We start from the raw sequence: 56527 nt of genomic DNA, 5'->3' as shown, positions 1-56527 counted from the left end.
TTGTTCATAGGCGCACCAACTCCATTATTGTTACCGAACCTGGGAGGTGCGAGGTGTCGGCTGTCGCAAACCTGCTTGCGCGCAAGCAGGCGCTCATGGAGCGACTGGAGAACGGTGCCGGACCGAACGAGCGCGAGGAAATCGAGCGGCTGCTCGCGCAGATCGAGACCGCGCTGAACTTGCTCGAATCGGGAAATGCCGCCACGCGCGAGGAATGATCTGGCCGCGCCGGTCGCGGCGCGCCGAAAGCGTGGGCGCCTAGGAACCGCAGCCGCCGCAGCCGGTTTTCGTGAATGCCGCGCTATTACTTCGATACCTCCGACAACGAGAACTTTGTCTTCGACGACGTCGGGGTGGAGATCGCTTCGTTCGAGGACGTGAAACGGGAGGCGTCCCGGGCCATGGCGGACTTCGCCAAGGACGTACTGCCAGGGTCCGAGGTTCGCAACTTGGCGGTCGAAGTTCGGGATGACGCAGGGCCCGTTCTCCGCGTGGGCCTTCGCTTCGAGATCGAGCACGCCGCTGTGCGCTGACGCCAGGGGCCGGGCGAATACCCCTCGCAAGGTGAAATGCTTCCGCCGCCCGTCGGCCATGTCGGAACCGGACCGCCTCGTTCGTCTTGAATCCAGGCCCGCCCCAACGGAGTTCTGCGTACATGGCCCCGCGTGCCAACTGGAAAGGCTTCCTGCGTCTGTCCCTAGTCACCTGTCCGGTCGCGCTTTATCCGGCCACCTCCGAATCCGAGAAGATCAGCTTCAACCAGCTCAACCGGCAGACCGGACATCGCATCAAGTACCTGAAGGTTGATGCCGACACTGGCGACGAGGTGCCTAACGAGGACATCGTCAAGGGCTATGAGCTCGGCAAGGGCCAGTACATCGAGGTCTCGAAAGAGGAACTCGAGGAGATCGCTCTGGAGTCCACTCGCACTATCAAGATCGACGAGTTCGTTGACAAGGCCGACATCGACCCGCGCTACCTGATCCGCCCGTACTACGTCCGCCCGGACGGCAAGGTCGGCCACGACGCTTTCGCGGTGATCCGCGAGACAATTCGCGAGATGGACAAGGTCGCCATCGGCCGCGTGGTGCTGACCAATCGCGAGCACATCGTCGCCCTCGAGGCAATGGACAAGGGGCTCGTCGGTACGCTGCTGCGCTACCCCTACGAAGTCCGTAGCGAGCATGAGTATTTCGACGAGATTCAGGACGTGAAGGTCACGAAGGACATGCTGGATCTCGCCAAGCACATCGTGAATCAGAAGGCCGGGCGGTTCGAGCCGGAGAAGTTCGAGGACCACTATGAGACCGCGCTGATCGACCTCATCAACAAGAAGCGCGCCGGCAAGCCGATCACGCCGAAGGAGCGTCCAGCATCGACCAACGTCGTCGATCTAATGGAGGCGCTGCGGCGGTCCGTCGGCAACGAGGCCGCATCGGCGAAGGCCGCAAAGCCCACCAAGAAGCCGCGAAAGGCGGCCGCCGGCCAGAAGGAAATGCTGATGCCGATCGAGGGCAAGAAGACGGCGAAGGAAGCTACGGCGAAAAGGCCGGCCAAACCGCAGCGGAAGTCTGCGTGATTTTCTACAGCAGGAGGATTGGAACGAACGGGTTCGCGAAACGTCGAATCCAAGCCCCCGGCCCCCAAAAGCCCCATCCGGGGGAAAACCTACCCCAAGGTTGGCGGTCCGAATGCGCAACATAGCGCAAGGACCGTTTGCGCCCGAAGGAGGGAGCAATGAACAATCGCATATCGGACCGACGGATGCCGACCGTTGCCCAACGGGAAGCCCGCAAGGTGTTTCGCGACGCGCGCGCGGAGGCGCCGGTCTCAGAGCATGAGCGCGACCAACAGGCGTTCCATGCAAACCGGGAGCGCCTGAAGGCGGAGCGGATCGCTCGAGAGGCTGCAGCGAAACAGAAGCCAAAGACCTGATTCCCTTAAAGCGGTTAGCGCCAGCGGGCTCCCGATCGATGGAGACGATTGCGACGTCCGCTTCCCATCACCGAGATGAAAAGCGGATGCTACCTCAATTCCGCCCCTGCGGGAGCGAATGCTCGAGGAAGAAGCGCAGCATTTCTCTCGTTGCGTCCGGTCCGTCTGGATCGGTGTAGGAGCCGGCGGGGCTGCCCCCCGACCATGCGTGTCCGGCGCCGTGGATTTCCCAGTGCTCGAGGATGCTGCGTCCGGAGACGTCAGTATGGACCGTGCGAGTGTAGGCATGCCCGCCCGGCACCCGTCCGCGATGCACCTTCGTCGTCGTGCTTGTCCCACCAACGGATTGCCGGACAATTCGCGCGCCGTTTTTCGAATGCACCGTGTTGTCGCGGTCGCCGTGGAAGACGATCGTCGGAATGGATGGGCCACCTGCCGGCCTTTCATCGGACCCGCCGCCTTGCTTCATGGCAATCAGTGCCGAGGAAAGGTCCGTGGCCGCCCCGCAGGCTAGTCCGGAATGGATCCCGATCGCCGCGTACAAATCGGCGTAGGTGGATCCCATGACTGCAGCGGCCGCCGCGCCTGCCGACAGTCCGGCGACGTAGACGCGTTTGGGGTCGACGCAATGCTCGCGCATGATCTGGCAAGTGATCCCGGCGATGAGTGAGGGTTCGCCCCTGCCGCGCTGCTGGTCGCCCGGACGAAACCAATTCCAGCATTTCGCATGGTTTGCTTCGGCGCCCTGTGCAGGATAGGCCACAAAGCAAGTCTGTTCTTCGGCGATAAAATTCATCCGCGTGCCGGCGGCGAAATCTTCCGGCGACTGCGTGCAGCCGTGGAGCATGATGACTAGCGGAATGGCCTGGCCATGATAGCCGCTCGGGATGAAGAGGCGGTACGTGCGGCTTCCCGCGGCGTTACCGTAGACGCCTTCGACGAACCTGCCGCCTTGAGGCACAATCTCCGCCATGGACGGAACGCGTCTCACCGATCCTCTCAGTCCGAGCCCAGGCAGGTTCTTGGTGAGATCCGCCGGTGGACGGGCCGTCCGTCGCGGGCTCCCCATCTCTGCGGCATTTGCCTTAGCGTCGATGGTCGGCGGCTCTCCTGGTGTAGAGTGGGAGCGGTATGTGCTGGGGGCGGTGACGTCTGGCGCGTTCTCGCCCCGAAGCATGCGTTGAAGTAGTGCGGTGGCTTCGACGAGCTGGCCCGAGCGCGTGAGGCGTGTGGCTTCGCGAACGATGTCCTGATTCAGCATGGCCTTACCTCGTTCTGTCGGCGAGAGCGGATTTGACGGCGGGACTGGCGTGCAGGGCCCCCAACACGGAGACCGAGGCAATCGTCGCGCGAGCAAGTTCGGGCGTCACGTCTGGGGCGATGGTCGCAAGGCCCAGAACATTGATGTGCAGCATCTTGCCCGCCCGCCGCGTCGCCTCGAGATCCTCGCGGCTGTAGTGCCGTAGCCCGAGGTCCAAACTCTTTCGGACCGTGGACTGCTTGACCACGTCGGCATGACGTTCGAGCTGGTTGCGGATTGCTGTTCGGATGAAATCGGTCCGGTTTGAGTAGAATCCTTCCTGGACCATCAAGTCGACCTGACCGAGATCGACGAACCCAAGATTGATCGTGATTTTTTCCGAGTCCGACGGCTTTGGTCGGATTTCGTGCACGTTGCCGGCCATCCTGTTATTACCATCCATATGCCATCTTATCAGATGGCATATGGATGGTGTTGGGTCAAGCCGCAAGATCCGCCTTGCCGCATTCTGCGCGAAAGTTCGATCTGTCCGGGGGCCGGCTAGTGCCACCGGCATCACCTCCTGCAGTAGCCGCCAGCCGGCGAGGCGCCCGATCCCGAGCCTCAGGAGCAGCTCATCGACAAATTAGGCGAGCTGAGGCGTGACGCTTCCGGAGAAGTAGCATCGCGATTGCGGTTGTGACGGCCCCCGGATTCCTACGGTCGCATCGCTGCGTGATCGTTTACGGTCCGCGATTATATTTCAGCCCATGGACGTCGAATACGATCCCGAGCGCGAGGCGTTTGCGGCCATGAAGCTGGCCGCCGAAGCTGATGGAGCTGAACGGCAGAGATGGATCAACGCCGCGCTGGCGTGGATCGAACTCACTCGCCTTCGTGCCTCGGCTCGCCGCGACCGCGGCATGACGGAAGAGGCGGCTTAGTCGGCCTCGGGCGGGCACTCCGGGCAGGTGTCGCCGACCGAATCCAGAACATCGCGGATCTCGGCGACGGCCTCGTCCGGAGCGACACCGGCCGGCGAATCCCGACGTGCGATGTCGAAGGCCCGCTCGCGAGCGTGCGGGTCGGCGCGGTCCTGCATCCACCCGTGCTCTTCGCACTCGCGGATGGCCCCGGCTTCCTGCAGCACCGAGATCGCCCAGCCGCGCAACGTCCGGAGCGCCGGTCGTCGTTCCTTCGTCATAAGCATCGAAATCGCTCCCGCCGGGACGAATCCTTCCGGCCGCCTGCTCGTTCCGGGCGGTTAGCACGGGTCTGGGATTCGCAATCGGCAGAGCTTCGGCTTGTCCACGTGTTTCGCAGCGCCTGTGAAGAACTACGCGGCCGGTGCTGGGTCCTCCTTCACGCCGCGGCCAACGATCTTCAACGTCCCGTCAGGAAGCGGCCGCTGCAGCCGCAGCGCCTCGTCCGCCTGCGCGGTCATCCAGGTCTCCACCTCTTCGGGCGTAGTCAGGATCACCGGCATCGCCTTCGGATGGACGGCGAAGACTTCGGCGTTGGCTTCCGTCGTCAGGAACGCGTACAGGTCGTTGGTGGTCTCGCCTTCTTTGACCTTTCTGACCGATGTCCAGTTGGTCCAGATGCCGGCGAAGCAGGCGAGCGGGCGGGTCTCGTCGAGCGCGAACCAGATGTCGCCACCTTCGGCCTTGTTGAACTCGCTGAACGAGTTGAACGGGATGACGCAGCGGTGCTCCGGACCCAGCCAGCGCGTCCAGTGTTTGCTCTTCAAGTTGCGGATGTTGGTGGTTCCGGAATCAGGCTCCATCCGGAGCAATTCCTTGAAATCTACGGCCTTGCCCTTCGCTTGCAATTTTTCGGCACGCTTCTTGGTCGCATCCATTTGCGCCTTTGACGACGACGGCATGCCCCAGCGCGCGAGCGCGAGTTCTCGTCCCTTGGCACCAGTTCGAACGATCGGTGCCTTATAGTCCGGAAACACACCCGACATTGGCGCTAGATTGCCGACGTATCGGTTGACGACTCTGAAGAGAGCGCTGATTGCTTCCTGATTTGTGATGATGGAATACAGATTGCACATTCTCAGTCAAACTCGGCGCCCGGGATAGCGATAGCTTTGCCCGATGCGGTCAGCATCTGTCCCTTTGCAGGCCTCTTCGCATCGTTGTCGGGGAAGCACGACGCAATTACCTGATCTAGCCAGGGCGAGAATAGCGTTGGCCGGCCTGGCTTCGCGTCAATCATTTTGAGCGTAGCTGCTTCCACCAAATGGCGAGCGTGCAGGTCATCCCGCGCTTCGACCCACACCGTCTCCTGGATGGTGGACGCAGACCATTTTTCGTCACCGGAACGAGTATCGATCGGAGATAATCGGAAGATCGTCATCGTCGCCGTTTCCCATCGCTTGCTGCGCCGGATGAAGGGGCGCCCGGGCTAGCGTAGGTGAGGCCAACGATGAACGCGCGCTGGCGATGAGTGTAATGTTTCCCCTCGCTGCACGGTTGGCAGAACAGTGCATCCTCGAGCATCAAGATCGGCGTCCGCGCCGGTCGCCTAATATCACGCAATGAAACCAGTGAAAGGCGCCGACAACGTTTGCACTTGGCCTCGAGCAGATCGTATCCGCCGTTGATGGCCTTGCCGATGGTAGGATTGGCTTGCTTGTCGTCGACGACCGGGCGCATTTCACCAGTCATCCATGCCCACATCAGTGCATTCCACGCCTCGCATTCCAGCCTATCGGCTTCACGGATCTTGGCTTCTGCTGCGCTGCGGATCAGCTTCGACTGCTCGAAGTAAGTATCATGGAGGCCGTCAGCATGACGGACGCCCTTTGCTTGAGCTTTCCTCAGATCGCCGGAGAGTGGGATAGGAACGATGCGCGGGGACATTCCGTCATATTCGCGCCGAATCCAAGTTCGGGAAAGTCGCTAGGGGTAGGTGATGGGGAAAGTACCGGTACCTGTCATTGGTCAATGTTTTGATGTGGGGCAACAGTTGGCTTGGCAGGTCAGTTGCCAGGCAGGCTTGAACTGTTGCCTCAATCCGCTGTCGCATTGAGCTTGTTGTATTTTTTGATCCGGAAGCTCGTTCTTGTGTGGCACCTTGAGAATTCGCGCACTCATGAGGCTTGGTCGCAAGCGGAGTCAGTTCTTTCGCCTGATAAGGTTTCTAACAAAACGGAGTCAGTTGATGACTGATAAGGAAAAGCGACAAGCTTATCAGTCCGAACAAGATCCTAGAGGGTGTGTCTGCTCTGCTCGAATAGCAGACCCCGCCTGCGGACGTCGGACCGTCAGCTAGACGCCACTTGCGGACTCATGCGTAAATTGCGTCCTATTCGCTCACGTCGCCGGCTTCGGCGAGCAGCGTCAGTGGCACCGTCAGTCCGACCGCATTGGCTGTCCTCAAATTGGTCAGGGAGTCGAATTTGGTCGGCTGCATGACCGGCAGGTCGGCGGGCTTTTCGCCGTTGTGGATCCGGCCGACGTGGGTTCCGGCGCTCGTGTAGGCTCTCGGAGAGTTGTGCCGGTAGCTGATCAACCCTCCGAAATTGATCCATCGCCGGCAGGCCTTCGATGCAAGGCCTCCGATGTGATCGAGACGCGTGCTGACCCTGATCATCGGCGCTGTTCTGGGCGATACAGAGGGTTGCGCGGGCGTGGGCAGGAGCGGGCGGTTTCTGAAGCAGCACAGCTAACGACCGCGCCCGGGCAGCCCACCTCCGGCCCCGAGTGGGCCTCAAGTGAAGCTCTCGTGTCCTTTTCCCCGTGCACTCCGTGCTCCTTCCACTCAACGGGCTGAGCATCTTTCGGCGGGGTCAGGTCAGAGAGGCGTACTCAATTGAATCGCGTCGTGCCGGCATTGGCGAAGGTGATCGCTAGCACTAGACTGTGGTCGAGGCGCCCTGCGACTTTGGCCTAGTGAGATCTCGTCGAGCAAATGGTGGATAGGAAAGGTACCACATTCTGGAAGTCTGATTTCGAATTAGAGGCGGCGAATTCGAAATTGCCGCCCGTGGCGGCCTTTCGACGTGAGGCGAATATGTCCATGGAAAGGTCAGCGGCCGGATTACAGGCGCACGAGCTTGTACTCTCGAATCTTTCGCCCAGCGGCGCTCAAAGGCGGTTCGCGCTTGGCGTCGTGCTAGTGCTGCTCCTTATCTTTGTCATCGTGGCAGGCCCGCTCTCGGGCCTGCCGCTGAGGCGGGTTGACGCCTTTGTACCCGCCTACGGCACTGCGATTTTTGTCATTGACTCTATCACTGCAGCCCTGCTCTTCTCGCAGTTCTCCATCCTACGCTCGCATGCGCTCCTCGCACTGGCGAATGGCTATTTCCTGACGGCGCTCATCGCAATTCCTTGGACGCTCACATTTCCGGGCGTATTGGCGCCGGAGGGCGGCCTTGGCGGTGGCCTCCAGAGTACGGTTTGGCTCTATGTCGTGTCGCACGTGGGCTTCGCCCTGTTCGCGATCCTCTATATACTGCTGAAGGATGCCAATCCGATGGAGTGGCTTTCGCCACGCTCCATTCGAGCGAAGATCCTTACGAGTGTCGGATCAGTTACCGCGCTCGTCTGTTGCGCGACAGTTTTCGTTACAGCAGGTCATGCGCTCCTCCCGCGCATCATGCTTGACACGGCGGAGGTTTCCTATCTCTGGTACTACGTGATCGGACCGATGGCGGCATTATTCGTCATCGCGCTTGTCTTGCTATGGCGGCGGCACCGCTCGGTGCTCGATCTCTGGCTGATGTTAGTCTTGTTCGCATACATCATCGAGATTGCCCTCACCGCCTTTCCTATCCCGTACCGCTTCAGCGTCGGCTGGTATGCCGGGCGAGTTTACGGCGTGCTTTCCGGCAGCTTTGTGCTGCTCATTCTGATGAAAGAAGTGACGATGCTATACGGTGAACTGCTGCGCGCAGTCCTTGCCCAACGCCGCGAGCGCGAAGTGCGTCTGCTGACGGGGGACGCGGTCGCAGTCACCGTTGCGCACGAGATCAAGCAGCCATTGTCAGCGATGATTATGAACGCTAGTACGAGCCTGCGCTGGCTCGATCGCGCGACGCCCAACATCGATGAGGCCAAAGCCGCATTGCAGGCAATCGTGAGCAACGGGCACCGTGCAAATGCGGTGATTGAGAATATTCGGACGCTCTTCCAGAGGGATGCGCGAACCCGGACCTCGCTCGACGTCGACGATCTGATCCGCGAAGCTCTGGCGCTCGTGCGCGACGACCTGCAGACGCATCGGGTAGCGGTTAACGTCGACTTCAACCACTCGCTCCCACCGATAGAGGGCAACAGGGTTCAGTTGCAGCAGGTGCTCGTGAATTTGATCACGAACGCGATCGATTCAATGGCCGTTGAAGATGTGGACCGGGTACTTTCCTTAAGGTCTAGAGTCTACGACTCCGGCAGTCTGATGGTATCGGTGGAAGACATGGGGAAGGGTGTCGAACCGAGCGCTATCGATCTGATATTCAAACCGCAGTTTACGACCAAGGTGCACGGGATGGGGATGGGGCTGTCGATTTGCCGGTCGATCATCGAGGCCCATGGGGGACGGTTGTGGGTGACCGCCAATCTGCCCCAAGGTGCCATTTTTCACTTCACGCTGCCCGCCCACCGGGAGCATTAGCATGCGCAGTGCTACTCTTGAAAGCTGCAGGAGGCCGAATTGCCTACGGAGAGCCTGATCTCGATCATCGATGATGATGAGGACTTTCGCGATGCTATGGCGGGTCTACTGAAATCGGCGGAGTTCACGGTCGAGGCCTTCCCATCCGCACTGGCCTTTTTGTCCTCCCCGAATGTTTGCAATACCTCCTGCCTGATCGTGGACCTCCATTATCCGCGAATGACCGGGATTGAGCTGCATCGTCGCTTGGTGGAGTCGGGCTACGCCATTCCAACGATCCTGATCAGCGCTGACCTCGACGACAGCGTTCGGGCTCGTGCGTTGGCTGATGGCATCATTTGCTGCCTGACCAAGCCATGCGATGAGGATGCTTTGTTTAGGTGGGTCTCGTTGGCTCTGGAGCGGGGCCAAGCCAGATGAATACCGTTCATGATGATCGCAGTCACATGCGAGGGTGACCGAGGACGGAAAACGCGACGTCATGGTCTGCAAGGTTCCGTGCCACATCGACTGATAAGGTAATACGCATTTCCTTATCAGTTTTGCCGTTTCGCCCATTAGCCTCCCGTCTAGCATACTTGAGAAGCTGGCTCTCGGATCCCACGGTGCGCGCTGAAGGTCTGTGCACTTCAAAAATCCCAGGAGAGGTTGGGGCATGTGCATCAGTAAGCTGCGCACCCGGTCATGCGCTCGGCCAATCGGACCGATGTTTTGCCGCATCAGCATGCGATGCTTTCTCAGCTCGCCGCTCGTAATCGTCGGCAAGGACCTTAAGGTGCCCCGCGATCGCTGAGTCGGTCATGGTTTGGGCTGCGCGGAGCCAAATCCATGCTGTCTCTAAATATGCCTTGCCTCGTTGTGAGATCTGGACCATCACGAGGCCCTCCCGCGGTTCTCTGGCAGCTGGTTGAAGGGTGATCTGGAGCCAGCCCACCCAATTGCGGTCGCTTTCCCTGCGAGCTCTGAACCCATCGACGCACTTCTTGGAACAAAGAGGTGCTCGCCACGAGTAGTGCCGGACGAGACCAAACTTACCACCACAAACTGCGCATCGCGCGGCACTGCGCTGGACCTCGGACTTTCAGAGCAGTTGGGCATTGTAGTCTCCTCTTGGCTTTATCGCAGCCGTTCGTCGATCATCCTTTTTTCAGGATCGCACTTCATGAGGCCATGCGCTTTTCCAACGCATGCACGCTAGGTCGATTGCGATCAGCAACTCAATTGAACGTCTAGTCGTCGCGTCATCCCAATGGTGTCGCGGAACTAATACGAAGGTTTAGGGCGCTTCCCCTTAATGCCGACCGCTTCCGCAATGGGTCTATGCGTGCGCAAACGGACGAAAGCTTGCTCAAAATTGTTCCGGGCCGCGCGTTTTAACGAACGATCACAAGGACCACGTTGTCGTCGCTTACCCAATCCTCCAGGCAGTCCGGCAAGAGCGAATGGAACGCTTCGCTGAAGGCGCGGACAGATCCCGGCCGACCCCAATCAGGAAACGGAGAAGGGATCACGTATCCAAAGATCCTAACTGTCACTTGGGGGCTCATTACGGCTTGGTCACCACCACGAGATCTGAGTTCGGATTGTCGAAATGTTTCTGTAGGCGTCCTGCCCAGTTTGCAAAATCGCGAAATCTTTCGCTCTCTTACGTGGTTCGGCATCCAGTCGGCGAATCGCGCCGACAAATCCATCGTAGGAGCTGCGTCAGAGTCAAGGACGGCGGCGCGCATTGGCATGCGCAACCTCCATCGGGCAACGGTTTTAGGAGTTTCTGCAGAGCCAGGTGGCATTCCTCGCTACGGGATCACGCGGCGCGCCGGCAATAACGATCCTCTATGGACTCTATGGCGAGAGGTGATTTCACTCACCGGCGTTGCGATGTCATTCTCGTCATGTTCAACACGACCAGGAGCTACAAATGTCAGTCCAGCAGCCGGTTCTCACGCCGCCCCACGGCGGCGAGACGGTGACCTCGAGCGGGGGTTCGAGCGTCGAGATGAAAGTGGAGAGCCGCCAGTCCGGAGGTGACTATGGCACTGTCCTGTGGACGGTACGCGCCGGGGAGGAGCCGCCGCTGCACACCCATTCGCGCGAGGACGAGCTGGTCTATGTGGTGCAGGGGCAGCTAATCGCGCGGGTCGGCGATGCCCGCGTCGAGGTGGGGCCGGGCGCCTACGCGGCTCTTCCCCGCGGTGTGCCGCATACGATCGAGGTGGTCGGCGACCAGGCGACCCTGCTGGTCAGCTTCGTGCCAGGTGGGCTGGAGCGCTTCTTGGTCCCCCGGAACGGCGAGAAGCCCGATCCGGCCGCTTTCGGCCTGGCGTTCCCCTAAGGGCGGGACGGCGACGCGCGGCATTCGTCACCGTGCGCCCGCGCGGGCCGCCCGCCGGCCGCTCGCGACGGCGCCAGATGATGATTGCACGCGCGCTGGTCGGCGGCTTCGCAGCCCCGTACAGCGGGGTGTCGCGTGATCTGCGGCTGAATTTCAAGTGGCAGCCACCGGCATGAATTGGAGGCGGCTGTCCAGACGGATGCGGTCCTGGGAGCACGAGCGCATCATCTCCGCGCGCGGCCGATGGCACGACGCAAACGGCGCCGCTGAGCTGCGCAACGCATTTTGGGGGCTTTTGAAGAAGGCGCCCGATGCGCGGCAGGACTCACGGGTTGGTCTTGAGGTTTTTCGCGAAATGTTCAACGAACGCGCGCGCTGCGAGCTTCGCTCCGCGTCCGCCCGGGAATATGGCGTTGACGTCGGCGGCGCCCATGTTCCAATCCTTGAGGATCTGCACTAACGCGCCCGATTTGAGCTCGGCGCGACAGCCCCAGAGACTGCAAGCCACGATCCCGATTCCGGCGACACCGGCAGCCACGGCCGCTTCGTTGATGTTCCCGGACAGAGGAGCTTCCACCTTTATCGAAACGGTTCTTCCGTTCTTCTCGAAGCAACAGACGCCATTTGAACCCGGGACACCAATCAACACGGGATGTCCGGACAGATCGTTCGGCGTTTTCGGGTACCCAGCCCGTTTCAGGTAGGCCGGCGAGGCGGCGATGAGCAGGGGATTTGATCCTACCCGTCTTAGAGTCGCAGAGGAATCCTCCAGCTTTCCGGACCGGATCGCGACGTCGATCGCGCTCCTGATGAGGTCTTGGCGACCGTCGTCCATCGCCAAATCGATCCGTAGCGCAGGGTGCCTCGAAATGAAGGCGGGAAGTCGGGGTATGACCTCCCGGATTGCCATGCTAGACGACAACCCTATCCGGAGCACGCCGCGAAGTACGCCCTTGCCGTGAATGGCTTGGGTCGCTTCTTCCAGAATGGCAAGCGCGGGCTCGACCTTCGCGAGGTAGTCCGCCCCGGCTTCGGTGAGCACAACGGCCCTTGTCGATCTCGCGAAGAGGGCCGCGCCTACCTCGCGTTCGAGCGACGCGATGTGTCGGGACGCCGAAGGTTGCGAAAGTCCGAGATCCTTGCCGGCACGCGAGAAGCTACCGGTATGTGCGACACGGACGAAGAGTGTTAGAGCAAGGAGGCGATCAGTCATCTCGTCTTTGCGCAGAGATTGGTCATGTTCGAGCTTAGTCCCGGATCCAACTTATGCGAAAACCGAATGAGTGGCGAGCGTCACAAGGCGGTGAGCTTCACGCCTCCCGGTGTATAGCCCGACGAGGGCTATCAGGGCTAGGGCGGTCGAAATGTACGGCGTGCGGCGTACGGCGCACGAAAACGGCTGAAGCCGCCCCAATCCTTCGAGCGGAAAAGACCCCAGCGCTCTCCGGGCGCGGGGTCAAGAGCTGCCGACGCGTCAGTAGCCGCTGGTCATGGCGCGCTATTCCGAACCGGTCGCTGCTTGCTTTGAACCTTTGAGGGCAGCGAAGAATTTGCCGATGAGTGGTAGTCGGAGTTCAAGCCTATTGAAAGAGCACGATGGCGACTACTAATGACAACAGCACAACCGATTCCGAAGTTAATAGTCTGGCCCTCACCTTACGGAATGTCGGGCTGTACCATTGCCGCGATCCCGCGTTCTATCTCGGGCGCAAGTGTGGCCTGTGCGGCGTCAACTTGGAGATCTGCCCAGCGCATGTTTTTATAGTTGAAGCCGGCGGGTAGAGTGGGCTTCACCACCATGAAGTAGGGCGATAGATCGAAGTCGCGCGGCGCATATAGAGACGAATGACGGATCTCGGCGATCTCGCACCGCCCGGACTTGTTCTCTATGTGCGTGATGTTGGGCAGGACCGGGTAACGCACGGCGTCGAATGCCTGCGCAATCAGAGACGAACAGATGATCCGACGCGAATCGCCGGAGCCAAGCGCGATGGTTCGTCGACGCCGACGGTGCGTGAATGGACAAGGGAATAGATAGCGCATGAGGTCGATGACGTTTTTGAAATCGTAGCCGAGACCTATCCGTTCGAATGCGTAGCGGCAGACCTGTTCGCGGTCCGCATCGGTCAGGCCGACTGGCCGGCATATGCGGGTTTGGCAATGCAAATACTTCGACAGAGGGGCCGACACGACCCCTTCGTCGATATTGGCTTCAATCAGGACGTGCGGCTCGCCGCCATTTGTGGCGCCCGATATCGGTCCGACGTACAACGCCGAATGCGACCATGTCGACTGAGTGATATATTTGATGCTGCTGGAAATACGACCTTTGCCCTCGACCAGCAGGACGTCACCGGGTTGAAGAGTGTGGCGTAGGGCGGTCGTTGCATCGTCCGAGGTGAGGGGCTGACACCGATTGGCCGGCTTCTGCAGCCTGGCGATCAAACGTTCGAGGTTGTCGAACATCCAGCCCATCACTCTTCCCTTCTTTTTGGCCGTTCCCGTATGACAGTTCCGGACGACTGCTCCCTCTTAGCCAAGCCTATTCAGGAAAGACGGACCGGACCATTGCACTGAGGTCCATCTGCGCAATGCATTTGTCTGAAACGACCATACCAAAGGATACGATTGACCACCCCCAGGGTTGGGAAAGCCGCACTTGGTCCGGCGGCTGCTATCGACGCTGCTCTTCATCGGGCGCACGTACGAGATCGCGGGGTGGAGCGAGGTGACCAATGAAGGCACTCGACGCCTCTATCGACTTTGCACTGGGGCTAATTTCGAGTTTTGACCTTCGCGGCGTTTCACCTACGTGCAAGGGTCATGTCGCTTCAGTGGATAACAATTGGCAGGCAGGACCGCCTGGCTCCGTCGAGAATGGCTCAAGAACCAGTGCGTATGACCGCGGAAGATTAAAACCGTTCAAACAGACGTTCGCCTTCCTCAAACCGGAAGCATGTTGATCACTGTACCAAGAACAAAGCACAGCGACCCGATTAGATAAAGCCAGTTCGCTAAATTGCCCATGCGACATCCCGTCGAGTGGCCGGCTGGGGTTCTGCAGCCTTGTTCATTTCAGGATCTCTCCTCAGGAGAACGCAGGGGAAGTTTATCCTTACGGCGGACACGTCGGCGTATCGGTCCAGGACGCCGTCGCAAAAGCGCTGAGGTTTGGTGCGGGAAGCTTGACGTGTAATATCGTTGGCGGTCTGCTCCATGATATGAATCATACGTTGGATTGCCCCAACTCGAACTATCGGCGAGAGCCTCAGTAGGAAGCATCGGGATGACCCCGCGGCGCCCAATAGCGCACGTCCGTTGTCACGGCCGGTACCGCCACCTTGATCGAACTGGTATTAATCGGTGCAGCAGACCATTTAGCGGGGGTCTGCGGCAGTGCGAGAGGAATAGCAATTGCCACGCTTCCCACTTGAATCTTCATGGCGGCCCCTATTCGTGTTGATAATGACTGTCCACCACCGACGAGAATGACCTTCTAGCGCTGGCGAGGGAAATCACGTCCCGCTATAGAGTCGATAAACGATCGTTATTGCCGACGCGATCCGCAGGTGCCATCACCAGGAACTCAACTGGCGCCAACTGCAGAGACTCCATTGCCGCCGTGGACCAATCGATGTTGCGCGTGCCGCTGCATTGACCTAGACCATCTTGATCATGACGCAGCTGCTACGGTCGACTTGTCGTGCACCATCCTCCCACACTCAGGTCTGGTAGCGGCACGATCCAAGTCCCCGGCCCGTCACTAAATCCGAGCTGACCGGCGAGCGCGTTACGTCGCTTTCCGTCTCATTTTTTTTGGTACGAAAACGTACAGTTGGACAGCTCGGTTGCTCAGAAAGTATTAGAACGTAGAATCTGATGTATGAAGTGCGCAACAGATTACTACGTCTACTTCCACCTGATGAACTCAAGCACGTTCTGTTGCTCTCGGAAGAGGTGCCGCTTGCGAAGCGGCAAGTTCTTCATCGCTACGGCGTTCGCATGCAACACGTCTATTTCATTGAGAGTGGTCTTGTGTCGGTCGGTGCCAAGGTGGGGCCGCAAGAGTTCGTTGAGGTGTGGCTGATCGGGTCAGAAGGGCTGGCGGGAATACATCTCGCGTTGACGGCAAAAACGCAGCCGATGCACCGTCGAATGGTACAGGTGGCCGGCGCGGCTAATCGACTCACGGTGGATCGCTTTCAGGAGGCGATTGCTCGTCTGCCGACTTTCCGCAGCGTGGTGCATGCCTACATCGCTTCCGTGCTCATTCAGACCGCTCAATCAGGGGCATGTAATACGTCCCATCAACTACAGCAGCGCCTTGCGCGATGGCTCCTGATCGCTCGCAATGCCCTGGGATCTGACGAGATCCCTCTTACGCACCAAGTGCTTGCTCAGCTTCTCGGAGTGCGTCGTGCAGGCGTTACGGACTGTCTTCTTCAATTCAGGGAGGATGGGCTTATCGAAATGATGCGTGGCTGCCTCGTCGTCCGCGACGCTTTTCGGCTGGCGCAGATCTCCTGCCATTGCTGGAGCTTGATCGAGCGCGAGAACCAGCGACAACTGCTGAATATTGGCGCTCCGAATGGCGAATCGTTGGTGCATGGGAATCGATAGTTATCTGCTATGCCAAGCCAGAAATGGCTGGTTGCCAAGGTTTGTTGCAGTTGGCCCCCATCTCTTCGATCTGCTTGTTCAAGCGAATCCGCCACAACTGATCTCGAGGACCCCGTCATTAACTTCGCGTGCGGAGACGAGACGAGTTAGGTATCCTTCAGTTTCTCCAACATTCGTCAGGGCTGGTAGACGAGAGGCGCATTTGTGTCCCTTTTGTAGGACTACGCTGTCCGAAGTGGCAAGGCAGGCGCACGACCCGGCGGTACCCGACCGCACGGGAATTAGGAGCACGGGAATGGAAGAACAAGAAGCTTTGCGTGTGATGCGGGTCCTCATCGACCATGGGGGCGGACCGGATATCGATATCGCTGACGCTATGGCACAGGCGTGGCTCACAGAGGCAGGTCTCAACGATTACGAATCTGAGCGCGGAATTGGGTTTGCCGGCGATCACAGATGGATAGTTCTGAGTGGGTGGGGGAGATTTCGGATCACCCAGGCCGGACTTATCGCTGCTAGAGGATCCATGATCGGTCCGAAGTCAAAATTGAAGTCGATCTAATGTGTGTAATCAGGGCAGCTTGTGGCTGTCTCCCAATCTGCGCAGTGCACCCGCGAAGCAACATCTCAATGGACCGGTCGTGGAATGCCGCCAAATTTTAGGGACTGAAGGCTACCAGCGAAGCTGCGCCGAAGAAGAAGGGGTCAATAATTCGAAACGGATTAACCGACATCTGTCGGCCAGCGCATGGTAGCTGCCCAATCCCGCAGACCTGTGCAGCATGTCGCGCGCCACAGTCGCGCGGCAATTCAAGTGAAATCATGGAAGCTCGTTGAACGCTTTATGAACCGAGATCCGGGCACCCGCCGCAAACGGATGAGCGGAGGGATAGCGTTGCTTGCTGCGCTATCTAGGAACCCCACGAGAGCCTTTGGTCTTTAGAAGTGTACCATCGCTTGTCAGTAACTTCAGATGCACGATGACAAGCTCCGGCCGCGTCATTGACATCCGGTGAGGTAGCTATTGTTAAACGTTGCCAGAAAACGAACTGGGGCGGATCCTGTATTTTCGAGGTACTGACCCATTGCGACGGAGATGCCGCTATCAGCCCTCGACTTTGATGGGGAGTTCAACTGCTGTGCCGATACGATCCCGAAGGCGTCACAACTGGCTCCTCAGGCGCGTTAAAAACTGAAGTCGTGAGTAGGATAGCGGCGGCGAGAAGCCAGTAGTACTGGGCATCTAGCTGAGCGAATTTAAAGGCAAACGGCACGATAGCAAATACAACGCCAACTGCACGATCGACCCAAAGGTGCAGCCAATAAGGAATGATGCGGACCAACCCGGTGGGATGGTCGGTCATGACGGCCAAGAGCAGCGCGACGACACCGACAACAACCGAAAGCCACATTGCGAACGGTCCGCTTTGGCCGAGCTTCAGCACGAAGGGCGCCGTGATTAGGACTAACGCGACGGGATAATCTATCAGATAGGCGTGGAAAGTTTTGGTGATGAAGCGAAATGACATCGACGACTCCTGCGCGATTGCTGGGGCCGGACCTTGCGACGCGGAGATTGCCTCCATCCAAGAGGACGATGGGGCCTCCGCATGGCGCCGGGCACTGTGCACAACGCCGCGAGTCCGGTTAGACGCACCGAAAGGTAAGCCGAAACGCCAAACACTAGAAATGGCGGATTGTTATCGTTTCCATTCCATTCGCGCCTCGCTATGGGCTAGCGAAATGGCGGCTGGTCTTGCTCGCCGTCGGAGATTTCGGATGTTCGCACGTAAGCGAGCGAGCAGGTTCCACAAGTGGCTGGTTCAGGCAAGCAGCACAAGCCCGCAGCGCTCTCTATGGAGGCGGCCCGACCTTATCGATTGTTTCGCGGTCGCTCTAAGCTTTTAGCATTTAGGAAGCTCAACGTTCCGCGGCGCTCCGAGCGGGTCCTTTCCGAGCCAGCTGCGGCTGAGTCAAACAGCGGCGCCTGAGACGAGTGGTGCGGCGGCGTAGCGCCGATCGTAACGCACGGTCGGCGTACGCATTCCGACGATCTCCTCGCCAACTGTTGGATGCACCGCCATGACCGACATAAAGTCTTTTATGGTTGCTCCGCTGCCTATGGCGATCGCGAGCACCTGGATCAACTCGCTGGCCTCGTGAGCGAAGATATGGATCCCGAGGATCCGGTCAGACTCGCTATCCACGACGACCTTCAGAAGAGAGGCCTCGCAATCCCCCGTTACGGCCGCCTTCAGCGGGCGGAAGCGGACCTTGTAGACGTCGACTGCGAGGTACTGAGCCTTGGCTTCCAGCTCCGTCAGACCAGCCGACACGGTGTTCGGCAAAAGGGCCTGGCAGGTCGACTACTCCAATATACCAACCGCGGTCTTCTCTAGCCCGGAGATCGGCACTGTTGGAACGCTTGGCCTTCGCGGATCGCGACGGGCGTTAAGTTGAATTGGTTCGACACGTCGCCCACAGCGTAGATATTCTCGATGTTCGTGCGCGAGTTAGCGTCTACGATGATTCCGCCGTCTGCCGCAGTCTTGACCCTGGCGCGGTCGAGTCCGAGCGAATTCGTGTTCGGAGCGCGCCCGAAGGCGAGCAGTACCTGGTCGGCCACCAGCCTCCCGCCCTGTTCGGTCGTAACGTCAATCCTTCCCGCGTCGTCGCCATCGCCGACGTCCCCGTCACGTCTCTTGAGGCGGCAGATGCTGTCGCAAAACATCAGCTTAATGCCACGATTCGTGTAGGACCCGGGTGGAAGAGCATGGCACGCCTCTGACGCCATCGGATCTTGCTCACCATATGATGATCGTCTGCCCTACCCATCTTTCACCGACGCTCTCGTTCCGCAAGGAAGGGCGAGTCGCGTCCGTCCGTGTGCAAAGTCAGTTGACAGTGACAATCAATGAAGGCGCTATCACCGGCGCGAAGGCCGGGCTGGGGATCGTCGCCTCAAGCCTCATCGGTGCGAAGGCTGAGTTGGAAAGTGGGGCGTCCGTCGTATTCTCGCCGATTGGGACTTCGGTTCGATGAAAATCAATGCATTGTTCGTGAACGGAAAGATCATTAAGCCCGCTGCGCGTGCGTTCACGGACTTTCTCATCAGGGAGCTTCGACGCTGAGCATTCCTAGTGGTTATGGATACGATACCTTTACCAGCGTGATCGCTGGATAAGATGATAAAGCGCACCGGCTGGGGTGGAGCGAATCTCAAACCAGTACGACGCGGTTATCAATCCACGCGCGTTCACGCTGGTTGAATCGACAGCTCGGACGATCTGGCGTCGCCTCAGTGCAGTTAATTGGGAATGACAAACGGCGCGGCGCGCCCCGGCGTCCCAGTTAGGAGCAGGGCCATCAAATCTGTAGAACCGGAAACTGATAGCATGGAGCCCACCGAGCATGAACTGCTCGCCGAACTGCGGCGGCTGCGTAGCTCATTGCGTTTTCGTCCGACTGACATGTGCGATCCGATGGAGTCGCTCTCACTCGTTCAACGTGTGGCGGACAAGGTCGCAGGCGTCATGGGCTCCTGGAAGTTTATCATCGTCCAGACCAGCCTCCTGATTGCGTGGGTCTCAATCAATCTTCTCGGCGCCGCGCGAAGTTGGGACCCGTTTCCATTCACGCTCTTGAATCTCGCTCTCTCGGTTCAAGCCAGCTATGCGGCGCCGATCATCATGATGAGCCAGAACAGGCAGCAAGATATCGATCGAAGAGCAGCAGAAAACGATTACCGGATTAACGTCAAAGCCGAACTAGAAATTGAGCTCCTGCACGAAAAGATAGATGAACTTCGAGCGAGAGAGGTCCTCAGATTGACCGAGGCCGTCAAATGTCTGACTGATCGACTCCTGCAAACGAAGCAGTCTCATCGAGCGGACTTGGTCGGGCCCGATGGACAAGACGTTTCCGCTCCCTAACCCGGATTTTACGAGGCGCAACCGATTTCCCGCAACGATGGTGGCCCAGCACGACTCCTCGTCCCACATCTGCATTTTTGGAACCTGCCAAGTGGGGTGAACGGGCCTCAACATGCCGTTCCGCGAATCAAACCTTTTAGTTAGTGCCGCCGCCGATGCCGCGCTGACGGCAGGGTGGGGCTCGCGGGGTAAGACGATATGGTGGCCGCCGCCGCCGCTTCAGTAATGCGCTCACTACAGCGGAAGGGCACGCTATGGCGCCACAGGGCCAGGCACCCAAGATCCCTGAAGTTGTCGTCGCCAATGATCCCGCCAATGCGGACGCGCTGGTTGGCCGTCTCGACGCATTTCAGTTTCGTATCGGCGGACCGGATGGCCTGGCCATATATCACCCGGTCCCAATCCTTACGACCTTCTTAGCGCAGCTCTTGCGGCGTGCACCGCCATGACCGTGTGTTTTGAGGCGCGGCGCAAGCAGCTTCCGCTGAAGAGGGTGGAAGTGGGTCGTGAGCTTTCATCACGGCGCCCAGGGTGAAAGAGATTCGTTTGTGCGCGTTCTGAAATTGGAGGGAGAACTCGACGTGCAACAGCGCGCACTTTTGCTGGGGCCGCTAATCTCTGCTCCGTAGGCCAAATTCTCGGCATTAGCGCGGACATTTGCACCTGTGGTGACGTCACAACTTCGAGCCGTAGCGCAATCACTCAGGCTAGCTATGAGGATGATCTTGCTGAACTTCAGATCCCGTATATCGATCCGGACTAAGCGTCTCTCGGCAGTCGATCACTGTAGGTGCCGTGCGGCAGCCTATCATCCAAGCAGTATGTCAGGTTCCGGACATCCAGCGCTGGGCATCGGAACGACTTACGCTTGACCTTGTTGATGAGCACGTCGGTCTGGCTCTTTGGATGGCGGCGCGAGACCAAGGTAAGCGCTGCACACTACGCGCGCCGACGTTGCGACCCAACCGAGCTCTTTGCCGCCGTCGGATTCGCGCGCGACTGGCTCACTGAGCTCGGCGCTGGCCAGCTCGGGAATCCGGAAAGGGTGTCCGATACCCTGAGTCGCAAGTTCGTCCTCGGCCTCCAGGGCGAGCTTCGAGAAGAGCCGCCACCTGACCCAGCGATGCTCGGGGACATCGACTATGCAGAAAGGCAGTAGTCTGCGGCGTCCTATCTCGTGTCCCTGACAGAAACAAGGCGCACTATGTGCGGCAAGGTTTCGACGTCGGATGCCGTCATGGGTCGACCGAGTGGATGCTGCCGATTCCGGCGACTTTCGTGACGGATCGTCGAGGACGCCTTCGTCGAACCTGACTTTACGTTCCGCCAAGAACCAGCCGACGTCCTGAACAAGGTCCGTGAAGCTTCCGGGCCTCAGGTCGAGGCTGCCTCCGCATCTGACGAATGATATCGGTCGGAGAAAATCAACACTCTCTGTGCACTAAGAGTCGCCTTCATCATGAGGAGCGGACGTTATTGACACTCGTTGATCCTTGCGCGCCGCGTCGGTGGCATCAAATCCATAACCAAAGGTCATTGGTTCATCGAGCTTCGTCGCAATAGCTTCGTTCGTATGCAAAGGAATGCGGAAGATGACGGCCCCATCGCACACGAGTGGGTGGAGGATAAAGACAATCGTTCCGACGTACCAGGCGGGGGAACGGCGGGCCAGAGACAACCAGATCCGCCGACCGCGTCCTATCAGACCCGCCGGGGCAAGCTGGGAAACTCACATTGCCCTCGAATGAGATGTCGAACAGCCTCATCGCCGCAGCATTGCCAGCACGCATAGGAACCGCCATGACCAGAACGATTATGACCAATGGAATCCCAATGACTAACGCCGTCATCGACTGTATCTTGAGCCGAAGTGCGGCCAAGTATTACGACCCCGCCGCCACTTTGAGCGACGAAGAAGTCCGTGAGCTTGTGCGGATCGGCACCACTGCGCCGACATCCTTCCATTTGCAGAATTGGCGCTTCATCGCCGTGCGCACACTGGAAGCCAAAGCGCGACTGAGTCCGATCGCCTGGAGTCAACCGGCGATCACCGAGGCGGCCGTAACCTTCATCGTCTGCGGCCAACTGGCCGACTCGGGCGTAATACCTGATCGTCTGGCACCTCTGGTGAAAGCCGGCATCATGCCTGCAGAGATGGTGCCAGAATGGGAGATCCCCGCACGCGATCTGTACATGGAGTACCCGCAGCGCCAGCGCGACGAAGCTGTACGCACCGGCACCTTCGGCGCGGCGGCGATGATCTATGCGGCCCGTTCGCTAGGGCTGGGTTCGACGCCGATGATCGGTTTCGACGCTGACGCAGTGCACCGCGAGTTCGGGCTGAGCAAGGACGAAATACCAGTCATGCTGTTGTCCGTGGGGCCGGAGCGCCCGGGAAATTGGCCGCAGAAGCCGCGCCGCCCGGTGAGCGATGTGCTGGAACTCGTGTGATATGAATTCGGAGACTACGATGCCAAGAACTGCAGCTCTGAAGCCGGAACAGGTACCTGCCGATTGCAAACAGACTCTTGATGCGTTTGCCAAGACCATCGGGTTCACCCCAAATATGATGGTGACCTTCGCGCAAAGCCCGATCGCGTTCAACGCCTGGGCCACCCTGCTCGGAGCCTTGAGCAAGGCGCTCGACGTGAAGACACGGGACAGCATCGGCCTCGCTGTCTCTGAAGTGAACGGCTGCAACTACTGCCTAGCCGTTCATAGCTTTACGGCCGAGCATATGGCCAAGCTTCCGGCCGATGAAATAGCTCTTGCTCGGAAGGGGCACGCCATTGATCCGAGGCGGGACGCTGCCGTCCAGTTTGCGCGCAAGGTCATTGAGACACGAGGCCATGTCAGTGATGCCGATCTGAAAGCGGTCCGCGACGCCGGCTATACGGACGCGAACGTCATAGAGATTGTCGCGCTCGTGGCCATGTACTCTCTGACGAACTTTTTCAATAACGTGTTCGACCCTGAGAAGGACTTTCCCGCCGTCACGCCGGCCGGCTCCCTCTGAACGCGATCCTGTCGCATTTACCATCTCGAGAGGCGTTTGGGGCTGCATGTGATCCAAGCAGGCTGGTCTTAAGCCGCGAGACGCAAACGAGTTTGCAACGGGCTGTGGCTTCGAAACGTTGGAGCCGAGCCGTCGTTTGAGACCACGTCGTCTTCCGGTATGAATCGCGACGCGTTCACGTCTCTCACTTTCACACACCGTTATTTCAGTCGAAGGTGGTCGTTCGCTACAATCTTTATGGACCGACTGATGGGAACGTGTTTCGGTTGCAAGCCACCCACTAAAATGATCGCGCAGGACTAGGGCTGTACCCTCACCATCCTAGGCATGGCTCTGTACGCACTTGAGGGCTCGTCAGTCGTGTCCGGGGGGTAGAGGCTCCTAAGGAACGACCTGGTGAAGCCAACGCTCCATTCAGGACCTGATTGGCAACAAGTCGTCGGAGAGCGGCGGGTAAGCGTCGAGAGGCATGTCGAAGCCTAATCCACAATCCACTTTGCTCGGGCTCCAGGACGAGCAATGTCAGGCGGGGATGGTCTCGCCGCCCTTGGCCTCTGAGAAATACTGAGGCGCCTCACGACGGTCGTACTTCCCATAGTCGCGTACAATCCGTACTCTCCGAACCCTTGCGCTGTCATCCAGCACGGAAGTGTCTTCGTACGCCTACGCTGCAGCCGCGTTCTTCCAAGACATGAGCAGAATCAGATCGCCGGGCGTGAAAGCATCGAAAATGTCCGAGGACGTGCTTTCGGCGGCCCATGGATTCAGGCCGAGCCGCTCGGCGCATTCGTAGGCGTTGTTGGTCCGCTTCCATTCCACGGGGCGAGGCGCGTTAATCAGAGTGACCGTCGTTCCCCTCGCCGACTTCGGTCTCATCGAGCCTTTGCTCGGAGAGGGCGTACCCCGGCGGCACTTGATTGTCAGCAGTGATCTGGCCGATGCGCAGGTGGTAGTCAGCAAGGATTTCGTCGCGGCCCTTCTGCTGAACCTCATGATGGGCCTGCAGGTGCGCCAGCGCACGAGCGACTTCTCATCCCGCCAGTTCGAGAGTGAAAGGATCTCCCTGGCGGGTCAAGCTACGGTAGCGGACGTTGTCGACGAAGCCATCGACCTGCTCAGGCTGGGGACGCAGTATCTTAGCGTTGTGGAGATAGTCATCCCAGTTCTCTCTATTTGGCAGCGTCTCGAAAATCACTGAAAACATGTCGTATCTCGCTCCTTCAGTGCCGCCGCGTAATCGATCTCGATGTCGAGTGCCCCGGCCATGAGCGCACTCGCAATTCTAGCAGTGTCCTAACCTGTACGCTCTCGACTACACCCTGACGACCGCGCCCTCCGCGCTCGCAAGCGACGTTCTATACTCGCGTCAACACTTTTGGCGATTGTCGAGAGTTCCGCTCGGGCTACTCGTCGATAAGGAAGAGCTGCGCCGACATGGTCCTCGACACCAGCGCCGCCGCGCGTCTTGCAGACGATCTATGGCAGACGTCAACCACGTCCCGCCGGCCTCCACAGCGGGCCGGCCTATGGCTGAAGACGCCAATGCCGACTGGAAATCATCTTCCCACCCACTCACAATTCAGCTTCGTCGTAGGAAGCCGATGTCTCTACTCGTACCACACCTTTGACCTTTCGCGCGCTGCATCGATGGCATCGATTCCATAGCTACAGGTCATTGGACCACCGAGTTTCACATCGTATTTTCGATCCTCTGCGAAAATATTCGATCATGATGACATACCACACTCGAAGAGGTGGACGATGAAAGCGATTATAGTGACCGACCAGGTCGCGGGAACGGCCGGAATGAAGCTGGGAGAGCGGTCCGAGCCGCAGGCCGCGATAAACGACGTTGTCGTTGAGGTTCATGCGTCAGGATTCGTTGGGACTGAGCTGGCCTGGCCCTCGACCTGGACTGATCGCCGAGACCAGGACCGGACGCCGTCGGTCCCCGGGCACGAGTTGGCCGGAGTGGTCACCGCCGTCGGCTATGGCACGACAGGGCTGTCGCTCGGGCAGCGAGTGTTCGGCCTCGCCGACTGGTATCGCGATGGTACCTTGGCGGAGTACGTCGCGGTCGAGGCACGCAATCTCGCGCCGCTGCCGGGCGACGTGGACTTCACGGTTGGCGCGAGCTTGCCGATCTCGGGCCTGACTGCATGGCAGGGACTGTTCGATCACGGTCGCCTCAGGACAGGCCAGAGCGTCCTCGCGCACGGCGCCGCCGGCGCAGTCGGTTCGATGGTGACCCAGCTCGCACGCCAGGCCGGCGCCTACGTCATCGGAACCGGACGCGCCGCGGATCGTCAGAAGGCGCTCGACTTCGGCGCGCAGGAGTTCGTCGACCTCGAGAACGACGCCTTGGAAGACGTCGGCGACGTCGATCTGGTATTCGATCTTATTGGTGGAGACATTGGAAAGCGGTCCGCGCGCCTGGTTAGAGCCGGAGGGACGCTGGTGTCCATTGTCGGGCCGAGCGAGACACGGCCCGACAACGTCTTGATAATCGACTTTGTAGTCGAGTCCGATCGCGTCCAACTAGGTGAGATCGTCCAGCGGGTGCGAGATGGACGGCTGCGGACGAACATCGGTATCGTCTCGCCGCTCCACGACGCGGTGGCCGCCTTTAGCCAGACCAAGCGGATCAACGGGAAGAAAATCATCCGCGTTCGTCCGTGAACGGCACGTGCCTATCGATGCACGTGGCCGACCGGCATTGCCCAGTTCAGGCTGCCTTCTTCGATGAAGTGAAAGCACGTGGGCCGTTCGGTCGCGCTACGCGGATTGGCTTACTTGCGTCGGTCGAACGGATCGGGCCTAGATCGCATGCCCTTGAGCTTATAGCGCCGAGGGAATGAGAAACGACATTCGCGAACCGGAACGGGACGTTGATAGTGGGAGTCGGAAGATCGTCTCGAAAGCGACCAATAGTTTCCGCGCGAGTCGATCAATGCGCAATGTCTTAGAGACAGAGCAAGTCGACCAGCTAGTGCCATGACAGGCTCTCGCGGATTACTGTGCGCTCATTGTCGGTCGCGGAACTAATAAAATGTGGTATGGTGTTACGTCATGCCGTCCGGGGTGCAGCTGCGGCCTTAGTGGCTGCGTCGCGTTCTCGAAAGGAGCGATTGTAGAGCTGAAAACCGTCCTTACCCCCTAGGGTCTACCCGCGGCCAATCGAGCATCCAAGAACATGCTCCGACTTACATACTGTTGGTAACCACCGACATTAGTCTTGATGGGATGCCGCCCCGTCGAATGGCCCCCAGCCGCTCTGAACGGAATTCACCACTTGGTCAGTCCGGTAGTTCAGAAAGTCGCTATCGACAACCACTTGATCATCAGCCAACCGCCAATCGCGTAAGCGTTGTAAGCTACGTCCCGATGAAGCGAACAGCTCGGTGTCGGGCAAGGCGCCGCCGCGCAGGATGTAGGCGCTAGCCATCTCGGCCGACCCGCGCCGCCTCTCTTTCTTTGATTGAGGACATATAAACCGTATCGATTGTAGTCTCGGCGGCTACGATCTATTCCGCCGTCGATCGGCGTGACGTACCTATTTTGGGCAAATTTGGAAGGGGATGCCGCGTTAGAATCCAATCGAACGACACGATAGCCCGCGTGTCGAGGTCGGCTACCAATGCAGTGCCGACCTCGATCGCGCTGAGAACTGAAGTCGTCAGCAAGACCGCAGCCGCGAGAACCCAGCAGTACCAGACGTAAGGCCCACCAAAATGGACAGCAGACGGGGCAGTGACGGAAATCGCGTCCAATGCGCTATCCAGCCACAGATGCAGCCAGGAGCGAATCATCCGGACGAGCCCCGTCGTGTGGTCCACGAAACCCGGCGGCAGCAGCGCCGGCGCGCGGGTCACGGCGGAAAGCCAGAGCGCGACAGGACTGTTCTTGCCAAAGTTCAACCGGAACGGCGCGACCATCAAGACGATGGCTACAGGATAGTCGATTAGGTAGGTGTGGATGGACTTTGTGGCGTTGCAAAGGGGCAAAGGCAAATCCTGCATGCTGGGCTGCTCGATCGAGTTATTGGGACATCGAGAGTAGAGGCGGCGCAAACCAGACCAGCCGCGTTGTGATTGGGCGACCCGTGCTGCCACGAAGTATCGATGAGGTGCATGAGGACAGTATTCTTGTTCGCGCGCAGTTAGAAATGCAGTATCGTTATCGTTTTCATTCTCTCTGGCGGTGGCGCGTCTATAGCTTTCAGACGCGAACGGTCCGAACGAGAGTTCAATCATCTCTGATGATGCGGACAGCGGCCACGCTCCTGGGCGACCCTCTACGACGTTGAGACGCAACAGGGGGTTCCATGCCTGGTAAGATTCCAGCGGATCGCTAGGAAGCCTGAGCCTAATGGAGAAAAATGCACATTCGAATGGCGCCACCTTCGACAGGTCCTGCCGCAACCGGCTCGTACTTGATGCGACTGATTGCCATGCGAGCATGGTTTTCTGTGTAGGCGAGCCCTACGCGACCAGAGTGACTTTCATAGCAGGCAAGCCAGACTTGATCTTCCTCTCGCGCTGCGGGTCTGCCGAAGCGGCGGGGCAGCGGATCCAGTCGGGACTTCTCTGCTCTCTAGCGGAGGGCCGCTCCCGAGGATTGCAGACAGAGTTGCCCTCATTCTGAGGAGCGGCCCGAAGATCTCGAATGCCTCCGCCAGATCAAGCTCGTTTCTCGAGAGTAGTCACCGCCGCTCGACTGAGTGAGATTGCGGGAGTTCTCGTGCTTCCCGATCTTCATTCCGAATTATCCGAGGATCTCGTGAGCGATCGACTCGGAGCCGTGACTCAAACAGGGAGCTTGCACCTTGTGCGTCAGGCTCCCGAATGTTGTCGTTGTTCGAGGCAGGCGCAGATGCGTTGCGGATTGTGTCCAGCACACTCGTCCAATCGCGAGCACGAGCAATTTTGATAAAGGCGTCAAGCGCTGGCGAATACCGCCTTCCCGCCACGGCCAAGAGCTGCACCTCGCGCCGGACGGGATCGCCCTCAATCGGAATACCGGCGAGCGATGGCAGCCTGGGAGCGTGCTCGGGGGCTAGGATCGCTCCAAAACCGGCGGATGCCATTTGCTGAAGATGCCTTTCCTGATCGCTGCTGTGCACAATTTTTGGACCTTGATTGTCAACAAGACAAGCCCGCACCAATCTACTTGCGACATCGCATCCTACCCTTTCGAGAAACGTCAACTCGTGCAAGTCTTGTAGCGGGATGACGGATTTCCTCGCCATTACATGTTCCCGAGGGAGGACGAGCATGTACCGCTCTTCGAACAGCGGCCAGCGATCGATACGCTCAGGCAGCTCCACAGCGTCGCCGACGAGTACCGCATTGATTTCGCCATCCAAGAGCATCGCAACGAGCCGGTTGGCATCGGCTTCGCGCAGATCGAAACGTAGGTCAGGGATGGTCGTGGTGAGCTCCGAGAGCAATTCCGTAATGAGTGCGGCGGAGATTGACGGCGACAGTCCTATTTTGAGCCTGGCGATTGTCTTCTTTTGATAGCTTCGCGCCTGAAGCCGTACCGCCTCCGCGGCCGCAAATACTTGCTCGAGCGTGGGCAAAACCATCTTGCCCAACTCGGTGAGTTGGGTGAAACGACGTTCACGGTGAATCAACGCTCCGCCGAGCTCTTCCTCCAGCTTGTGAACCGCCTTTGTCAGTGCCGGCTGAGTCACATTGCATTGCTTTGCCGCTTGCGTAAAATTGAGCGTCTTTGCGAGGGCCAAGAAGTACCGCACCTGATGAAACTGCAGATGCATGCTCACACCCGAGAGATTTGCGATGGTCCGGACCATTTCAGCCCGTTGCCATGGGAAGCAGGGGCGATGGCAAAAGGATTGGTCGTGGAGTTTCTGACGAAATGGGAATTATGCATCGACCCGGAGTTCTCGATATCCGCCTTGCGAAAAGTTCTCTTGCCAACGCTCTTTACTGCTAGCGCTGCGGACGATGACATCAGCCCAATTCGAGGGTCCGGCAAAAACCTTGGATCATGAACCCTGCATTGCCTCGATCCGATCTCGATGTGCTGATGGCGACCATGGATGTCGGCGTCATGGGCACAGCGTTTAGTACCCCTCACGGTCACATCGGCCCCGGTGGGCAATGCAGTTGGCGCAGGGAATATGGTTCGCATCCTGGTTATCCGTGAGGCTCCTGTCTTGATGTCTCGCCAGAGATAGAGCAGATTGAGCGCGACGGTAAGCTCAGTTCTTGTTACGGCGTTATCATTCTTGCGGCTTTATCGAGTGAGTAGTTCTGCTTCGTCACTGGCGTGACCGAAAGCTCCGTGGTCTCGATCACCTGTCAATCTATGTTGGCTTAAAAGACAGCCGTGTCCTAGAAGTCAGAGTAGATTGCACAAGTCGCCTTTGGTTGATTGATTGGCAGCTGCCATTTTGAATTAAAAATTAAAGCGCGCTTGCGATCTTGGGGGCGCCAGCTGTCATTGCATCAAGGCGACACAACGGGCGAACTCAATAACAGGGTGCAGCTCTGTCACGGCGGCGACGGGCACGTGCTTGAAATCGGAAAGTCGAAAGACACCAAGAGTCTTGCGTTCCGATAGATAGTCGCTTCGCTGTTGGCTCGCTGCAGGATATTCGATTCACGCGGCTCGATTTGACTGTGCGGGCAACGTGAATCGAAAAGTTGCTCCCCGAGGTTCGGCGGCCGTCGCCCACAGTTGTCCCCCGTGCGCTTCGATGATGGTGCGGCAGATCGACAGACCCATCCCCAAGCCGCCGGGCTTTGTCGTATTGAAGGCGTCAAAGACGCGCTCAAGATCCGCTGAGCTCAGGCCTGGACCTGAATCCCGCACCTCGACAAGAACGCCATCCGGCTCGCTCTTATCGGTGGTGATCACCAATTCTCGCGCCCCTTCACAGATCGAGCTCAAGGCTTCGATCGCGTTGATGATCAGGTTCATAATCACTTGTTGCACCTGCACCCGATCTCCTTGAATGAGCGGCAAGCCGTCCACGAGGTGTGACTGCACCACAATGCCATTCTTCTCGACTTCGCCACGGGTCAGGGCGATGACCTCGAGGATTGCTCCGTTGATGTCCACGTCTTCTTTCCGGAGAGGTGCTTTTTTGAAAAGCGCGCGCATTCGGCCGACGACCTCGCTGACGCGATTGCCGTTTGCAAAGATCCGGTTGAGAGCCTGACGAGCCTTCTCCAGATCTGCCGGTTCTTTGCTTAGCCAGTGCAACGCCGCTGAGGCATTGTTGAGCGTCGCGCCGATCGGCTGGTTGACTTCATGGGCAATCGAAGCAGAGAGCTGCCCCATTGTTGCGACTCGATTCGCGTGCACGAGCTCCATCTGCACCTCGCTGTAGCGCCGCTCGCTTTCGCGAATTTCCTCCTCTGCCCGCTTGCGCTGCGTTAAGTCGACCACGAAGGCAACGCCCTGGTCGTGTCGCCCGCCGAACGTCGCTGCCCCGACTAGCACCGGCACGCGGCTGCCGTTTTTCAGGAAGTACTCCTTCTCATAGGGTTGCACGGTTCCGGTCGCCTCCAGCTCGGCCACGCGTCGGTCGTCGGCATCGCGCCATTCGATGGGCGTCAGATCCCGCCAGCGCAGTCGACCGGAGACGAGATCGTCGCGGTCGTATCCGACGATGCGAAGAAAAGCTTCGTTGGCATCGATGATCCTATCGTCACGATCCCAGACGAAGATGCCGATGATGTTGGCATCCACTAGCCGTCGGATCCTGGCCTCTCGCTCGGCTAGCTCGCTGTACAGGCTGGCATTCTCTATTGAGATAGCCGCCTGGGAAGCGAGCAGTGTGAGGACCACCATTCGAGCAGGAGTAAACACGTTAGTCGCAAAGTTGTTCTCCAAGTACAGCATTCCGATCAACCTGGTCTGCTTAAGTATCGGGAGGCAGAGCACTGACCGCGAGCGATGGTCGCGAATATAGGCATCCGCTGAAAACGAGCTCTGACTGGACGCATCGTGCAGGAGAACGCTTTCTTTTGCCCGAAGGACGTAGTGAAACACAGACTCCGGTAGATCAGCGGCCGTGACGCGTGCCTGTTTCAGGACCACGTTCACGTTGTCACCGCTGGTTATGGCTTCTGCTTCAATTTGATATTTGTCGTCTCGCGAAAGTATCAAGAGACCTCGATCGGCGCCCGCGTGTTCGATTGCCGAACTCATGAGCGTGTTGATTAACTTCTCGAAGACAATCTCGCCTGACACTGCTTCCGACACTCTGAGTACGGTAGTCAAGTCGAGCTGCTCGCTGGGTGTCACTATCGTCGCCGCGGAATCCGGGATCGACTTGTCCACGTTGAGGTGCGGATAAAGCTCCTCAAGTTGGCGGACCTTTCCGTCGGCTCCCCAGCGCAGGTAGCAGGCCCGCGCAGCCCGCAAATAGGTCGCCGCGATCTTCTCGTAACCGCGCTCCGCGTAGAAGCAGCCGGCAATCTCGTTGGCAATTGCCTGGTTGTGCACGAATCCGTGTTTGTGAGCCTCGTGGATGGCCTTGTCGTACAGCTCCTGAGCGTTCTGCACCCGGCCCTCAAGGCGCGCGATTTCGGCGCCGACCAACGCGGCGCGATCTTCGAAGGTTTCGGGATTGGCCTCGGTCCACATTTGGAGCTCCCGGTAGTGGTCCAGCACAGAATCGAAATGCCTCGGTCTCTCCTCCGGTGTGGCGTGATCACAGACCGCCGCATGCGCCAGCGCGCCATAGAGCCGATACTCCGCTGACTCGAACATTGCCGCTGACGTCCAAAGCAGCGGTTCGGCGTGTAGCGAGGCGTCAACCGCCGACGCAAGGTCTCCGGCGAAAAAGTGCGCCTGCAGCTTTCGCGTCCAGTAATAGAACTCGGCGAGCACCAAGTCGGGGCTCTTGGCTAAGCGGCGTTCGGTATCGATTTCACTGTATCGCTCGTGATCCAGGCATCCGAAAGTTGCAGTCAGCCCGCGCAAGGTGAGGATCAAACCGAGTTGTGCTTCGCAGCGCTCGATGGCCAGGCCGAAACGCGCCCGCCTAGCGGATGCCAGGCCGTTCTCGCATTCCTTTTGCACTTCGGCGAGTGGATCCCCGGCGGCGAGGCAAACCGTGACAGTGAGCAACTCGCACTCGGCTGTCAAATACTCGATCGAGAAGATGAGCTGGTGATTACGTTTCCAAGTCTCTTCTTCAAGAAGGGCTCTGCCGGCTCTGAGATACTTGAGCGCCGAGTCGTATGCTGTCGAGAGCTTCGCGCGCCGGCCGGCGATCAGATTAAGTTCCGCGACGCGCTCGCGATCCTCGACTAAGGTGATGAGATGGGAGCCCCGGTTGAGTTGATTGACGATCTCAAATATTGCCTCCTCACGTTTTTCAGCGGGCGTGTGCTCGGCGAGTAGCATTCCGATGCGCAGGTGAGCCTCGGCACGCAGCTCCTTCGGAATCAGCGAGTAGGCGGCTTCCTGCACGCGGTCGTGCAGAAAACGGTAGGAATTGTCCGCACGGAAGATGAGGCCCGATCGCACGGCTTCCCAGAGATGGTCGTGGATGTCCTCGACCGAGCGCTGATACCCAATCCGCAGCATCTCGAACTCTGCACTGTTGCCCATGCAGGCGAACTGCTGGAGTACCTTCTGGGTCTCTGGCGGAAGGCGCTTCAACTTCTCGACCATCAGCTCTACAACATTGTCCGTGAAGCCTTTGTCACGAATGCGGAGCAGGTCCCATACCCAACGGCGCTCGCGATAATCGAATTTCAGTAGGCGATCGTCCGACAGAGTAGAAATGAACTGGATTGCGAAGAACGGGTTGCCCGAGGTCTTTTCGTGGATCAAGTCCGCCAGTGGGGCGCCACGCTCCGGTTGGCAGTGAAGGGAGTCCACAATCAGTTTGCCTAGATCATCGCGACTGAGTGGTGTGAGAACGATGTCCTGCACTGCCGCTCCGGCCTGACGGATCGCTTCCAGCTTACGCAGGAGCGGGTGGGTGGCATTGACCTCGTTGTTCCGGTACGCACCAATGAGGAGCAAGTGCTGCAAATCGTTGCGGGTCAACAGGTCTTCAAGGAGGTCGAGTGTGGCGACATCTAGCCACTGCATGTCATCGAGGAAGAGCGCGAGCGGATGTTCGGGTCGCGCAAATACGCCGATGAACCGTCGAAATACGATCTGAAAACGTCTCTGCGCTTCCTGCGGCGGCAATTCGGGCACTGGCGGCGGTTCGCCAATGACATGCCTCAATTCCGGGACCAGATCGACGAGGAGCAGTCCGTTGGGACCCAGCGCCTCACGAAGTGCGTCCTGCCATTTGCGCAGGTCTTCCTCGTTCTGGCTGAGGAGCCGCCGGACGAGGCTCTGAAACGCCTGGGCCAACGAGGCATGCGGAATGTCGCGCTTGTACTGGTCGGACTTGCCTGATGCAAACAAGCCGCGTGGCGGCACGAGTGGTTTGTGGAGCTCATTGACGACTGCGGATTTGCCGATGCCGGAATATCCGGAGACCAGCACCAGTTCTACACGGCCACCACGTACGATGCGGTCGAAGGCGGCCAGCAGAGCGTCAACCTCGCGGTCCCTCCCGTACAGCTTCTCGGGGATCATAAGGCGATCTGGGGTGTCGTGAGCGCCAGGGGTGAAGTCATCGATCCGCCCCTGGGACTCCCATTGGGAGAGGCAGCGCCGAAGATCGCTCTCAACTCCCGCCGCTGTCTGATACCTCTCCTCCGCCGTCTTGGAGAGCAACTTCATCGTGATCGCGGAGACGGAGGTCGGTACGGTTCCTACGCGCTCGCTGGGTGCGGCTGGTTGTTTCGCGATGTGACAGTGCACCCATTCCATCGGGTGGGAGGCCGCGAATGGAAGACTCCCGGTCAGCATCTCGTAAAAGGTCACCCCAAGCGAGTAAAGGTCGCTCCGAGAATCGACCGAACGGTTCATTCGTCCCGTCTGCTCGGGTGCCATGTAGGCGAGCGTTCCCGCGATGAACTCTGGAGGTTCGGGCGACTGGCGCTCGCGCGTAAGTTTGGAGGCAATCCCGAATCCCGTGAGCCACGCGTTGCCGGTGTCGTCGACGAGGACATTCGCAGGCTTGATATCCTTATGTATGAAGCCCTGCTGATGGACTTGCCCGAGTGTTCTTGCCAACCCAATGGCGGTTCTAAGGAAACGAGTCAGGTCGAGCGGTTGCCCCTGGTCACGCTCAAGAATCCGATCCAGCGGCTGACCGCCAGGGTCCTTGAGTAAGAGGATCATACGCCCTTCGTGACGAGCAATGGCCAGAGGCTTGGCAGCCCACGCGGGATCGAGTTCGGCTCCGAGCGAGTATTCGTGCATGAGCCGCCTGATGCTTTGAGGCGACGGCTGTTCGAAGAGTGCGATCGCTAGGACCGGCGAGGGGGCGTCGTGCTTTCGGCCGCGGTAAAGGGTAAAGTCTGCGCTTTCCCGCAGGGGCGCCAGCACGTACCCCGAGAGCCCCGGCATAGGTGACATTCTTGTTGCCACAGCATCACCAGTTCAGCAAGCTGCCTAACCTTCACGCAGCGCTATCATAGCGCTACCCGGCTCTCGCGCGCATGCGTCAATCAGGCGGTCTTCGTCGTATGCGTACGATGCGCAGTACGCCGGATCAACAGATATCGCTGATAGATCCGGATGCCCGTTCGATGGCCACCAGCGGACGCGGATCGGGTGTCGTCGGCTATAATGTCCAGGTCGCGGTGGACACCGCGACATCATCTGATTGTTACGCACGAGGTCATAAACGTCGGCCGACAACGGCCGCGCGCCGATCCTATCCGTTTGCACACAACCAAGACCCGGAACGGACATATCGGGATCACCGCTTCCAGAGAGGAAAAAAAGGCGCTTAGTGCCAGGCGGGAGATCGTAAATCAGACGCCGGCCGCCGCCTTCATCTCACCCGCAAGTTCATCGTAGCAGACCGTCCACGCCTCACGAACGGCGGGCGTGAGATCCTCTCCAAGCGCCTGTTCGAGGGTCCAGAGCAACGCTTCCCGCACCGCGTCGTAGTCGGCGAGCTTAACCCCGTACTCGACATGGGGGACGGCAAGGTCATGGATCGCGGGTGAAAGTTGATCCAGCGCGGGTAGATTGTAGACGACCATAGCGAGCATGGTCATTAGCTTGACGCCCTGAATACGCATGTTGTTTCTGAATAGCGGCCGGAAATTCGGATTGGTGGCGAATAGCCGCTCGTAGAACAACGCCCCGGCGACCTCAGGCATCGCCGCCAGCCGGGCGAAGGTGGTCTGAACAAGCTCCTGCTGCACAGCATCCACGATGTCATTTCCTTTGCGTGCGGGCGCGGCTCACTCGGCTGCGCGCGACACATGATAGCAATCGGATGCGAGACCTCAGGCGAATAAAAACGTCGTGCAACCCGACGCATCTCATTGGCGCGATTTCCGTGGGTCATTCACACGGAAGCAGTTGCGAGGTCGTCTCATTTAGCGCCAGGCAACGTCTCATCTAGCGCCAAGCTGGAGATCGCCCCGAGCGCATTCACGATGTGTCCTTTCCTGTCGTGCGCTGGCCATTCACTCGTCCTTGCGATGCCGCACGCAGCATGGTGGGCGGGCTACCGAACTCGCTTGCGAACGTGCGATAAAACGTCGCCATACTGTTGAACCCCCAGCCAAAAGCTATATCGATCACCGATCGTCCGGTTCCCGTCGCGTCGGCGATGGCGTCGCGGCACCGGAGCAGTCGCTCGCGCGAAACGTATCGGGCGAAACTGACATTGTTTGCCTCGAACAGGCGATGCAACTGGCGCGCCGAGATGCCGAGTGCGGCCGCGGCGCTGGCGGCGGTCAGGGAAGGATCGGCGAGATGCAGGTCGACGTAACGCTTGGCGGCCGCGAGCCGCGCCGATTGTAGCGAATCCCGCCCCCGATTGATGCCTTCGTTTGAGATGTTACAGCTCAGTGCCACGAGACCGCAGAGATTGCGCAGCACAGCTTCACCGTGTTCGTTGGAGAGCAGCGGGGCTTGCGCCTTCACCGCATCAATAGCTGCGCCGAGCAGCGAGCCGAGCGGCGAGGCACCGGCCAACCGAAACGGGCGCTCCAGTCGACCCCCGGTTATAATCGGCGAGAGTGCAGCCCACGGGATGATCAGCATATCGAACGACTCTGGGCCTTTCCATTCCGCGTTGAATTGCCATTCGGTCGAGCTTATGCAGAAATCACCGGGCTCATGAATCAGGTCGACTGGCGTGCTGCGTGCCGCGGCCCTCCAGATGACCGGCGCGCGAAATCGGCTGACGAAGAAAGCTTCAATCTTGTCCCTGGCAACGTCGGCCGCCGTCCGTTGGACCCTCTCAAGTCCCGAACTTATCTCCAGCAGCGCAAATTCGCCTGCAATCGATCCACTCGCTTCCGCGCGAAAGGCAGCGGGATCCGGAATCTCGCCCGGCGTGATGCTATGGGCCTGCTTCGCGAAATAGTCGCACCAGAACTTCACGCGGTCGCGCGGCGCAATATGGTCCGTGGAAAAATGGACTTGCATGATCATCCCGTGGGCCGACCAAATGCCTTGGAACCTAACTTAGACCGGTTACATCGGCAAAGCGAGGGTGCCAGACTTTGGGGGCTGCCACTTTTTAAGGGCGGATGTGGAGAGTTCCTTTGCGTCTCGGTTCCAGCGGCGAGCTGATCACCGCACCCGCCTCTCCGCGGCCTTAACTGAACGACAACCGAATGGCGATCGGCGCAAAATGAGACATCATGCGGCGCACGGTGAGACGACGGTAGTGACCTGCGAGACTATGCTTACTCAAATTCGAGTGTAAGGCCGAATAGGTCCTATGAACAAGGTGGGTACACAAAGGAGGTTGAAAATGGCAACCAACGCAACAAGCACGATGATTTTGGATGGCGACTTCGACAAAATCGACTTCCGAGGAGACGTCGTCGACGGGCACCTCGTCACAAAAGGAATTCTTGCAGACCAAGCGGCAATGGATTCTATCCCAGTAGGGATATACGTTCTCGAAAAGGATGCCACTGTCGTCAAGTGCAACAAAGCTGCAATCGCGGGTTGGGGACGCACGCCGTCTCTGGGAGCCTCGGAGAAGTATTGCGGGTCACACCTTCTGCGTTACCCTTCAGGAGAAGTGATGCCGCACGAACTTGCACCACCATCCGTGGTGATCAACAACGGCGCCACCGTTCGCAACGCCGATGTGATTTGCGAGCATCCCAACGGCAATCGTCTTCTGGCGCTCGTTAATGTCTTTCCGATTCGTGACAACGACGACGAAGTGATCGGAGCCGTCAACATTTTCCGTCACAATACCAGCAAGACTGTCCCTGGCTTACTCTCCGAGTCTGCAAATAATTCCGATTGCGAGATCGGTGAGGGAGAGGAGCAGTGAGGCTCCTTCGCCGCTTCGGGTTCCGTATTTCTTCATAGGGGCCTTCTCGGCATGTGGCGTACCAGAAGCTCAATGTTTGTCCGCCGCACCCGGCTGACCGCGTTTTCGGCCCGGGAAATTACAAGTTACGCTGACTAGGGCGCGCGGTGCTTTTGCGCGCGCCATGCTCTTGCGATGGAGGTAGCTGTGCGATCGAACGAGCGACGTGAACGAGAGCGTGAGTTGCGTGCCGCTGGGCGGCTGCCCCCAGGACAGTCGCTTACGCTCGAGTGGCCGGTGAAGCATGTGGGCCCGGTGCCGGTCTTTCGTCCCAAGACGTGGGATTTTCGAGTGTTCGGCCTGGTAGAGGAGCAACTGCGGCTTTCGTGGGAAGAACTTTCCAATCTGCCGCAGAGCGAAGTATTTGCGGACATGCACTGCGTCGTGCACTGGAGTCGGTTCGACAATCATTGGGAAGGATTGCTCGCCACAGAATTAATGAAGCGAGTGAAGCTGCGGCCAGAGGCGCGGCATGTGATGGTCCATGGCGAGAATAACCACACGGCAAACCTGCCAATCTCAGATTTTCTGCGCCCGACGACTATCTTCGCCCTGCGGCATAACGGCGAACTCCTTACGGCCGAGCATGGCTACCCGTTGCGCCTCGTGGTGCCAAACCTCTATGCGTATAAGAGCGTGAAGTGGGTACGCGGGATCGAGTTTTTGGATCGCGAATCGCCAGGCTTATGGGAATTTAACGGATATCACATCTACGGCGACCCATTCAAAGAGCAACGATCTTCGAGCTGAAACTCGGGACCGAAGCTGGCCGAGCGCCGGCAGCTGATTTCGCGGTCATGATGGGTTTTCATCCGATTTTGCGCGCTGCAGAGCCGATTGGACGCATCCGAGCAGAACCTCTTCGTCGATGGGCTTGGTCAGATAGCCTACGACGCCCTGACCCAGAACTCGAGTTCGCGCGCTGTCATCGGGGTAAGCCGTGATCAGAATTGTTGGTATGTCATAGCCAGATCCTACCAAGCGGCTATGCAATTCAGGCCCAGTCATGCGTGGCATGTGGACATCAACAATCAAACAGGAGGTATGGCGGACGTTAGGAGACGCCAAGAAATCCATTGCGGATGCAAAGGCCTCAGTCGTGAAGCCAACTGCCTGCATGAGACCCGCTAACGCCTCGCGAGATTGCTCATCATCATCGATGATCGAAATCTGAATCTCGCTAGACATATCCCCGCCTTCAATGCTGGGGATGCGGACCGCCGCATTTCGCGTTCCGTATCTCAAGAAGGGCACCGCGCGGATATCCAAGCATCGTACTATAACGAGAAGCGTTTGGACCCGCGATTATATTGTGGACGGGGGATGCCAGACCTCGGAATAATCGATGTTATACTTTAGAATAAGTGATTCAAAACTTCTGAATAGGTCAACCCGATTTGGGCCACTTCCGAACACGTGCGCTGATGCCAGGTCATTGCGCTCGACGCGTCAGGGAGGCGCTTCCGGCATCCATCAAAAGCATCAGTTGGTTTGCGCCTAAGCAATTTTCGCTGATGGAGACACCACAAAGCGATTAGGACGGTGGCAACTTTATACCAAGCATCTCCGCTATTCTGACAAGCTCGGCTAGCGATTGCGCACCCATCTTCTGCATCACGTGGCCGCGGTGCGCCTTCACAGTGATCTCAGCTACGCCTAGCTGGAAAGCGATCTGCTTGTTCTTTAAGCCAGAGGTCACGAGAGCCAGCACCTCTCGCTCGCGCGGGCTTAAACGTTGGAGACGCGATTTCAGGTCCGTAAGCCGCTGCTCGACCTTTCGCCGCGTCCGATCGCGCTCCAGCGCGATCGTCACCGCATCCAGCATGTCCTGATCGCGAAATGGCTTCGTCAGGAAATCGACAGCGCCTGCCTTCATCGCCTTAACCGACATCGGAATGTCGCCGTGACCGGTCATGAAGATGATGGGAATGGAAGCGTTCATTTTCGACAGCTCGGTTTGGAAGTCGAGACCGCCCAAGCCCGGCAATCTAACGTCAAGTACAAGGCAGCTCACCACGTCGGGTAATAATTCGCCTTCGAGAAGCTCCGCGGCCGACCCAAACAACTTGACCTTGAAGCCGACCGAGTTGAACAGATCTCCGAGTGAGTCGCGGAAGTCCCTGTCATCGTCAACGACGGCGATAGTTGGCTCCTCGGCTGCTGCACGCTTTTGAATAGAATGCTGCGCCACGAGATAATCTCTCCCAACTTCGTGTAAAAATATCACCTCCACGAAGGCCGTTCAACACATGAGAGGGGTTCCAGCGTGGAACGCCTTGGTTCGTGGGCCACGAGAAGGTTCGCCAATGTCCTCACCTCCACGCTGTAGCCGCCCGATGAAATGTCAGCTCACCTCACGCTCCGTTAGCAGCGACGGATTTAGGGAACCCGGGATCACTCGGTGGCGTTTGGGCGGGGCGGTCCCCTTTGCGCGCCGCTTCACCGTTACGTCGTGCGAACGGATGCTGCTAGGCCATCACTCGCAGATGCAGGTCTTCTTCCGGCTCGTGAGCTGCGTTCCTAAGGCGCCGAAAGCCAGACCGACCTCGACGCAATGAGAGGCCGAGATGCCTCGACGTTCCGAATAGCAACTTGGTCGCGACGTCGCAGGTCATTCATATGTCAAGGGAGGAGACACGCTTCGGCGGTAATCCGCCGGGGCAATTCCCGTCGCCTTCCGGAACGCCGTGGCGAACGCGCTACGACTGCTGAAGCCTACCGCCCGACCGATTTCTGTCATCGAGCCCGCTCGTTTTGCCAGCAGCAACTTGGCGTGCTCAACACGATGCTTAGTTTGGTACCGATGTGGCGGCATTCCGAGAGATTGCTTGAATACCCTGCAGAAATGATATGGGCTCAGACGAACGAGCTGCGCCAACGTGCCAATCGGTATCCGCTCATTGAGATGTTCCTGGATATAGGCGCTGACGAGGCGTTGCTGCCACGGTGCAAGGCCGCCTTGGAGCTGAGGTTGAATGCTGGGCATCCCGCAAGTGAAACGCACGATTTCATGTATGAGCAGAGTACCGAGACTCCCGAAGTACATCGGGTCTCCTGCACGGCTCTCGACGAACGCCTTCAGCTTGAGCGCGGTGTGCCAGAGCGCTTCGTCTTCAAATAGTATACGTGGAGCGTTCGGTAGGTCGGTGATGCCACGCTTATAAAGAACCTTCAGGTTCTCAGGTTCGAAGTAGAAGTACATGAGCCGCATCTGCGACCCGCGCAGCTCGTGCCAATCGTGAAATTCGCGGCCAGCCGGCACGAATGTCAGTTTCCGCTCGAGGTTTCGGAGCGCAGATCGCGGCAGACCTTCCACGAATGTCTCTCCTTCACTGCGCTCTCCCTTCTCGTACATCACGAGCATATGGACTGGAGCCCGAAAATGATTCTGGATTCTACCTCGTCCGGTGAATCGCAAGGATTCGGCCGTCATGCCATGCCCATTTACCTTGAAGCGTGCCACAGTGTCGGAAGGAGAGATTTCAACGACAGGATGGATCACGTCCGCCACGAGGTGACCATCTGATTGGCGAATTGTATCAAAAATGGAGCAGTCATGGTCGCCTTCAAAGTTTCGGGACGGGGTTATCGGGAGCAACACTTGCGATCTTGAAAGCTGTTGCAGATCGTCAGGGCCACGCGGCGAACGGCGTAGCGTCGTCGAATTCGTCCGTAAACGGACTTGGTGGAGTTCGGCTCCCAGTTTGGAGGTCGGAAGTAGTAGGGGGCCTTCTGGCATGGCTTCTCCTCTTCGCTCAAAGTGGGTTCGTGCTGTCAACTGACCGTCATTTGCTAGACACATGGGGTCGACCTCCGGGTGCCTATTCAAGACTCTTTAATTTCATTGTCGCGGTGTTTCTGCGTGGGCACTAGGCCGAGCGCCGGCTTTCTTCGCCCGAATCCGCGACGAACGGGTCGAGGTGAGCATGCCGTGTGATACCTTGGTCCTCAATAGCACTCGCATTTGCGCGTCTGACAGGAAGGGCCAAACGGGGATAAACTTTCGCGGAGCCGAGCTGCGACTTTCGTATATCCAGGCTTCGACTTAATTCACGCGCAGCTTCACATGGCCAACTCGGAGTCCTGAACCGTCGTGCGCGCCCCCGAGTTGGTTGGATGTCCCTGAGGATCGCGCGCATGCTACTGAGAAACACAAGACCAGAAATACCGGGCGGCGGTCCTAACCTGGAACGACTGTTCTTCAAGCGCTTATTGTTTGGCCTGGATCCAATTTTGGTGCAGCTCTAGTTTGCCGCGCCGGCTAGCAGGCCTGTAGCAAATCAATAATTCCGTACGCCCTACTTGGAGGCAAACTATGCAGTCGCCGAGCAAACTCGTCAGACACGGCAAATTAATCATTCGGAGGTGGTAGATCATCGCGTCCGCCCGAGCTTGCGACTTTGTGGCGAGTGCAATCGAAATGCGTCCCTAATCTTCGCGGTCACAACATCATAAGCTACTATACGCTTATCGTGATTGGTGCGAGATGGTTCTCACGAGTTCGGTCACGGGTTTGATTTTGACGGCGGCCCTTATGACCATGTCGATGGTGGAGTGCGGTAAGCTAACGGCTTCGGTCAATAGAAGCGGTTCGCCGAGCGGCGAGCGTCTTGACCTTTCGTATAGGACCCTTGCTGCATTTGGATGGCTGACCTGTACCGGGGTTCAATTGAGCCGGCGATCGCGATCATCGTATGTATGAGGCTGCGATGGTCCTCTCCCCCCGCCATCGCTGCCCACCTTGGGCGCCTCCCTAGACTTGGGCCGCTTGTGGCAACACAGGCGGCCTTCTTTTGTCTACGCCCATTCGGAATTAGACCGGCGTTGATTCAACCAATACCTCTGTACTGTCACTCGATACCCGCGCCCAATGGCGTCAATCACAAGACCCGTGCTAGCTGTTGATACGGAATGAAAAGCAACGGAACCGGCCCGCGAGCAGGCAGTTGCAGGATAGGGTCGGCGGCGTAGCGCCCGACCGACCTTTCCCCTGATTGAAACGTGCGTCGCCGATCCCGCAAGTGTCTCTAGTTCGACGGTTCGCTGCGGAGACGCCGGATCAAGCGGCGAGCCAGGAGCACCGATAGCCTTTGAGTGCTTCGACCGTCACCAAGACAGGCATGCGTCAGACGCGAGGCCGCTTATCGAAGTGATCGCGCACCCCCAGACGCTTTCCACATCCTCAATGCCAACTACGTGACTGCACAAAACCGAGCCTCAAAGCGTAGCCAAATTTTCTTCGTGCAAAATCAGCGTCAAGGAATCAAACCTCATCGGGCGGACGGCTCGATAGATTTGTCTAAACTCTGACCTTTGGGCATCGAAATGATAACTGAGGGTAATTTGCGAACCCGTGTCTCCTGTGATGCAATACTCATCTGCTTGCAGGCGACCCGAGAGCAGAGTCCTTTCGCGAGCCGCGTTCGGAAGCGAGTGAATTCCCCCGCCTGCAGATTGGCTTCGAGGAGAGCGAAATTTGAAGCTCAGCTTTAGCGTCTATAGCAATCCGGGCAACTTCGTGCGCATTACCGCAAAGCTGCTGCCGTCGCTTTGGGGTTCGACAGCCGTCGCGTTCGCGCTTGGTCTATTTGGAACGTTCGACGCGCCCCCCGACTATCAGCAAGGTGAGACGGCGCGAATAATGTTCATCCACGTCCCCGCCGCCTGGATAGCGATGCTCGCCTACACGTTGATGGTGGCGTCTGCGCTTGGATCGTTGGTATGGCGTCATCCACTCGCCGATGCGGCTCAAAAAGCGGCCGCACCCCTAGGCGCAGCTTTCACTTTCATCTGCCTGGTCACGGGCTCGTTGTGGGGCAAACCAATGTGGGGCACATATTGGGTCTGGGACGCACGGCTCACTTCCATGCTGGTTCTGCTTCTCATTTATCTCGGTCTCATCGCGCTCTGGCAGACAATCGAGGACCCGAGTAGAGCGGCACGAGCAGTTTCGATTATGACCCTGGTGGGTTTTATCGATATTCCGATTGTGAAGTTCTCGGTTGATTGGTGGAACACGCTCCACCAACCGGCGTCGGTGTTCCGGATGGAGGGCTCGGCGATTGCTGGCTCGATGCTATGGCCGCTGATCGTTATGGCGCTCGCATACACACTTTTGTTCGTGACTCTCCACGTTATGGCGGTTCGCAACGAGATCATGCGCCGCCGAGCCCGGCGGCTTGCGATCACGCTGGCGGTAAATGGCGAGGCGGCGATGACTCGTCTGCTGTCTGCCGAAATAGCTTCCTGAGGAGACCATGTTGCGGCATGACGGATTCATCATGGCGGCGTTTCTGGTGACGGGCACTGTTCTAGCCGGAATGATTGTAGCAGTGCTTATCGACTATCGCTTTCAGCGCCGTACCCTGTCTCGTCTTATTAATCACTCGGATCGGCGCGGTCGCGCATGAGCAATATCCCGGCCTCAATTCACCTATCGTCGAGTGCCACGCCGCCTCGACGCCGAGTGGCCCGCTTGTGGGTGGTTATCCCTTTATTGATTTTCTGCGGAATTGCGGCACTACTTCTAGTGCGGCTCGGGGCCGGAGACCCCTCACTCGTGCCCTCTGCTCTAATAGGCAGGTCAGTACCGCAATTTGCGCTGAAGCCGCTCGAAGGGCTTTCAACATCCGGTCCACCCGGCTTGTCGAGTGCAGATTTGCGGAGAGGGCACGTGACAATCTTGAACGTGTTTGCATCATGGTGTGTTGAGTGTCGGGAAGAAGAAGGGGCCCTAATGGCGTTGGCGAGCGACCCGACTCTGCGGCGACGGGGCGTGAAACTCACCGGCATTGTGTACAAGGACGATCCTAAAAATGCGTTGGCCTATCTCGTCGCTCACGGCAACCCGTTTGCACAGGTCGGCACTGACCGCTCGGGCCGAACGGGAATCGATTTCGGCGTCTATGGCGTTCCCGAGACCTACGTGATCAAGGGCGATGGCACAATCGCTTACAAGCTGGTTGGTGGCATCTCGGACGCAAGTCGGCCTGGTTTGATGGCGGCGATTGCCGAGGCGGCGCGTCCATGACGACTCCATTGCACTCCGCGATGGATGCAAGAAGGATCGGTTCTTGTCTCGGCGTCGTAGGGCTCCGTCCGCTTACATTGTTCGCAAAGTCCGACCGGACAATGAAGACGGCACAGTCGGTTAGCCCGAGCTTCAACGGCGGCAGATACCGGCGGATGATGCGATATGCGGTGGTGAGGACAAACGGAGGTCTTGAAACGTGCTGTGGGCCATTTTTGCAATGATGACGTCTTCGGTCGTGCTGGCGCTGGCGAGGTCGCTTTCCGAGCGGCGTGTGGTCGTTCGCGCTCACGATCCGAATGTGACGTTCTATCGCGATCTTCTGACTGAAGCGGATGAAGACTTGCGCTGCGGACTGCTAGCATCTGAAGATGCCGTGACGACTCGCGCCGAGATCGAGCGCCGGCTGCTCGCGTCACTCAACTCGGCATGCGAGGGCCGGCCGCATGCGTCCCGTCGTGGAGGTGAGCGACGCGGGGCGGCGGCTTTGGCGATCTTCTTAATGCTGCCGCTCGTCGCGCTCGCGTCGTACCTCAAGGTCGGCGCTCCCAGCCAACCTGACATGCCGATCGCATCGAGGCCGTCCAATGGAGATTTTAGCCTCGCTGCCGCGGTTCCTGACATCCACGCCGGCCAAGCCGGAGCTAACATTGCAGGGCTTCCTCCAGAGCAACGGAGCAACGCGATCCGGGGGATGGTAGCGGAGCTCGCCGAGAAACTCTCGAAGGACGGCCATCACCTTCAAGGATGGCTACAACTTATTAGGTCTTACGCGGCGTTGGGTGAGCGCGAGAAGGCCGAGGCGGCTGTCGCAAGCGCACGTGCTCAGCTAGCAGGCGATGAGCAAGCGTCGGCCAGCGTGGATGAACTCGTCAGACAGCTTCGTTTAGAGGAGTAGATCTTGACGCGAAAGGGCAGGCGCCTCGCCATCATCAGCGCAGCTGGCGTCACTTTGACGATCGCGATAGGGCTCATCCTGTTCGCGTTGCGAGACAGTATTGTCTTCTTTTATGGGCCGAGCGAACTGGCCGCAAAGGCGCCGCCACCAGGCACCCGGCTGCGCATCGGCGGCCTAGTGAAACGTGGCTCACTTACTCACGAGGGATCGTCGACTGTCGTCTTCGCGGTGACAGACCTAAAGCACGACATCGAGGTCAGCTACACCGGATTGTTGCCGGATCTCTTCCGTGAAGGACAGGGCGTCGTCGCCGAGGGCACCGTGGAAGGACCGAGCCGTTTTCATGCCGACACCGTGCTAGCAAAACACGACGAGCGATATATGCCCAAGGACCTGGCTGACAAGCTCAAGCAAGAAGGCACTTGGCGCAACGAAAGATCTGCGCGAGCGCAATAGCGCCGCGCGCCACGAAACATCCCAGCTGATGGGACCGACAAGATGATCATCGAAACCGGACATTACGCGCTCGCTTTGGCTCTTGCCGTCGCGCTGCTTCAATCAATTCTGCCGCTCTGGGGAACCCGTACTGGCGATTCGGCACTTACTTCAATCGCGGTCCCTGCCGCAATCACCCAGTTCCTGCTCTTGGGTTATGCCTTCGCAGCACTGACTTACGCTCACGTGGTGTCCGATTTCAGTCTCGTGATGGTCGCCGAGAACTCACTCACCACCAAACCACTTATATACAAAATCGCAGGGGTCTGGGGCAATCACGAAGGATCGATGCTGCTTTGGGTTCTGATTCTCGCGGTTTTTGGAGCGGCGGTGGCGATTTTCGAGCGCGGCATGTCGAACGAACTACGCGCGAATACGCTAGCGGTCCAGGGCTGGATCTCCCTTGCCTTCCTCTGTTTCATTCTGTTCACCTCCGATCCCTTCTTGCGACGATTTCCTGCGCCGTTTGAGGGCCAGGACCTTAATCCGCTGCTTCAAGACCCGGGCCTTGCCATACACCCGCCGCTCCTTTACGTCGGCTATGTCGGTTCTTCGATCGTGTTCTCCTTCGCGGTAGCCGCGCTGATCAGTGGCCGACTAGACGCCGCTTGGGCCCGCTACGTTCGGCCTTGGATACTGATCGCCTGGATCTTTTTGACGCTTGGCATCGCCATGGGCTCGTACTGGGCTTATTACACCCTTGGTTGGGGCGGATTCTGGTTCTGGGATCCGGTCGAAAACGCGTCATTGATGCCCTGGCTTGCGGGCACGGCGCTCCTCCATTCGGCTGCTGTCATGGAGAAACGTGAAGCCCTCAAGATTTGGACACTGTTGCTGGCGATACTTACGTTCTCGCTGTCGTTGCTGGGTACGTTCCTCGTGCGCTCGGGAGTACTGACCTCCGTCCATTCCTTCGCCAGCGATCCGGCTCGCGGCGTCTTCATCTTGGTCATACTGTCCGTATTCATCGGCGGGCCACTCGCGCTCTACGCATGGCGCGCACCTTCCCTGAGCCAGCGTAGCGTGTTCGCACCCTTCTCACGCGAGAGCACGCTGGCAGTCAATAATCTGCTGCTGACCACCTGCTGCGCTACGGTTCTGACCGGGACGCTCTATCCGCTCGCGCTTGAGGCTCTGACGGGGGACAAGATCTCAGTCGGCGCGCCGTTTTTCAATTTAACGCTCGGCCCGCTCGTAGTGCCTATCGTTCTGCTGATGCCGCTCGGTCAGTCGATCGCCTGGAAGCGCGGCGACCTGCTCGGCGCAGCGCAACGGGTGACGGTCGCAGCGTTGGGAGGTCTTGTAGTCTCCATTTTGCTCGTTGCCACCGTCCGCGGTGGCTCCGTCTTCGCTGCAGCCGGTCTCGGCCTTGCCGTCTACCTCATCGTTGGTGCGTTCACCGATGTGGCGTCGCGTATCTGGGCACGTGGGCAAGGCGGCCGGGTGATGCTAGCACGCGCGGTCGGGTTGCCGCGCTCCGCCTGGGGTACGGCGATCGCTCACGCGGGCCTCGGCTTGACACTCATGGGCTTGGCGGCGACGGGTTGGGGTGTGGAACGTATCGCGACCGTCAAGTTAGGCCAGAGGATCGATCTCGGCCCTTATCAAGCCACCATCGAGAATTTTCGATCGCGGCAGGGCCCGAACTATTCTGAACTCATCGGCCATACGGTCATCAGCCAGGGCGGCGCATACGTGGCCGCCGTCGATCCAGCCAAGCGGAGCTTTCCCACGCGACAGACAACCGTCACCGAGGCTGGCATCGTAACGCTGAGTTTTGGGCAGATCTACATTTCGCTTGGGGACCGCCACGCGGATGGTTCGATCGATGCGCGCCTGTTCTGGAAGCCGCTCGTGACGAGCATCTGGATCGGTGCGGTCATCATGGCGTTCGGTGGGATTGTGTCGTTGTCCGATAGACGCCTCCGAATTGGCTTCGCGCGCCGCGCGGCTCGCCTCCGCGTCGCCGACAGCGGCGCAGCGCCGGAGCCCGCCGAATGACGTGGCTTCGTCGCATTCTTCTGCTTTCGATCGTGCTCGCAAGCGTCGCCCCTAGCTTGGCAAGGGCGGTTCAGCCGGATGAAATTCTGACTAATCCGAAACTTGAGGCACGCGCGCGCGCTATTTCCGCCGGACTGCGCTGTCTGGTCTGTCAAAACCAGTCGATCGACGATTCCAAAGCAGAGCTCGCGCGGGACCTTCGCCTGCTGGTGCGCGAGCGCCTTAAGCTCGGAGAGAGTGACGAGCAGGTCCGCGATTTTCTGGTTAAGCGTTACGGAAACTTTATCCTGCTGAAACCGCCACTCGACTTGGAAACCGCTCTCCTTTGGGGAATGCCGGCTTTCGTGCTCGCGGCGGGCGCGATCGCTCTCCTGTTCGGATTGCGCCGCCAACAATCCACGCCAGCGGCACCATTGAGCCAAGCCGAGCGGGATCGGCTTGCCGCTGTGTTTGACTCCGATACTCCGCTATAGGCTCGTTCTGAGGTCAAGCGGCCTTCAACTAGCTTCGGGTAAGGCCGAAGTCGTTCCACATAGGTGGCGCCCGAAAGAAAACTCTGTCGTCGCACGCGCTCATTACTCTCCCGCGCTACGAAGTGCTGCGGCCGCAGCTATCGGAGCGAGCGCGATGGACGCGAGTCCGAGCGCGCAGAGGACCAAGAACGGTGTCAAAAAGGGCGTTGTGGCACTTTGCGCCGCGGAGACACCGAAGATCAGCACCGGCACGGCTAGTGGTACGACGAGGATCGATAGCAACAGACCGCCGCGCCGCAGGGTGACAGTAAGAGACGCCCCGATCGCCCCCAGAAAGGTGAAGGCCGGCGTACCAACCAACAACGTTGCGGCAACCGATCGGAGGGCGGAACCATCCAAATCCAACATCAGGCCAAACAGAGGCGAGAGCATAACGAGCGGTAGCCCCGTCACAAACCAGTGGGCGATGCACTTCACAAGAACAATGAGTTCTAGGGGCGCCGGCGACAGGAGCATCTGGTCCAGCGAACCGTCCTCTTGATCCGCCTGAAATAGACGATCGAGGCCTAATAGACTCGCGAGAAGTGCTGCTATCCATAGAATTGCTGGGCCGATCCGCGACAGCAAGCGTAGGTCAGGTCCGATCGCGAAAGGTACGACCGTCACAAGGCTGAGGAAAAAGACCAGACCGAGAATCCCACCTCCACCGATGCGGCGGGCTAGCATGAGGTCGCGAAGAAAAACGACGAGGAGAATACGGGTCATGGTGCCCATCCGGCATCGCCATTGCGTCGAGACCGCTCCGCTGAAATCGGAAAAGCAGAGTGATCTCTTCTCTCCCGACCTCGAGACAGACCGCTATGTAGGGTGCGACCGCACTTCAGCGAAATGGCCATCATTTGGTTCCAAGTCTGACTTGGACTGTCCCTCGCAGACCAAGAGGTTCGTGGGTCGCGGCCAGTGTCAATCCTCCGCCTTCGAGATGGCTGGCGACGATAGTCTTCAGCAAGGCGCGCGCGTGCCGGTCGAGCGCTGTTAGCGGTTCGTCGAGTAACCATAGAGGACGATCGACGATTAAGAGCCGGGCCAATGCGACACGGCGACGCTGCCCCGCGGAAAGATAGCCGACAGGCAGATCGAGAACGTGGGCCAACTCCATGCGGTCCAGCGCCTCTAACGGGGTTCGGCGGTCTCGCCCCAAAAATCCCAGGCCGATGTCGAGGTTCTCGCGGGCGGTCAACGACGATTTCAACCCGTCGAGATGGCCCACGTAGTGGAGGCGTTCTGCCAGGGGCGCCGGATCCGTGGCTTCGGACTCCACCCATGACATGCGGCCGGATCCTAGTGGAAAAAAGCCGGCGATCGCCCGCAAGAGTGTAGATTTGCCCACTCCGTTGGGACCGGTCACTTCGGCGATTTGGCCCGCGCTTAGTCGCAAAGACATCCCGTCGAGCAGGATGCGCTCGCCGCGCGCGACGGACAGATCTTCGATCAGCAGATGGGATCGCTGCCTAATATCCATGTTCAGTCCTCGTTGTCCGTTGTTTCGTTGTGATCGTTTTCAACGAACCCTCATTTGGAGGGCTTATCGAAATGAACGATGGTTCGGGACAAACGTGTTCGAGCGGCGACATGGGGGAGAACAGCCCAGGAGGCCGAGGAGGTTCGCTCGTCGGGGCTGCCCATTAAACGGATGCGAGCCAGATCTTGAACGCTGAGGGCAGGATGGGCCACGCGATCGCCCCTACAAACGTGAAAGCGATGTTGCATTGCCCAGCTTGCTGCCTCGCTGCACCACCGGGAACGCCCGACGCCCTTCCCTTGTACGCTGCGCCGTCGATTAGCCGACGCCCTGCCGACGAAGCCGCAGGCGGTCGCGGGAGTGTTCCCAATCACGGCTCTCAGTAAAGAGAAAGGGCCTCCCAGGTCTCAGCGAGCGCAGCCGCGAGTTCAGCTATATGGGTATCCGCGTGGTATGGCGACGGCGTGATGCGCAGCCGCTCTGTCCCACGCGGGACCGTAGGATAGTTGATCGGCTGGATATAGATGGCGTGGCGCTGTAGAAGGCGATCGGCTGCCGCCTTGCACAATTCCGCATCGCCGACGATCACAGGCACGATGTGGGTTCCGGTCCGGAGAACCGGAAGCCCGGCGGCTTGGAGCGCCTCTTTCGTTGCAGCGGCCTGTCGTTGGTGTGCTTCGCGCTCGGCAGACGAGTGTTTCAGATAGCGAACAGATGCACGCGCTGCGGCGGCAATCGGTGGAGGGAGGGCGGTCGTGAAGATGAATCCGGGCGCGAAGCTGCGCACCGCATCGCAAATAGATCGCGACGCCGAGATATAGCCGCCAATGCAGCCAAATCCCTTGGCGAGAGTACCCTCGATCACCGTCAAGCGGTGCATCACACCCTCGCGCTCGCTAATTCCGCCGCCGCGAGCGCCGTAGAGGCCGACCGCGTGAACCTCATCAAGGTAGGTCATCGCCCCATACCGCTCGGCAAGGTCGCAGATTGCGCCGATCGGCGCCACATCGCCGTCCATTGAGTAGACCGATTCGAACACGACGAGCTTGGGGCGGCTTCCCGCCTCGCGAAGCAAGGCCTCAAGGTGACCAAGATCGTTGTGGCGGAAAATTCGCTTTTCGCAACCTGATTGACGGATGCCTTCGATAATCGAATTGTGGTTGAATGCATCAGAAAAGATTACGCACTCTGGGATCAGCTTACCGATCGTGGAGATGCTGGCCTGGTTCGATACGTAGCCGGAGGTGAAGACGAGACTGGCCTCCTTGCCGTGCAAATCAGCAAGTTCGCCCTCTAAATCAACCAAGGGCGAACTATTTCCCGCGATGTTGCGAGTTCCACCTGCTCCTGCACCGCAGCGGTGTGCCGTCGCTGTCAGCGCGCTCACAACCTCCGGATGTTGTCCCATGCCCAGATAATCATTCGAGCACCAAACCGTGATTTCAGTAACGGATCCGTCGAGGCGGCGCCATTTGGCGGTAGGGAAGCGACCGGAGACGCGTTCGATGTTAGCGAAGACGCGATAACGTTGTTCTTCGCGCAGGCGCTCAAGAGAGCCACGAAAATGGTGTTCGTATGTTTCGGCCGCACAATTGACGGCGCCCTTAACGAAGGTTGCGGTGGACGTCGTCAACGCTCGTTTCATGCACAACATGTCCGCACACGAATGTGTGTTCGCACACGAATGTCCATTACCGGAGCTTCCGTGCGCTGGATGCTTCGCTTGACGCTCAGCTGATGTGTCGAGATCTTCCATGTCAACCTTCCCTATCCGTCGCTCGAGCATAGGTCGACCATAGCCCATCACGCAGAGCACTTCGCACTCGTCTCAGTTATGATTTTAAAATCCTCCGGTTATGATCGAGCGTCGCTGCCTGAGGCAGCTCAGACCTAGGCTAGCCTCCTGTCCTTTTTGCATGGTGCGCACGCCGCCCGGACGCAAAATCCCCCTGGTCGCGACTTGGTACCGGACGTTAAGTCAACTGTACGACCAGATCAGCGAGATGGTTCGTCGCTCATCGCATTCTAAGATGCCGCCCAGATCATAGTCCAAGCCGCTCGTGGCTGTTCACCAGCGAAGAGCTGGGCGATCCGGATCGGCAGCCGGGTCGAAGTGAACAAAGAACGCCTGCCGACTGGTAGTGTCATGCACCCATTGTTTGATCTAGGAGGCCTCTTCAGCGCTGGCGCGGTGAGGTGTCGCCAATCGAGACACTATGCCTTCTCGCGAAGTGCCTCCACCGACACGCTGGACATTAGCTCGTAAGCTGCGGTGACGCGACAATCGCTCGGAGTAGGCAGAGGCAAGCCGCGAGCGAGTGGACGACGCTAAAAGGGATTGAGTGATCGGGGCTCGGTATCGGCCGAGAAACTGCACTGGCCCCTTCCGTGGGATCGCGTGCGACATTTGGAACAACAAGAATTGGACACTCAATGGCCCAATCTGCAGATGAGCAAAGAGTCTAGCTCATCAGCAAGGACTGGACATGGCCATTAGTCGCAACTCACTGCGCCGGGTTGCGAGGGAACAGAAAGATCCGATGATCAAACAGCAATAGTTCGAGAGTGCGTCATTTCCATCGGGCATCGATTTCATGCCCCCTTGTTGCTTTCGCACTTGAGCATCCGCGCCTAGTCTGATCTGCGCGCAGTTAATGAGACCACCTGCGCAAGAATGCAGTCATTGCCTCATCGGCAATATCGAGCTGTCATAGGAGAGAGATTATGAGACGCACCGTACTGGCACTTTCCGCGGTCCTTGCCGTTGGCGCTCTAGCAACCGCAGCCTTCGCGCAGCAACCACAGCTTCCGCCACCCGACGATTGGCACGCCACCGGCCGCTATCTTCCTGAATACACGAAAGACGGGGACCTTATTCTGCCAAAAAACTTTCACGAATGGGTTTACGTTGGATCGCCACTGACGCCCAACTTTTTGAACCCGCCTCAAGCAAATTTCCCGGAATTTCACAACGTGTATATCGAGCCCGGTTCTTACGATATTTACAAGAAAACGGGCGTCTTCCCCGAAGGAACAATCTTCGTGAAGGAATTGCAGCTTATGCAGCCTGCCACCAATCCGGACGGTTCGAGTACCGCGCCATCGGGAAAAGGATTTTTCCCGGGGGCGTTCAACGGAGCGGATGTAACCGTCAAGGACACCGAGAGATATAAGGCAAGCGACGGTTGGGGTTATTTCAACTTCAATCACCACGAACCGAAAGCGGCCACTGCCAAAGTCCGGCCGGTCGAGGAATGCGGCTACTGCCACATCGCAAGCGCGAAACGGGATGACGTATGGACGCAGTTCTACGCGCTGCTCGACCAGGTGCCGCTACCGACCGGCCAGAGTGGCTCCAAGAAAATGCCGCCCAGCGAGAATCCGTCTATCAAAAAGTAGGGATAACCGTGATGAAGATTCTGAGAAGTGCGGCCATAGCGTCCGCATCGTTTATCGCTGTGAGCGTCGGCTGCCTAGTATCACAGGTCGTACCTAGCCAGGCCGCCTCTGCGCAAGAACAACTCGTCGACGGGGCAGGCAACATGCATGTCCCGAAAGAGTACCGAACGACCTACGAATTCCTTGGGAGCTGGTCTGTTGCAGGTGACAAAGGTGCTAAGGAGATGCACGTGGTCTATGGGTCGCCCGGAACTGCGGCAGCTTATCGGACGACTGGCGAATTTCCCGAGGGTTCGATCCTGGTGAAAGAAGTGTACGCCGCGGCGACTTCGGAAATGACGACTGGGACCGTCAGCCATCAACAAAGCCTCAAAGGCTGGTTCATGATGGTGAAGGACGGCAAAAACAGTCATCCCGATAATAAATTGTGGGGCAACGGTTGGGGCTGGTCCTGGTTTGACGCGGGTGACCCGGTGAAAACGACCTCAACCGACTTCCGCTCAGATTGTCTAGGTTGCCACATCCCTGCCAAAGCGACTGACTGGATCTATGTTCAAGGCTATCCCGGACTCAAAAAGTGACAGGCCCTCGGCGAACTAGCTTTAATGTCACGTGTGCAAAACCAGACTGGATGCAAAGAAGGTAACGTCATGAAGCCCAGCGGAAAGCTCGCCAGATGCATTTGCGGATCGATGGTGATGTTTGTGGTGTCGTTTTCGACACCTCATGTAAGTCTAGCGGCCGATCCAGCTGCTGGCAAAAAGATCACGAAGCAATTTCTTACGTCGGGCCAGGTGGACCTAGTACGAGAGGTGGTGACGCTACCGCTCCATCGCGGCCGTCTTGCCTCGGGAGAGACCGTTTGGTTCGTTCTCACCGACGTAAGCGATTACGATACTTCGCAAAAGATGGGACTTACGTGGGCGCCGAGTCTCACTGATGCCAAGAACCTGAAGAGCACACGGGTTGCGGAAATGGACGACTCGGGTAACTTCACCTTTAAATCAGGGCGGGTCGATTTCTCACCTTCGCAGAAGTTGGTCGGAGGGGACGCGCCCAGTTTCTTTCCTCCTAAGACAGCCCGAGCCGGATCTATTGGGGATGCGCACTACAGCCCACTGGTGTGGGTGTCCAATAGTATGAATATCGTTTTCAATGCGCCGATCATCGCGTTCGACATCGGGCCGGACAAAATTTCATTCTGCAACGGCAGCCCTGACTACTCCGTGGTGACGGACTCCGTAGCAAGCATCTGTCCTGATAAGGGCACTGTCGACTTGAAACTCCGGTCTGGATTCGCGAACGGAAGACACCTGCGTTATCTTAGCTTTGACGCAAATTCCGAGGAGTCGGCGACCCTTGAGGCGTCCACCTTTGCGCCTGCGGAAAGCGACATTCTTCAGAGCGGCGCGATCGAGGTGATCTATACGATTGTGAATGGCAACATGGGGGCGAACGATCCGAATCGCCAGGGACTCAACAGTGCTATCAAGGGAGAGGGGCCTTCGCTCGACATCCTCGCGCACTTCACTGAGATCAGCGCCGGATACTCCCCGATGTGGGACGTACGACTAGCCGAGTGGACCAAGGAAGCTATCGTGAAGGATCAAAGGAAACTGATCACTGACGGCGACGATCTTGAATCCAAAAGTGCGGCGGGCTTACTGGTGAGCCCTGCGGGAGGGCCGGTGAAGACGACGGGAAATCTAGTGAATTGTCCGGTTGTAGGCTTCACCAATGAATAATCTCCTGGCCACATAGCTGCGCTTCCCTCGTTCATGCGGGAAGCGCAATCGGTCTCTTAACCACCGACGCTTCCCTCTCACGTCGATGCGAATTTGATGAGCACGCGCTAGGACCCGACGCTACTGTTTGTAGGCCTTGATAATCTGCCGGGCTATCGCGACCGATGCTGCGGCGTTGGAAGGACAGGTTGCCGTCCACTTCAGTGGCGTGGCGCGATCGGCCCTAGGTTTCGAGCCAGTCCAGTGGCGACCACGGGCATCGAATAATCATTTGCGGTTCGCAGCAGGAGAATCCCATATTGCCATTCTGAAGCGCGAGGACGCTCCTGCGGGCTCCAAGCCGATCCTCGACAACTTGATAAGATGCTTGGTACTCTACGGACCGGGGTTTCCGCAGATCACTAACAAGGTCTTAGCAGCCTATCGGAAACCGGCGGCCGCTAGCTTGAAGATCGACTTGATATTGTCGGCATCTGCGGTCGGCCTTCGATGGCGTCGGCTGCGTGGCGCTGACAGGATCGGAGGCGGGGAAGCTATCTTCCAACCCGGTGTCGAGCTTGGCGTGGCGATCGGCCGCGAGCGCTTCGCCTAAGTCCTCGATGTGCTTGTCGTGCGGCGCGGGATTGAAGGTCTGAGCCATGGAGTTCTCCTTCATTGACTGAGCCAACGCGGCGCATTTGACAGGTTGCCATGCTCCGCTTCTGCGCGCGGCGGTGTATCAAGAACCTCAACCCTGCATCAGGACCATTCGTGCCCCAGTCAGCGACAAAGCCCCTCATCGACGTGCTCTCCGGCCAGCGGCAAAGCATCCCGCCCCTGTGGATGATGCGGCAGGCCGGCCGCTACTTGCCTGAATATCGCGAGGTGCGCGCCAAGGCTGGCGGCTTCCTCGATCTCTGCTTCAGTCCGGAGCTTGCCGCCGAAGTCACGCTGCAGCCGATCCGCAGGTTTGGCTTCGATGCGGCCATCATCTTCTCGGACATCCTGGTGATCCCCCATGCGCTCGGCCGCTCGGTGCGGTTCGAGGTCGGCGAAGGTCCGCGGCTCGATCCGCTGGATGATCCCGTCAAGGTCGGAGCGCTCGCCGCGCAGGCCGACTTCGGCACGCTCGCGCCGGTGTTCGAGGCGCTCAGGATCGCGCGCGGCGCGCTCGATCCTGAGGTGGCGCTGATCGGCTTCTGCGGTGCGCCGTGGACGGTTGCGACCTATATGGTCGCGGGCCAGGGCACGCTCGATCAGGCGCCGGCGCGGATCATGGCCTACCGTCATCCCGAGGCGTTCGCGAAAATTATCGACGTGCTGGTCGTGAGCTCGATCCAATATCTGCTGGCGCAACTCGAGGCCGGCGCCAACGCCTTGCAGATCTTCGACACCTGGGCCGGCGTGCTGCCGCCCGCCGAATTCGTGCGCTGGTCAACCGAGCCGACCCGGCGCATCGTCGAAGGCGTGCGCGCCAAGGTGCCCGATGCGAAGATCATCGGCTTCCCGCGCGGCGCGGGCGCGCAGCTGCCTGGTTACGTCGAGGCCACCGGCGTCAATGCAGTCAGCATGGACTGGACCGCCGAGCCCGTCTTCATCCGCGAGCGCGTGCAGAGCAAGGTCGCCGTACAGGGCAATCTCGATCCGCTGGTGCTGATCACGGGCGGTGCGGCACTCGACCGCGCGATCGGCAACACCTTGGCGAATTTTTCGCAAGGGCGCTTCATCTTCAATCTCGGTCACGGCATCCAGCCGGAGACGCCGATCGCCCATGTCGAACAGATAATCAAACGCGTACGTGGCTAGCGAGCGATCCTCCGACAGGCCCAACATCGGTGAAGCGGTCAGCGTGCTTCATCTCCTCGATCGACT

Annotated in this window: 55 protein-coding genes and 3 pseudogenes (1 of these 58 running past the window's edge); 32 read left to right on the top strand and 26 right to left on the bottom strand. The window is 58.7% G+C overall.

The annotated features are described in order from the left end of the window. The first annotated feature begins 53 nt into the window (after nucleotides 1–53). From GGD66_RS30995 to GGD66_RS30980, 4 genes are all read left to right on the top strand, one after another. Complete coding sequence (locus tag GGD66_RS30995) at nucleotides 54–218, top strand: hypothetical protein (RefSeq protein WP_183260157.1); 165 nt, start codon at nucleotides 54–56, stop codon at nucleotides 216–218. A 75-nt stretch (nucleotides 219–293) separates the two neighbouring features. Continuing rightward, nucleotides 294–533 carry a DUF6894 family protein gene (locus GGD66_RS30990; protein ID WP_183260155.1) on the top strand — a complete coding sequence of 80 codons (240 nt, stop codon included), beginning with the start codon at nucleotides 294–296 and terminating at the stop codon, nucleotides 531–533. 122 nt (nucleotides 534–655) lie between these two features. Next, nucleotides 656–1579 carry a Ku protein gene (locus GGD66_RS30985; protein ID WP_183260153.1) on the top strand — a complete coding sequence of 308 codons (924 nt, stop codon included), beginning with the start codon at nucleotides 656–658 and terminating at the stop codon, nucleotides 1577–1579. 185 nt (nucleotides 1580–1764) lie between these two features. After that, on the top strand, nucleotides 1765–1935 hold the full coding sequence (locus tag GGD66_RS30980; protein ID WP_246789045.1) for a hypothetical protein: 171 nt from the start codon (nucleotides 1765–1767) through the stop codon (nucleotides 1933–1935). Between the two features lie 94 nt (nucleotides 1936–2029). Here the strand turns inward: GGD66_RS30980 and GGD66_RS30975 are convergent, their stop codons facing one another. Both GGD66_RS30975 and GGD66_RS30970 read right to left on the bottom strand, forming a co-directional pair. Continuing rightward, nucleotides 2030–3196: a PHB depolymerase family esterase gene (locus GGD66_RS30975; RefSeq protein WP_183260149.1), complete on the bottom strand. Its 1167-nt coding sequence runs from the start codon at nucleotides 3194–3196 to the stop codon at nucleotides 2030–2032. A 4-nt stretch (nucleotides 3197–3200) separates the two neighbouring features. Next, nucleotides 3201–3620 carry a CopG family transcriptional regulator gene (locus GGD66_RS30970; RefSeq protein ID WP_183260147.1) on the bottom strand — a complete coding sequence of 140 codons (420 nt, stop codon included), beginning with the start codon at nucleotides 3618–3620 and terminating at the stop codon, nucleotides 3201–3203. 325 nt (nucleotides 3621–3945) lie between these two features. Between GGD66_RS30970 and GGD66_RS30965 the strand changes: the two genes are divergently transcribed. Next, entirely contained in the window at nucleotides 3946–4119 is a 174-nt protein-coding gene (locus GGD66_RS30965) for a hypothetical protein (protein ID WP_183260145.1), read from the top strand. Here GGD66_RS30965 and GGD66_RS30960 read toward each other — a convergent pair. From GGD66_RS30960 to GGD66_RS30940, 5 genes are all read right to left on the bottom strand, one after another. Next, a complete protein-coding gene (locus GGD66_RS30960; RefSeq protein WP_183260143.1) occupies nucleotides 4116–4385 on the bottom strand; it encodes a hypothetical protein in 270 nt (89 codons plus the stop codon). The genes GGD66_RS30965 and GGD66_RS30960 overlap by 4 nt on opposite strands. 126 nt (nucleotides 4386–4511) lie before the next feature. Continuing rightward, a complete protein-coding gene (locus GGD66_RS30955; protein WP_183260141.1) occupies nucleotides 4512–5234 on the bottom strand; it encodes an SOS response-associated peptidase in 723 nt (240 codons plus the stop codon). Nucleotides 5235–5236: 2 nt separating this feature from the next. Beyond that, nucleotides 5237–5539 (bottom strand): hypothetical protein, encoded by a 303-nt coding sequence (locus GGD66_RS30950; protein WP_183260138.1) that lies wholly within the window; start codon nucleotides 5537–5539, stop codon nucleotides 5237–5239. Then, nucleotides 5536–6045 (bottom strand): hypothetical protein, encoded by a 510-nt coding sequence (locus tag GGD66_RS30945; protein ID WP_183260137.1) that lies wholly within the window; start codon nucleotides 6043–6045, stop codon nucleotides 5536–5538. The genes GGD66_RS30950 and GGD66_RS30945 overlap by 4 nt, the downstream gene beginning before the upstream one ends. A gap of 445 nt (nucleotides 6046–6490) precedes the next feature. Continuing rightward, complete coding sequence (locus GGD66_RS30940; protein ID WP_183260135.1) at nucleotides 6491–6778, bottom strand: hypothetical protein; 288 nt, start codon at nucleotides 6776–6778, stop codon at nucleotides 6491–6493. Nucleotides 6779–7198: 420 nt separating this feature from the next. Here GGD66_RS30940 and GGD66_RS30935 point away from each other — a divergent pair, with 420 nt between their 5' ends. The 3 genes from GGD66_RS30935 to GGD66_RS30925 all read left to right on the top strand — a co-directional run bounded on the left by GGD66_RS30935 (nucleotide 7199) and on the right by GGD66_RS30925 (nucleotide 11129). Further along, nucleotides 7199–8797 carry an MASE4 domain-containing protein gene (locus GGD66_RS30935; RefSeq protein ID WP_246789043.1) on the top strand — a complete coding sequence of 533 codons (1599 nt, stop codon included), beginning with the start codon at nucleotides 7199–7201 and terminating at the stop codon, nucleotides 8795–8797. 39 nt (nucleotides 8798–8836) lie between these two features. Further along, nucleotides 8837–9217, top strand: a complete 381-nt coding sequence (locus GGD66_RS30930) for a response regulator transcription factor (protein ID WP_183260133.1) — start codon at nucleotides 8837–8839, stop codon at nucleotides 9215–9217. Between the two features lie 1498 nt (nucleotides 9218–10715). Then, on the top strand, nucleotides 10716–11129 hold the full coding sequence (locus GGD66_RS30925; RefSeq protein WP_183260131.1) for a cupin domain-containing protein: 414 nt from the start codon (nucleotides 10716–10718) through the stop codon (nucleotides 11127–11129). A gap of 325 nt (nucleotides 11130–11454) precedes the next feature. Here the strand turns inward: GGD66_RS30925 and GGD66_RS30920 are convergent, their stop codons facing one another. Next, on the bottom strand, nucleotides 11455–12342 hold the full coding sequence (locus GGD66_RS30920; protein ID WP_183260129.1) for a LysR family transcriptional regulator: 888 nt from the start codon (nucleotides 12340–12342) through the stop codon (nucleotides 11455–11457). A gap of 443 nt (nucleotides 12343–12785) precedes the next feature. After that, complete coding sequence (locus tag GGD66_RS30915; RefSeq protein ID WP_183260127.1) at nucleotides 12786–13604, bottom strand: YiiX/YebB-like N1pC/P60 family cysteine hydrolase; 819 nt, start codon at nucleotides 13602–13604, stop codon at nucleotides 12786–12788. 1404 nt (nucleotides 13605–15008) lie between these two features. Between GGD66_RS30915 and GGD66_RS30910 the strand changes: the two genes are divergently transcribed. Next, complete coding sequence (locus GGD66_RS30910; RefSeq protein ID WP_183260125.1) at nucleotides 15009–15749, top strand: Crp/Fnr family transcriptional regulator; 741 nt, start codon at nucleotides 15009–15011, stop codon at nucleotides 15747–15749. Between the two features lie 295 nt (nucleotides 15750–16044). Then, complete coding sequence (locus tag GGD66_RS30905; protein WP_183260123.1) at nucleotides 16045–16311, top strand: hypothetical protein; 267 nt, start codon at nucleotides 16045–16047, stop codon at nucleotides 16309–16311. A 568-nt stretch (nucleotides 16312–16879) separates the two neighbouring features. Here the strand turns inward: GGD66_RS30905 and GGD66_RS30900 are convergent. The 3 genes from GGD66_RS30900 to GGD66_RS30890 all read right to left on the bottom strand — a co-directional run bounded on the left by GGD66_RS30900 (nucleotide 16880) and on the right by GGD66_RS30890 (nucleotide 18480). Then, entirely contained in the window at nucleotides 16880–17278 is a 399-nt protein-coding gene (locus GGD66_RS30900) for a hypothetical protein (RefSeq protein ID WP_183260121.1), read from the bottom strand. A 444-nt stretch (nucleotides 17279–17722) separates the two neighbouring features. Beyond that, nucleotides 17723–18085, bottom strand: coding sequence for a hypothetical protein (locus tag GGD66_RS30895; RefSeq protein WP_312014204.1), 363 nt, complete (start codon nucleotides 18083–18085; stop codon nucleotides 17723–17725). 59 nt (nucleotides 18086–18144) lie between these two features. Then, complete coding sequence (locus GGD66_RS30890; protein ID WP_183260118.1) at nucleotides 18145–18480, bottom strand: FAD-dependent oxidoreductase; 336 nt, start codon at nucleotides 18478–18480, stop codon at nucleotides 18145–18147. Between the two features lie 32 nt (nucleotides 18481–18512). Here GGD66_RS30890 and GGD66_RS42465 point away from each other — a divergent pair, with 32 nt between their 5' ends. The 8 genes from GGD66_RS42465 (at nucleotide 18513) to GGD66_RS30855 (ending at nucleotide 25376) form a co-directional block, all read left to right on the top strand. Further along, nucleotides 18513–18791 (top strand): LysR substrate-binding domain-containing protein, encoded by a 279-nt coding sequence (locus GGD66_RS42465; RefSeq protein WP_409362387.1) that lies wholly within the window; start codon nucleotides 18513–18515, stop codon nucleotides 18789–18791. Nucleotides 18792–19144: 353 nt separating this feature from the next. Beyond that, nucleotides 19145–19681, top strand: coding sequence for a DUF1003 domain-containing protein (locus GGD66_RS30885; RefSeq protein WP_183260116.1), 537 nt, complete (start codon nucleotides 19145–19147; stop codon nucleotides 19679–19681). A 346-nt stretch (nucleotides 19682–20027) separates the two neighbouring features. Then, the gene (locus GGD66_RS41690) at nucleotides 20028–20216 is read left to right on the top strand and encodes an OsmC family protein (RefSeq protein ID WP_183260299.1); all 189 of its coding nucleotides are present in this window, start codon (nucleotides 20028–20030) and stop codon (nucleotides 20214–20216) included. A gap of 333 nt (nucleotides 20217–20549) precedes the next feature. Next, entirely contained in the window at nucleotides 20550–20840 is a 291-nt protein-coding gene (locus GGD66_RS30875) for a hypothetical protein (protein ID WP_183260114.1), read from the top strand. Nucleotides 20841–21481: 641 nt separating this feature from the next. Continuing rightward, nucleotides 21482–22132, top strand: coding sequence for a nitroreductase family protein (locus tag GGD66_RS30870; RefSeq protein ID WP_246789039.1), 651 nt, complete (start codon nucleotides 21482–21484; stop codon nucleotides 22130–22132). 19 nt (nucleotides 22133–22151) lie between these two features. Further along, entirely contained in the window at nucleotides 22152–22697 is a 546-nt protein-coding gene (locus GGD66_RS30865) for a carboxymuconolactone decarboxylase family protein (protein ID WP_183260113.1), read from the top strand. 841 nt (nucleotides 22698–23538) lie between these two features. Then, nucleotides 23539–23895, top strand: a complete 357-nt coding sequence (locus tag GGD66_RS30860; RefSeq protein WP_183260110.1) for a hypothetical protein — start codon at nucleotides 23539–23541, stop codon at nucleotides 23893–23895. Between the two features lie 563 nt (nucleotides 23896–24458). After that, entirely contained in the window at nucleotides 24459–25376 is a 918-nt protein-coding gene (locus tag GGD66_RS30855; protein WP_183260109.1) for an NADP-dependent oxidoreductase, read from the top strand. Between the two features lie 550 nt (nucleotides 25377–25926). On the opposite strand, the gene GGD66_RS30850 is transcribed toward GGD66_RS30855, so the two are convergent. From GGD66_RS30850 to GGD66_RS30835, 4 genes are all read right to left on the bottom strand, one after another. Then, entirely contained in the window at nucleotides 25927–26142 is a 216-nt protein-coding gene (locus GGD66_RS30850) for a hypothetical protein (RefSeq protein ID WP_183260107.1), read from the bottom strand. 79 nt (nucleotides 26143–26221) lie between these two features. Beyond that, nucleotides 26222–26950: a hypothetical protein gene (locus GGD66_RS30845; protein WP_183260105.1), complete on the bottom strand. Its 729-nt coding sequence runs from the start codon at nucleotides 26948–26950 to the stop codon at nucleotides 26222–26224. 449 nt (nucleotides 26951–27399) lie between these two features. Continuing rightward, entirely contained in the window at nucleotides 27400–28476 is a 1077-nt protein-coding gene (locus GGD66_RS30840; protein WP_183260102.1) for a LysR family transcriptional regulator, read from the bottom strand. A gap of 848 nt (nucleotides 28477–29324) precedes the next feature. Further along, nucleotides 29325–34160: an AAA family ATPase gene (locus GGD66_RS30835; RefSeq protein ID WP_183260100.1), complete on the bottom strand. Its 4836-nt coding sequence runs from the start codon at nucleotides 34158–34160 to the stop codon at nucleotides 29325–29327. Between the two features lie 140 nt (nucleotides 34161–34300). Between GGD66_RS30835 and GGD66_RS30830 the strand changes: the two are divergent. Then, a pseudogene (locus GGD66_RS30830) lies at nucleotides 34301–34457 on the top strand (IS5/IS1182 family transposase); the annotation flags it as partial. A gap of 113 nt (nucleotides 34458–34570) precedes the next feature. On the opposite strand, the gene GGD66_RS30825 reads toward GGD66_RS30830, so the two are convergent. Then, the gene (locus GGD66_RS30825; protein ID WP_312014203.1) at nucleotides 34571–34978 is read right to left on the bottom strand and encodes a globin domain-containing protein; all 408 of its coding nucleotides are present in this window, start codon (nucleotides 34976–34978) and stop codon (nucleotides 34571–34573) included. Nucleotides 34979–35201: 223 nt separating this feature from the next. After that, on the bottom strand, nucleotides 35202–36212 hold the full coding sequence (locus tag GGD66_RS30820; RefSeq protein WP_183260098.1) for a helix-turn-helix domain-containing protein: 1011 nt from the start codon (nucleotides 36210–36212) through the stop codon (nucleotides 35202–35204). A gap of 325 nt (nucleotides 36213–36537) precedes the next feature. Between GGD66_RS30820 and GGD66_RS30815 the strand changes: the two genes are divergently transcribed. Together GGD66_RS30815 and GGD66_RS30810 are read left to right on the top strand one after the other, a co-directional pair. After that, nucleotides 36538–37074: a PAS domain-containing protein gene (locus GGD66_RS30815; RefSeq protein ID WP_183260096.1), complete on the top strand. Its 537-nt coding sequence runs from the start codon at nucleotides 36538–36540 to the stop codon at nucleotides 37072–37074. A 276-nt stretch (nucleotides 37075–37350) separates the two neighbouring features. Continuing rightward, a complete protein-coding gene (locus tag GGD66_RS30810; RefSeq protein WP_245473822.1) occupies nucleotides 37351–37863 on the top strand; it encodes a molybdopterin-dependent oxidoreductase in 513 nt (170 codons plus the stop codon). Nucleotides 37864–37908: 45 nt separating this feature from the next. Here GGD66_RS30810 and GGD66_RS30805 read toward each other — a convergent pair whose 3' ends face one another. From GGD66_RS30805 to GGD66_RS30795, 3 genes are all read right to left on the bottom strand, one after another. Then, nucleotides 37909–38301, bottom strand: coding sequence for a response regulator transcription factor (locus GGD66_RS30805; protein WP_183260094.1), 393 nt, complete (start codon nucleotides 38299–38301; stop codon nucleotides 37909–37911). 346 nt (nucleotides 38302–38647) lie between these two features. After that, nucleotides 38648–39304, bottom strand: a complete 657-nt coding sequence (locus GGD66_RS30800) for a response regulator transcription factor (RefSeq protein ID WP_128935414.1) — start codon at nucleotides 39302–39304, stop codon at nucleotides 38648–38650. Nucleotides 39305–39724: 420 nt separating this feature from the next. Beyond that, nucleotides 39725–40852, bottom strand: coding sequence for an AraC family transcriptional regulator (locus tag GGD66_RS30795; protein ID WP_183260091.1), 1128 nt, complete (start codon nucleotides 40850–40852; stop codon nucleotides 39725–39727). Between the two features lie 1737 nt (nucleotides 40853–42589). Here GGD66_RS30795 and GGD66_RS30790 point away from each other — a divergent pair. The 7 genes from GGD66_RS30790 to GGD66_RS30760 all read left to right on the top strand — a co-directional run bounded on the left by GGD66_RS30790 (nucleotide 42590) and on the right by GGD66_RS30760 (nucleotide 48010). Further along, nucleotides 42590–43363, top strand: a complete 774-nt coding sequence (locus GGD66_RS30790; RefSeq protein ID WP_183260089.1) for a heme ABC transporter permease — start codon at nucleotides 42590–42592, stop codon at nucleotides 43361–43363. A 7-nt stretch (nucleotides 43364–43370) separates the two neighbouring features. After that, nucleotides 43371–43523, top strand: coding sequence for a heme exporter protein CcmD (gene ccmD / locus GGD66_RS42085; protein WP_128935411.1), 153 nt, complete (start codon nucleotides 43371–43373; stop codon nucleotides 43521–43523). After that, entirely contained in the window at nucleotides 43520–44143 is a 624-nt protein-coding gene (locus tag GGD66_RS30780; protein WP_183260087.1) for a DsbE family thiol:disulfide interchange protein, read from the top strand. The genes ccmD and GGD66_RS30780 overlap by 4 nt, the downstream gene beginning before the upstream one ends. A 199-nt stretch (nucleotides 44144–44342) precedes the next feature. Further along, nucleotides 44343–45041 (top strand): c-type cytochrome biogenesis protein CcmI, encoded by a 699-nt coding sequence (gene ccmI / locus GGD66_RS30775; RefSeq protein ID WP_183260085.1) that lies wholly within the window; start codon nucleotides 44343–44345, stop codon nucleotides 45039–45041. 3 nt (nucleotides 45042–45044) lie between these two features. Continuing rightward, nucleotides 45045–45497: a cytochrome c maturation protein CcmE gene (ccmE, locus tag GGD66_RS30770; RefSeq protein WP_128935408.1), complete on the top strand. Its 453-nt coding sequence runs from the start codon at nucleotides 45045–45047 to the stop codon at nucleotides 45495–45497. A 42-nt stretch (nucleotides 45498–45539) separates the two neighbouring features. After that, the gene (locus GGD66_RS30765; RefSeq protein ID WP_183260083.1) at nucleotides 45540–47537 is read left to right on the top strand and encodes a heme lyase CcmF/NrfE family subunit; all 1998 of its coding nucleotides are present in this window, start codon (nucleotides 45540–45542) and stop codon (nucleotides 47535–47537) included. Beyond that, nucleotides 47534–48010: a cytochrome c-type biogenesis protein gene (locus GGD66_RS30760; RefSeq protein ID WP_128935406.1), complete on the top strand. Its 477-nt coding sequence runs from the start codon at nucleotides 47534–47536 to the stop codon at nucleotides 48008–48010. The genes GGD66_RS30765 and GGD66_RS30760 overlap by 4 nt, the downstream gene beginning before the upstream one ends. Before the next feature lie 102 nt (nucleotides 48011–48112). On the opposite strand, the gene ccmB is transcribed toward GGD66_RS30760, so the two are convergent. From ccmB to hemA, 3 genes are all read right to left on the bottom strand, one after another. After that, the gene (gene ccmB, locus GGD66_RS30755) at nucleotides 48113–48775 is read right to left on the bottom strand and encodes a heme exporter protein CcmB (RefSeq protein WP_141934460.1); all 663 of its coding nucleotides are present in this window, start codon (nucleotides 48773–48775) and stop codon (nucleotides 48113–48115) included. Between the two features lie 130 nt (nucleotides 48776–48905). Beyond that, nucleotides 48906–49532 carry a heme ABC exporter ATP-binding protein CcmA gene (ccmA, locus tag GGD66_RS30750; RefSeq protein ID WP_128935404.1) on the bottom strand — a complete coding sequence of 209 codons (627 nt, stop codon included), beginning with the start codon at nucleotides 49530–49532 and terminating at the stop codon, nucleotides 48906–48908. A 379-nt stretch (nucleotides 49533–49911) separates the two neighbouring features. Continuing rightward, nucleotides 49912–51177, bottom strand: a complete 1266-nt coding sequence (hemA, locus tag GGD66_RS30745) for a 5-aminolevulinate synthase (RefSeq protein WP_246789037.1) — start codon at nucleotides 51175–51177, stop codon at nucleotides 49912–49914. 1079 nt (nucleotides 51178–52256) lie between these two features. Here hemA and GGD66_RS30740 point away from each other — a divergent pair. From GGD66_RS30740 to GGD66_RS30730, 3 genes are all read left to right on the top strand, one after another. Then, complete coding sequence (locus GGD66_RS30740; RefSeq protein WP_183260079.1) at nucleotides 52257–52931, top strand: cytochrome P460 family protein; 675 nt, start codon at nucleotides 52257–52259, stop codon at nucleotides 52929–52931. A gap of 11 nt (nucleotides 52932–52942) precedes the next feature. Next, on the top strand, nucleotides 52943–53512 hold the full coding sequence (locus GGD66_RS30735) for a cytochrome P460 family protein (RefSeq protein ID WP_128935401.1): 570 nt from the start codon (nucleotides 52943–52945) through the stop codon (nucleotides 53510–53512). Between the two features lie 69 nt (nucleotides 53513–53581). Beyond that, nucleotides 53582–54676, top strand: coding sequence for a hypothetical protein (locus GGD66_RS30730; protein WP_183260077.1), 1095 nt, complete (start codon nucleotides 53582–53584; stop codon nucleotides 54674–54676). Nucleotides 54677–55096: 420 nt separating this feature from the next. On the opposite strand, the pseudogene GGD66_RS30725 reads toward GGD66_RS30730, so the two are convergent. Further along, a pseudogene (locus tag GGD66_RS30725) lies at nucleotides 55097–55316 on the bottom strand (hypothetical protein). A 110-nt stretch (nucleotides 55317–55426) separates the two neighbouring features. Here GGD66_RS30725 and hemE point away from each other — a divergent pair. Then, nucleotides 55427–56461 carry a uroporphyrinogen decarboxylase gene (gene hemE, locus GGD66_RS30720; protein WP_183260072.1) on the top strand — a complete coding sequence of 345 codons (1035 nt, stop codon included), beginning with the start codon at nucleotides 55427–55429 and terminating at the stop codon, nucleotides 56459–56461. A 25-nt stretch (nucleotides 56462–56486) separates the two neighbouring features. On the opposite strand, the pseudogene GGD66_RS30715 reads toward hemE, so the two are convergent. After that, a pseudogene (locus GGD66_RS30715) lies at nucleotides 56487–56527 on the bottom strand (bacterioferritin) (its annotated part continues 139 nt past the right edge of the window); the annotation flags it as partial.

Origin of the sequence: Bradyrhizobium sp. CIR48 (genome assembly GCF_014198315.1) — a bacterium.
Taxonomy (GTDB): domain Bacteria; phylum Pseudomonadota; class Alphaproteobacteria; order Rhizobiales; family Xanthobacteraceae; genus Bradyrhizobium.
Note: the sequence above shows the minus strand (reverse complement) of the source record. Positions and strands in the feature narration are given on the sequence as shown.

Coding starts and splice junctions, on each gene's coding strand:
- ccmD (WP_128935411.1), top strand. CDS start 43,371: ATGTTGCGGCATGACGGATTCATCATGGCGGCGTTTCTGGTGACGGGC.
- GGD66_RS30765 (WP_183260083.1), top strand. CDS start 45,540: ATGATCATCGAAACCGGACATTACGCGCTCGCTTTGGCTCTTGCCGTC.
- hemA (WP_246789037.1), bottom strand. CDS start 51,177: ATGAAACGAGCGTTGACGACGTCCACCGCAACCTTCGTTAAGGGCGCC.
- ccmA (WP_128935404.1), bottom strand. CDS start 49,532: ATGGATATTAGGCAGCGATCCCATCTGCTGATCGAAGATCTGTCCGTC.
- GGD66_RS30835 (WP_183260100.1), bottom strand. CDS start 34,160: ATGCCGGGGCTCTCGGGGTACGTGCTGGCGCCCCTGCGGGAAAGCGCA.
- GGD66_RS30985 (WP_183260153.1), top strand. CDS start 656: ATGGCCCCGCGTGCCAACTGGAAAGGCTTCCTGCGTCTGTCCCTAGTC.
- GGD66_RS30980 (WP_246789045.1), top strand. CDS start 1,765: ATGCCGACCGTTGCCCAACGGGAAGCCCGCAAGGTGTTTCGCGACGCG.
- GGD66_RS30920 (WP_183260129.1), bottom strand. CDS start 12,342: ATGACTGATCGCCTCCTTGCTCTAACACTCTTCGTCCGTGTCGCACAT.
- GGD66_RS30975 (WP_183260149.1), bottom strand. CDS start 3,196: ATGCTGAATCAGGACATCGTTCGCGAAGCCACACGCCTCACGCGCTCG.
- GGD66_RS30805 (WP_183260094.1), bottom strand. CDS start 38,301: ATGTCTAGCGAGATTCAGATTTCGATCATCGATGATGATGAGCAATCT.
- GGD66_RS30735 (WP_128935401.1), top strand. CDS start 52,943: ATGAAGATTCTGAGAAGTGCGGCCATAGCGTCCGCATCGTTTATCGCT.
- GGD66_RS30730 (WP_183260077.1), top strand. CDS start 53,582: ATGAAGCCCAGCGGAAAGCTCGCCAGATGCATTTGCGGATCGATGGTG.
- GGD66_RS30865 (WP_183260113.1), top strand. CDS start 22,152: ATGCCAAGAACTGCAGCTCTGAAGCCGGAACAGGTACCTGCCGATTGC.
- GGD66_RS30955 (WP_183260141.1), bottom strand. CDS start 5,234: ATGTGCAATCTGTATTCCATCATCACAAATCAGGAAGCAATCAGCGCT.
- GGD66_RS30915 (WP_183260127.1), bottom strand. CDS start 13,604: ATGGGCTGGATGTTCGACAACCTCGAACGTTTGATCGCCAGGCTGCAG.
- GGD66_RS30905 (WP_183260123.1), top strand. CDS start 16,045: ATGGAAGAACAAGAAGCTTTGCGTGTGATGCGGGTCCTCATCGACCAT.
- GGD66_RS30885 (WP_183260116.1), top strand. CDS start 19,145: ATGGAGCCCACCGAGCATGAACTGCTCGCCGAACTGCGGCGGCTGCGT.
- GGD66_RS30940 (WP_183260135.1), bottom strand. CDS start 6,778: ATGATCAGGGTCAGCACGCGTCTCGATCACATCGGAGGCCTTGCATCG.
- GGD66_RS30815 (WP_183260096.1), top strand. CDS start 36,538: ATGGCAACCAACGCAACAAGCACGATGATTTTGGATGGCGACTTCGAC.
- GGD66_RS30935 (WP_246789043.1), top strand. CDS start 7,199: ATGTCCATGGAAAGGTCAGCGGCCGGATTACAGGCGCACGAGCTTGTA.
- GGD66_RS30820 (WP_183260098.1), bottom strand. CDS start 36,212: ATGATCATGCAAGTCCATTTTTCCACGGACCATATTGCGCCGCGCGAC.
- GGD66_RS30950 (WP_183260138.1), bottom strand. CDS start 5,539: ATGACGATCTTCCGATTATCTCCGATCGATACTCGTTCCGGTGACGAA.
- GGD66_RS30960 (WP_183260143.1), bottom strand. CDS start 4,385: ATGCTTATGACGAAGGAACGACGACCGGCGCTCCGGACGTTGCGCGGC.
- GGD66_RS30870 (WP_246789039.1), top strand. CDS start 21,482: ATGACCAGAACGATTATGACCAATGGAATCCCAATGACTAACGCCGTC.
- GGD66_RS30970 (WP_183260147.1), bottom strand. CDS start 3,620: ATGGCCGGCAACGTGCACGAAATCCGACCAAAGCCGTCGGACTCGGAA.
- GGD66_RS30850 (WP_183260107.1), bottom strand. CDS start 26,142: ATGGCTAGCGCCTACATCCTGCGCGGCGGCGCCTTGCCCGACACCGAG.
- GGD66_RS30965 (WP_183260145.1), top strand. CDS start 3,946: ATGGACGTCGAATACGATCCCGAGCGCGAGGCGTTTGCGGCCATGAAG.
- GGD66_RS30890 (WP_183260118.1), bottom strand. CDS start 18,480: ATGTTTTGCGACAGCATCTGCCGCCTCAAGAGACGTGACGGGGACGTC.
- ccmB (WP_141934460.1), bottom strand. CDS start 48,775: ATGACCCGTATTCTCCTCGTCGTTTTTCTTCGCGACCTCATGCTAGCC.
- GGD66_RS30925 (WP_183260131.1), top strand. CDS start 10,716: ATGTCAGTCCAGCAGCCGGTTCTCACGCCGCCCCACGGCGGCGAGACG.
- GGD66_RS30900 (WP_183260121.1), bottom strand. CDS start 17,278: ATGTCATTTCGCTTCATCACCAAAACTTTCCACGCCTATCTGATAGAT.
- GGD66_RS30760 (WP_128935406.1), top strand. CDS start 47,534: ATGACGTGGCTTCGTCGCATTCTTCTGCTTTCGATCGTGCTCGCAAGC.
- GGD66_RS30845 (WP_183260105.1), bottom strand. CDS start 26,950: ATGATTGAACTCTCGTTCGGACCGTTCGCGTCTGAAAGCTATAGACGC.
- GGD66_RS30855 (WP_183260109.1), top strand. CDS start 24,459: ATGAAAGCGATTATAGTGACCGACCAGGTCGCGGGAACGGCCGGAATG.
- GGD66_RS30740 (WP_183260079.1), top strand. CDS start 52,257: ATGAGACGCACCGTACTGGCACTTTCCGCGGTCCTTGCCGTTGGCGCT.
- GGD66_RS30990 (WP_183260155.1), top strand. CDS start 294: ATGCCGCGCTATTACTTCGATACCTCCGACAACGAGAACTTTGTCTTC.
- GGD66_RS30945 (WP_183260137.1), bottom strand. CDS start 6,045: ATGTCCCCGCGCATCGTTCCTATCCCACTCTCCGGCGATCTGAGGAAA.
- GGD66_RS30910 (WP_183260125.1), top strand. CDS start 15,009: ATGTATGAAGTGCGCAACAGATTACTACGTCTACTTCCACCTGATGAA.
- GGD66_RS30780 (WP_183260087.1), top strand. CDS start 43,520: ATGAGCAATATCCCGGCCTCAATTCACCTATCGTCGAGTGCCACGCCG.
- GGD66_RS30795 (WP_183260091.1), bottom strand. CDS start 40,852: ATGCCAGAAGGCCCCCTACTACTTCCGACCTCCAAACTGGGAGCCGAA.
- GGD66_RS30840 (WP_183260102.1), bottom strand. CDS start 28,476: ATGCATCTGCAGTTTCATCAGGTGCGGTACTTCTTGGCCCTCGCAAAG.